The sequence below is a fragment of the Lacinutrix cladophorae genome (genome assembly GCF_053604645.1).
In genome coordinates this window covers 1-57,671 of record NZ_JBSHNR010000108.1, presented here as the reverse complement: position 1 = coordinate 57,671, position 57,671 = coordinate 1, and the positions used below count along the sequence as shown (strand labels likewise).

The 57,671-nt window shown below is 29.7% G+C and carries 49 protein-coding genes and 1 pseudogene (1 of these 50 running past the window's edge); 24 read left to right on the top strand and 26 right to left on the bottom strand.

Annotated features, from left to right (window positions below):
- The 3 genes from ACVC3Y_RS06665 to ACVC3Y_RS06655 form a co-directional block, all read left to right on the top strand.
- Positions 1-725, top strand: partial view of a serine hydrolase domain-containing protein gene (locus ACVC3Y_RS06665; protein WP_303424188.1) — the 3' portion only. It extends 595 nt beyond the left edge of the window; only the last 725 of its 1,320 coding nucleotides appear in the window; its start codon lies beyond the left edge, outside the window; its stop codon occupies positions 723-725.
- Between the two features lie 128 nt (positions 726-853).
- Positions 854-1,234 (top strand): MotA/TolQ/ExbB proton channel family protein, encoded by a 381-nt coding sequence (locus ACVC3Y_RS06660; RefSeq protein ID WP_303424189.1) that lies wholly within the window; start codon positions 854-856, stop codon positions 1,232-1,234.
- A 35-nt stretch (positions 1,235-1,269) separates the two neighbouring features.
- Positions 1,270-2,508 carry an alpha/beta hydrolase-fold protein gene (locus ACVC3Y_RS06655; protein ID WP_452226451.1) on the top strand — a complete coding sequence of 413 codons (1,239 nt, stop codon included), beginning with the start codon at positions 1,270-1,272 and terminating at the stop codon, positions 2,506-2,508.
- Here ACVC3Y_RS06655 and ACVC3Y_RS06650 read toward each other — a convergent pair.
- From ACVC3Y_RS06650 to ACVC3Y_RS06640, 3 genes are all read right to left on the bottom strand, one after another.
- Entirely contained in the window at positions 2,503-3,093 is a 591-nt protein-coding gene (locus ACVC3Y_RS06650) for a hypothetical protein (RefSeq protein WP_303424191.1), read from the bottom strand. The two genes, ACVC3Y_RS06655 and ACVC3Y_RS06650, sit on opposite strands and share 6 nt — an antisense overlap.
- A gap of 123 nt (positions 3,094-3,216) precedes the next feature.
- Positions 3,217-4,572, bottom strand: a complete 1,356-nt coding sequence (locus ACVC3Y_RS06645; protein WP_303424677.1) for a DEAD/DEAH box helicase — start codon at positions 4,570-4,572, stop codon at positions 3,217-3,219.
- A gap of 49 nt (positions 4,573-4,621) precedes the next feature.
- Positions 4,622-5,512, bottom strand: a complete 891-nt coding sequence (locus ACVC3Y_RS06640; protein ID WP_452226450.1) for an aldose 1-epimerase family protein — start codon at positions 5,510-5,512, stop codon at positions 4,622-4,624.
- Positions 5,513-5,592: 80 nt separating this feature from the next.
- Between ACVC3Y_RS06640 and pabB the strand changes: the two genes are divergently transcribed.
- The 11 genes from pabB (at position 5,593) to ACVC3Y_RS06585 (ending at position 23,045) form a co-directional block, all read left to right on the top strand.
- On the top strand, positions 5,593-6,885 hold the full coding sequence (gene pabB, locus ACVC3Y_RS06635; protein WP_452226449.1) for an aminodeoxychorismate synthase component I: 1,293 nt from the start codon (positions 5,593-5,595) through the stop codon (positions 6,883-6,885).
- A gap of 71 nt (positions 6,886-6,956) precedes the next feature.
- Complete coding sequence (locus ACVC3Y_RS06630; RefSeq protein WP_452226448.1) at positions 6,957-7,247, top strand: four helix bundle protein; 291 nt, start codon at positions 6,957-6,959, stop codon at positions 7,245-7,247.
- A 12-nt stretch (positions 7,248-7,259) separates the two neighbouring features.
- A complete protein-coding gene (gene tilS, locus ACVC3Y_RS06625) occupies positions 7,260-8,588 on the top strand; it encodes a tRNA lysidine(34) synthetase TilS (RefSeq protein ID WP_452226447.1) in 1,329 nt (442 codons plus the stop codon).
- Positions 8,588-10,963 (top strand): cytochrome c biogenesis protein CcdA, encoded by a 2,376-nt coding sequence (locus ACVC3Y_RS06620; RefSeq protein ID WP_452226446.1) that lies wholly within the window; start codon positions 8,588-8,590, stop codon positions 10,961-10,963. Before tilS ends, ACVC3Y_RS06620 begins: the two co-directional genes overlap by 1 nt.
- Before the next feature lie 106 nt (positions 10,964-11,069).
- Positions 11,070-12,695: an adenine deaminase gene (gene ade / locus ACVC3Y_RS06615; protein WP_452226445.1), complete on the top strand. Its 1,626-nt coding sequence runs from the start codon at positions 11,070-11,072 to the stop codon at positions 12,693-12,695.
- Between the two features lie 46 nt (positions 12,696-12,741).
- A complete protein-coding gene (locus ACVC3Y_RS06610) occupies positions 12,742-16,623 on the top strand; it encodes a DUF7619 domain-containing protein (protein WP_452226444.1) in 3,882 nt (1,293 codons plus the stop codon).
- 69 nt (positions 16,624-16,692) lie between these two features.
- Entirely contained in the window at positions 16,693-17,649 is a 957-nt protein-coding gene (locus ACVC3Y_RS06605; protein ID WP_452226443.1) for a YheT family hydrolase, read from the top strand.
- Between the two features lie 255 nt (positions 17,650-17,904).
- A complete protein-coding gene (locus tag ACVC3Y_RS06600; RefSeq protein WP_452226442.1) occupies positions 17,905-20,379 on the top strand; it encodes an ATP-dependent Clp protease ATP-binding subunit in 2,475 nt (824 codons plus the stop codon).
- Positions 20,380-20,444: 65 nt separating this feature from the next.
- A complete protein-coding gene (locus ACVC3Y_RS06595) occupies positions 20,445-20,891 on the top strand; it encodes a hypothetical protein (RefSeq protein ID WP_303424201.1) in 447 nt (148 codons plus the stop codon).
- 2 nt (positions 20,892-20,893) lie between these two features.
- A complete protein-coding gene (locus ACVC3Y_RS06590; protein ID WP_303424202.1) occupies positions 20,894-22,240 on the top strand; it encodes a DUF5458 family protein in 1,347 nt (448 codons plus the stop codon).
- Positions 22,227-23,045: a hypothetical protein gene (locus ACVC3Y_RS06585; RefSeq protein ID WP_452226441.1), complete on the top strand. Its 819-nt coding sequence runs from the start codon at positions 22,227-22,229 to the stop codon at positions 23,043-23,045. Before ACVC3Y_RS06590 ends, ACVC3Y_RS06585 begins: the two co-directional genes overlap by 14 nt.
- Positions 23,046-23,053: 8 nt before the next feature.
- Here the strand turns inward: ACVC3Y_RS06585 and ACVC3Y_RS06580 are convergent, their stop codons facing one another.
- The 11 genes from ACVC3Y_RS06580 to ACVC3Y_RS06530 all read right to left on the bottom strand — a co-directional run bounded on the left by ACVC3Y_RS06580 (position 23,054) and on the right by ACVC3Y_RS06530 (position 32,573).
- Positions 23,054-24,205, bottom strand: a complete 1,152-nt coding sequence (locus ACVC3Y_RS06580) for a DUF2169 domain-containing protein (RefSeq protein ID WP_303424204.1) — start codon at positions 24,203-24,205, stop codon at positions 23,054-23,056.
- Positions 24,205-24,636 carry a DUF3592 domain-containing protein gene (locus ACVC3Y_RS06575; RefSeq protein ID WP_303424205.1) on the bottom strand — a complete coding sequence of 144 codons (432 nt, stop codon included), beginning with the start codon at positions 24,634-24,636 and terminating at the stop codon, positions 24,205-24,207. Before ACVC3Y_RS06575 ends, ACVC3Y_RS06580 begins: the two co-directional genes overlap by 1 nt.
- A 5-nt stretch (positions 24,637-24,641) precedes the next feature.
- Positions 24,642-25,415 carry a hypothetical protein gene (locus ACVC3Y_RS06570; RefSeq protein WP_303424206.1) on the bottom strand — a complete coding sequence of 258 codons (774 nt, stop codon included), beginning with the start codon at positions 25,413-25,415 and terminating at the stop codon, positions 24,642-24,644.
- A 2-nt stretch (positions 25,416-25,417) separates the two neighbouring features.
- Positions 25,418-26,383, bottom strand: coding sequence for a DUF2169 domain-containing protein (locus ACVC3Y_RS06565; protein WP_303424207.1), 966 nt, complete (start codon positions 26,381-26,383; stop codon positions 25,418-25,420).
- 6 nt (positions 26,384-26,389) lie between these two features.
- Positions 26,390-26,830, bottom strand: coding sequence for a hypothetical protein (locus ACVC3Y_RS06560; RefSeq protein ID WP_303424208.1), 441 nt, complete (start codon positions 26,828-26,830; stop codon positions 26,390-26,392).
- 1 nt (position 26,831) lies between these two features.
- Entirely contained in the window at positions 26,832-28,592 is a 1,761-nt protein-coding gene (locus ACVC3Y_RS06555) for a type VI secretion system Vgr family protein (RefSeq protein ID WP_303424209.1), read from the bottom strand.
- Positions 28,593-28,604: 12 nt separating this feature from the next.
- Complete coding sequence (gene tssD / locus ACVC3Y_RS06550) at positions 28,605-29,027, bottom strand: type VI secretion system tube protein TssD (protein ID WP_303424210.1); 423 nt, start codon at positions 29,025-29,027, stop codon at positions 28,605-28,607.
- Positions 29,028-29,090: 63 nt separating this feature from the next.
- A complete protein-coding gene (gene tssD, locus ACVC3Y_RS06545; protein WP_303424211.1) occupies positions 29,091-29,480 on the bottom strand; it encodes a type VI secretion system tube protein TssD in 390 nt (129 codons plus the stop codon).
- Positions 29,481-29,751: 271 nt separating this feature from the next.
- Positions 29,752-30,630 carry a TssN family type VI secretion system protein gene (locus tag ACVC3Y_RS06540; RefSeq protein WP_452226440.1) on the bottom strand — a complete coding sequence of 293 codons (879 nt, stop codon included), beginning with the start codon at positions 30,628-30,630 and terminating at the stop codon, positions 29,752-29,754.
- A 10-nt stretch (positions 30,631-30,640) separates the two neighbouring features.
- On the bottom strand, positions 30,641-31,555 hold the full coding sequence (locus ACVC3Y_RS06535; protein WP_303424213.1) for a hypothetical protein: 915 nt from the start codon (positions 31,553-31,555) through the stop codon (positions 30,641-30,643).
- Between the two features lie 7 nt (positions 31,556-31,562).
- Complete coding sequence (locus tag ACVC3Y_RS06530) at positions 31,563-32,573, bottom strand: C40 family peptidase (protein ID WP_452226439.1); 1,011 nt, start codon at positions 32,571-32,573, stop codon at positions 31,563-31,565.
- Between the two features lie 211 nt (positions 32,574-32,784).
- Here ACVC3Y_RS06530 and ACVC3Y_RS06525 point away from each other — a divergent pair, with 211 nt between their 5' ends.
- From ACVC3Y_RS06525 to ACVC3Y_RS06495, 7 genes and pseudogenes are all read left to right on the top strand, one after another.
- Complete coding sequence (locus tag ACVC3Y_RS06525) at positions 32,785-33,219, top strand: GPW/gp25 family protein (RefSeq protein WP_452226438.1); 435 nt, start codon at positions 32,785-32,787, stop codon at positions 33,217-33,219.
- A 9-nt stretch (positions 33,220-33,228) separates the two neighbouring features.
- The gene (locus tag ACVC3Y_RS06520; RefSeq protein ID WP_452226437.1) at positions 33,229-35,058 is read left to right on the top strand and encodes a type VI secretion system baseplate subunit TssF; all 1,830 of its coding nucleotides are present in this window, start codon (positions 33,229-33,231) and stop codon (positions 35,056-35,058) included.
- A 36-nt stretch (positions 35,059-35,094) separates the two neighbouring features.
- Positions 35,095-36,087 (top strand): PKD domain-containing protein, encoded by a 993-nt coding sequence (locus ACVC3Y_RS06515; RefSeq protein ID WP_452226436.1) that lies wholly within the window; start codon positions 35,095-35,097, stop codon positions 36,085-36,087.
- 12 nt (positions 36,088-36,099) lie between these two features.
- Positions 36,100-37,254 carry a hypothetical protein gene (locus ACVC3Y_RS06510; RefSeq protein WP_303424218.1) on the top strand — a complete coding sequence of 385 codons (1,155 nt, stop codon included), beginning with the start codon at positions 36,100-36,102 and terminating at the stop codon, positions 37,252-37,254.
- A gap of 22 nt (positions 37,255-37,276) precedes the next feature.
- Complete coding sequence (locus ACVC3Y_RS06505) at positions 37,277-37,783, top strand: type VI secretion system transmembrane protein TssO (RefSeq protein WP_452226435.1); 507 nt, start codon at positions 37,277-37,279, stop codon at positions 37,781-37,783.
- 95 nt (positions 37,784-37,878) lie between these two features.
- Positions 37,879-38,727, top strand: a pseudogene (locus ACVC3Y_RS06500) (YifB family Mg chelatase-like AAA ATPase); the annotation flags it as partial.
- Between the two features lie 43 nt (positions 38,728-38,770).
- Complete coding sequence (locus tag ACVC3Y_RS06495) at positions 38,771-40,432, top strand: recombinase family protein (RefSeq protein WP_452226434.1); 1,662 nt, start codon at positions 38,771-38,773, stop codon at positions 40,430-40,432.
- Positions 40,433-41,005: 573 nt separating this feature from the next.
- On the opposite strand, the gene ACVC3Y_RS06490 is transcribed toward ACVC3Y_RS06495, so the two are convergent.
- From ACVC3Y_RS06490 to ACVC3Y_RS06480, 3 genes are read right to left on the bottom strand one after another with little or no spacing between them, the layout of a single operon-like run.
- Positions 41,006-42,958, bottom strand: a complete 1,953-nt coding sequence (locus tag ACVC3Y_RS06490; RefSeq protein ID WP_452226433.1) for a hypothetical protein — start codon at positions 42,956-42,958, stop codon at positions 41,006-41,008.
- Positions 42,959-42,962: 4 nt separating this feature from the next.
- Complete coding sequence (locus ACVC3Y_RS06485) at positions 42,963-43,694, bottom strand: hypothetical protein (RefSeq protein WP_452226432.1); 732 nt, start codon at positions 43,692-43,694, stop codon at positions 42,963-42,965.
- Positions 43,694-44,398, bottom strand: coding sequence for a hypothetical protein (locus tag ACVC3Y_RS06480; protein WP_452226431.1), 705 nt, complete (start codon positions 44,396-44,398; stop codon positions 43,694-43,696). Before ACVC3Y_RS06480 ends, ACVC3Y_RS06485 begins: the two co-directional genes overlap by 1 nt.
- A gap of 626 nt (positions 44,399-45,024) precedes the next feature.
- Between ACVC3Y_RS06480 and ACVC3Y_RS06475 the strand changes: the two genes are divergently transcribed.
- The 3 genes from ACVC3Y_RS06475 (at position 45,025) to ACVC3Y_RS06465 (ending at position 47,317) form a co-directional block, all read left to right on the top strand.
- The gene (locus ACVC3Y_RS06475) at positions 45,025-46,341 is read left to right on the top strand and encodes a hypothetical protein (protein ID WP_452226430.1); all 1,317 of its coding nucleotides are present in this window, start codon (positions 45,025-45,027) and stop codon (positions 46,339-46,341) included.
- A 156-nt stretch (positions 46,342-46,497) separates the two neighbouring features.
- Positions 46,498-47,097, top strand: coding sequence for a recombinase family protein (locus ACVC3Y_RS06470; RefSeq protein WP_452226429.1), 600 nt, complete (start codon positions 46,498-46,500; stop codon positions 47,095-47,097).
- An 85-nt stretch (positions 47,098-47,182) separates the two neighbouring features.
- Positions 47,183-47,317: a hypothetical protein gene (locus ACVC3Y_RS06465; protein ID WP_452226428.1), complete on the top strand. Its 135-nt coding sequence runs from the start codon at positions 47,183-47,185 to the stop codon at positions 47,315-47,317.
- A 373-nt stretch (positions 47,318-47,690) separates the two neighbouring features.
- Here ACVC3Y_RS06465 and ACVC3Y_RS06460 read toward each other — a convergent pair whose 3' ends face one another.
- The 9 genes from ACVC3Y_RS06460 to ACVC3Y_RS06420 form a co-directional block, all read right to left on the bottom strand.
- On the bottom strand, positions 47,691-49,814 hold the full coding sequence (locus ACVC3Y_RS06460; RefSeq protein WP_452226427.1) for a hypothetical protein: 2,124 nt from the start codon (positions 49,812-49,814) through the stop codon (positions 47,691-47,693).
- Between the two features lie 224 nt (positions 49,815-50,038).
- The gene (locus tag ACVC3Y_RS06455) at positions 50,039-51,421 is read right to left on the bottom strand and encodes a hypothetical protein (RefSeq protein WP_452226426.1); all 1,383 of its coding nucleotides are present in this window, start codon (positions 51,419-51,421) and stop codon (positions 50,039-50,041) included.
- 217 nt (positions 51,422-51,638) lie between these two features.
- The gene (locus ACVC3Y_RS06450) at positions 51,639-52,139 is read right to left on the bottom strand and encodes a hypothetical protein (protein ID WP_452226425.1); all 501 of its coding nucleotides are present in this window, start codon (positions 52,137-52,139) and stop codon (positions 51,639-51,641) included.
- A gap of 131 nt (positions 52,140-52,270) precedes the next feature.
- Positions 52,271-53,332, bottom strand: a complete 1,062-nt coding sequence (locus ACVC3Y_RS06445; RefSeq protein WP_452226424.1) for a PIN domain-containing protein — start codon at positions 53,330-53,332, stop codon at positions 52,271-52,273.
- Positions 53,333-53,497: 165 nt separating this feature from the next.
- On the bottom strand, positions 53,498-54,268 hold the full coding sequence (locus ACVC3Y_RS06440) for a GGDEF domain-containing protein (RefSeq protein ID WP_452226423.1): 771 nt from the start codon (positions 54,266-54,268) through the stop codon (positions 53,498-53,500).
- A gap of 146 nt (positions 54,269-54,414) precedes the next feature.
- Entirely contained in the window at positions 54,415-55,155 is a 741-nt protein-coding gene (locus ACVC3Y_RS06435; protein WP_452226422.1) for a hypothetical protein, read from the bottom strand.
- Positions 55,142-56,068, bottom strand: coding sequence for an MvdC/MvdD family ATP grasp protein (locus ACVC3Y_RS06430; protein WP_452226421.1), 927 nt, complete (start codon positions 56,066-56,068; stop codon positions 55,142-55,144). Before ACVC3Y_RS06430 ends, ACVC3Y_RS06435 begins: the two co-directional genes overlap by 14 nt.
- Positions 56,065-56,403 carry a hypothetical protein gene (locus tag ACVC3Y_RS06425; protein WP_452226420.1) on the bottom strand — a complete coding sequence of 113 codons (339 nt, stop codon included), beginning with the start codon at positions 56,401-56,403 and terminating at the stop codon, positions 56,065-56,067. Before ACVC3Y_RS06425 ends, ACVC3Y_RS06430 begins: the two co-directional genes overlap by 4 nt.
- Before the next feature lie 163 nt (positions 56,404-56,566).
- Positions 56,567-57,580, bottom strand: coding sequence for a hypothetical protein (locus ACVC3Y_RS06420; RefSeq protein WP_452226419.1), 1,014 nt, complete (start codon positions 57,578-57,580; stop codon positions 56,567-56,569).
- Positions 57,581-57,671: the final 91 nt, after the last annotated feature.

Below are 57,671 nucleotides of genomic sequence, written 5' to 3'. Positions count from 1 at the left end.
AGCTGCAATTAAAAAACACCTATTATGGCGATGTGATAGATATTACAAATAATGAGTGTCTATCTTATTCTTACGAAGAAGATGGTTCTTTATACCAGGCCAAACAAGCGCATTTAAGCAATCCTGGCGGAGCAGGGGCAATTGTTTCTAACACTACAGATTTAGTGGTTTTTATGGACGCTTTGTTTAATAATAAACTAATGTCTTCTAAGAGTTTTAAAGCCATGACAACTATTAAAGGAGAATATGGAAGCGGAATTATGAGTGCAGAAAAAGGAGGGCAAACCATTTATGCACATAATGGAAGTATCGATTTTTTTAAGTCTATGGTTATGTATATTCCAGCTTCAAAAACAGCAATAGCATTTACTGCGAATGCTTTAGATTTTGGTTTAATGCCAATAATGTTTAACGCTATGGCAGCATTGCAAGGAGAAGAATTATTTATCCCAAGTTTTAATTCTATTAGTTTAACAGAAAAGGAATTACAACTATATGAAGGGGTTTATACTTGCGAAGGTCTACCATTTAATTTAGTTTTTAAGTCTAATGGTACCGCTTTACAAGGAGGCCCAGAAGGAAGAGATTTAAAAACATTAGATGCTACTAGTAAAGACCAATTTAAACTAGATTTAGGTGCTGTTTTAAAATTTAATGTAAAAGAAAAATTATTGTTGTTTGAGCAATCTGGTGAAACACCAAAAAAATGCTTAAAAAAAGAGTAAAGACTAAATAGCCATTTTTTAGTTTTGGTTATTTAAGGAGCTAAATTGGTTATTTGTCGCATTTTAATTTTTAAATTAACAAACTAATTTAAGTTTGTTATATATCTAACTTATAAAACAAATTACGTATGAAATTTTTATCTCTTCAATTTGTCGATCGCTTTCAAGAAGGAGGATCCTTTATGATGTCACTTATTTTAATATGCTTACTAGTATCATTATTCTTTATTATTAAAGGGTTTATTAATCTTAATAAGGATATTACAACATCTAAAAAAATGTTAAAACTTGCTGCAGATAGTAGCTTGTTAGGTTTGGTAATTGGTTTTTTTGCCTCTGTTTTAGGATTAATAACTGCTTTTGATTCTGTTGAAGCTATGGGAAATCCAGACCCTTCCGTTTTTGCAGGAGGACTTAAAATCTCTTTGTTAACTGCCACTTTTGGCTTATTTACTTTTATTATTACAAGAATTGGTATTCTTGTTTTAAGAGCATTACATAAAGACTAATTTTTTTAACGAACTAATTTTAAACATCAATCAAAATGCGAACAATTTTATTAATAATTTTCTTTATTATGAGTCATCTTGCAGCAAATGCTCAAGAAAGCAGATTTATATTTCAAGGCAGTACACTAGATAGTATACATTCTAAAATATTAAATGAAACTAGGTCTATTTATGTGCAAATACCAGAAAGTTATATTTCTGATACAACTAGAAAATATCCTGTAGCATATATTATTGATGGTGACGTATTTTTACCAACAGTTCGTAATGTGCTAGAATATTACAGTGGTGGTTTTATGCCAGAAATGGTATTGATTGGTATTTCTAATGCAGAGAATAGAACAAGAGATTTAACCATTTCAAAAATTAGTTTTAGACGTGGTATGCCTTATAATGAAGAAAATGGTGAGGCAGATAATTTCTTGAAATTTATAAGTGAAGAGCTTATTCCTTTTATAGAAAATAAGTACCCAGTTAGCAATTATAGAACTTTAATTGGCCATTCCTATGGCGGCTTATTTACAGTATATTCTTTAATTAATAAACCAGAATTATTTGCAAATTATTTAGCAATCGATCCAAGTTTAGATTGGGATAATCAAAAAATAGTAAAACAAACTGAAGAAGCTCTTGCAACAAATAGTTTTGAAGGCAAAGCCTTATATATGTCATTAGGTGGTCAACTACACATGCAAAATTCTGAAATTACAATTGATAATGTCATGCAAGATACTACCGATTATACTGCTTTTGCACGTTCTAATATATTACTATCTAATAGCATTAAAGAAGCAAAGCAAAGTAAACTGTTTCATAAATGGCAGTTTTATCCTAATGATTTGCATGGTACTATTCCGCTTCCATCAATAAAAGATGGTTTGATTTCTGTTTTTGAATGGTTTCAGATGGAAGACACAGATAGAATAAATTCATTTGATACACCAAAGGAAGAACTGTATAGTATTATAAAACATAGAGAAAATAAGCTTAAAAATAATTTCGGGTATTTTGAAGCTCCTTATCCAGAAGATCTTTTAAACATGTCTGGTTATATGAATATGGAAATGAATCAAATTGAAAAAGCAAAAATGTACTTTGAGTTTGCTGTTAAATATTTTCCTAATAGTGCTAATGCTTATGATTCTTTTTCTGAATATTACGAAACACAAAAAGATTATAATAAAGCAATAGAACTAGCCACAAAAGCTTTTGAAATTAGTGGAAGCGATTATCATAAAAAAAGAATAGAATCCCTAAATGCTAAAAAATTATAACTCTTTAATTAAATCTCTAATGCGTAAGCGTTTATTGTAATTATATTCATTTACATCTCTAACAAAACAATAGATGCTTATGCTTTTATTATTTACTTTTTCGGCAAGTTGTTCTACGGTAAAAGGTCCAAATTCTTCCGATCTTTCTATATAATAAAACTCATGTTCTGCTATTAAACTAGTCGCTTTTTCTTTGTATTTATTATGAAGAAATTGTTGTACATCTTCAAAAGTGTTTAGTTTTTCAGAATAACTTCCTTCATTAATAAAAACAGCACAATCGTCGGTTTGTATTCTGTTTAACACTAAAATATCATCATCTTTAAAATATGCTTTTACTGTAGTTTTTCCATCTTCGGTTACAATAGAAAAAGTGTTTTTCACCTCAATACACCAAGAAGTTTCTGTAGTGGTTTCGTTTTGTGAAATATGCAACGTATTTTCATCTTTAAAAATATAAACCGCTTTCTTTTTGTCGATGCCATTTACAAGAACCCATGACTGATTTAAAAATAAATCGTCATAATGCGTGTCATGATGAAATGGTTTAAGATTGGGTAGTAAGTTGAAAATAGCAGTAGACATCGTCCGTTTTTTAGAGTACTTCAATAAAACTAACGAAAAAATATTTTTTTTATTCTGAAATAGAGTAATTTTCGATAAGATGCATGTGTCCTAATACATGTACATCTTTATTTTGGCTAAAAATTATTTCCTCTTATTGCGCTTATTATAATTTTTATCGCCTCGCGTTTTTGGCTTTTTATATTTAGCAGCAATTTTAAATTTATAAGAACCTCCTAAGTTTTCTTTAGAATTTTTTTCTGATTTTTCATGAAAAGCAGGACCAGGAGCATCTTCGTCTTTAGGTCTTTTATGTGGATTATTGCGCTCTTTTATTTGAGGTCTTTCTTCTTCAATTAATTCATCAGAAATAACGACTTCTTCAGGAATTGCAACTAAAGGAATTTCCATTTGCATCAAGTTTTCTATATTTTCTATAGATTCTTGCTCTTTTTCAGTAGAAAAAATAATAGATTGTCCCTCGCGTTCTGCACGACCAGTTCTACCAATTCTGTGCATGTAATTTTCGGCAAAATCTGGTGTGTCAAAATTAATTACGTGACTTACATTATCTATATCCAAACCACGAGCCATAACATCTGTAGCAACCAAAATTCTGTTAAAACCTTCTCTAAATTGCTCAATACTTCGCAGTCTGTAGTTTTGTGTTTTATTAGAGTGAATCACACAAAGTTCTTCATGAAACTCTTCGTCTAAAGCTTCAAATAAACGATCTGCCATCTTTTTATATGCCACAAATATTAAAACTTTATTAAATGCTACTGTATCTTGAAGCAAATGTTTTAATAAATTAAGTTTGGTGTGAAAGTTAGGAACTGTATATTTTGTTTGTGCAATATTATCTAAAGGAGTACCAGAAATTGCAATAGAAACACGTTCTGGTTGAATAAAGAAATCATTAATAAGTTCACTTACATCTTGTGTCATTGTTGCAGAAAACATGATGTTTTGTCTTTTCTCTGGTAGAATATCAAAAATATTAATTAGCTGATGTCTAAAACCAAGATCTAGCATCACATCGACTTCATCAATCACTAATTTCTGTATCGATTTTAGTTGTAAAACTCTGGATAATGCTAAATCGTACATTCTTCCAGGTGTTGCTACTAGTATGTCTATTCCTTCAGCAATAGCTCTTTTTTGTGTGTTTATATTGGTGCCACCATATACACCAAGCACACGATTATTTATGTATTTACTAAGTTTTTCAATTTCATCAACCACTTGCACCACCAATTCTCTAGTCGGGACTAAAACTAAAATTCTTGGATTTTCTTGTTTAGAAAAAGGCAGGTTTTTTAAAATTGGTAGCATATAGGCAAAGGTTTTACCTGTTCCTGTTTGGGCAATACCAACCATGTCTTTTCCACTAGCAACTACATTAAATGCTTCTGCTTGAATAGGAGTAGGTGTTGTAAATCCTAAATCGTCTAAAGCGTTATATAATGGTGTGTTTAAGTTAAGATCTTGAAAAGTAATAGTACTCATGTTTTTGTTATAAGCTGCAAAGCTACTACTTATATATTTATTACACTAAATGCGGTTTATGTATTTCTATAGAATAGGAGGCTTTAAAATTACTATTTGTATTTAGCTGAATAATACTAGGTTTGCTAATTATGTTTTGATTTGTGGTTTCTTCATCTGCATAACCAATCCATGGTTCTATACAAACATAGTCTGCATTTGGTTTAGCCCAAATGCCTAAATGTGGAAAATCTGCATAGCTTACGGTTAAAATATCGCCTCTTTTTTTACTGTGTAAGCTTACTTTTTTAGATGTTAAATCTTTAAAGATTAGCGCATCCTCATTAAATAAATGGTAATCTAATGCTATCGTGTTTGAGGGCTTAAAAACAGATTTTGTTTTGTTTGTTAGTAGTCCGTTTTCTGTATTTAATACATAAGTTTTTGAAGTTTCATTGTGTGCAAATATTAATGAGTAATCGGTGTATTTTTCATCCTGATATACAGGACATTTAAAAGCTGGATGTCCTCCAAGACAGAAATAAATAGCTTTTTCATCTATATTTTTAACTTCATGATGAACATGTATTATATTATTTTCTAATGCGAATGTTATTTCATAAATAAATTTAAAAGGATAAATTTTTAATAAATCGACATTATATTTTAACTGAAATGTTAGGCTGTTTTTCGTTTCTTTAATTAATTCTAACGCTTCATTGTTTCTAATAAAGCCATGTTTAGGCATGTGGTAGGTTATGTTTTCAAAAAGGTATTCATTGTTTTTTAAACCGCCAATTATTGGAAATAGATTAGGAGCAAAGCTTCCCCAAATATTTGGATCTGCATGCCACATAAATTGTGTGTCATTTTTTATGGAAGAAATTTCGCAAAGTTCTACACCACTTTTTTGAATTGCAATCTTCACTAACTCGTTGGATATCTGATACATTTAAAAAAGGATTTAATCTAATTCCGAAAAGATATTATTTTTTAACTATTCTCATTAACTTTACACGTAATTTTTTTTTATTGAGAACAACAACTACACATACACCAAGATCTATAGATGCCTTTAAACAACAGTTGTTGCTTTGGAGTCAGCAGTTTGATGATGTCGTTTGGTTAGATTCTAATAAACATTCCTCCAAATACACAAGTTACGATGCTGTTTTAGCAGTAGATGCTTTTACAAGTATACAAACCGATTATACCAATGGTTTTGCGAAACTAAAAGAATATCAAACAAGTACAAACGATTGGGTTTTTGGATACCTAACCTACGATCTTAAAAACGATGTAGAGAAATTAAAGTCTGCTAATTTTGATGGATTACAGTTTCCAGATTTATATTTTTTTCAACCTAAAAAAATCTTCTTAATACGAGGGAATACTGTAAAAATTAAATATTTAAAGGCGGTAGATGATGAGTTGGATGATGATTTAAAAGCAATTTGTGATTGCAAGGAGAAAAGACGAAGCAATCTACCAAATAATATCAAAATCAAACTAAGAATCCATAAAGATGAGTACTTTAAAAAACTAGATAAAATGCTAGGTCATATACATAGAGGAGATATTTATGAAGCAAATTTTTGTCAAGAATTTTATGCAGAAGAAACCGCAATATATCCACTAGAAACCTACAACAAACTCAATACTATTTCTAAAGCTCCATTTGCTACATTTTTAAAACTAAATGATAAATACTTGCTTTCGGCTTCACCAGAACGCTACATTAAAAAGAAAGGAAATACAGTGATTTCACAGCCAATAAAAGGCACAGCAAAACGTAGTGTAAATCGCAATGAAGATCAGGCTTTAAAATACGAATTAAAACACGACGATAAAGAACGTAGCGAAAATATAATGATTGTAGATTTAGTGCGTAACGACTTATCTAAAACGGCTAAAAAAGGAAGTGTAAAAGTAAAGGAGTTGTGTAAAATATATTCGTTTGCCCAAGTACATCAAATGATTTCTACTGTCGTTTCTAAAGTAAAAAAAACAACACATCCTGTAGATATTATAGAAACCACTTTTCCAATGGGAAGCATGACAGGAGCTCCAAAAGTTTCAGCAATGCAAATAATAGAAGATTTAGAAGAAACAAAACGTGGATTGTATTCTGGAGCAGTTGGTTACTTTTCACCAAAGGGAAATTTCGATTTTAACGTGGTAATTCGTAGTATTTTATACAATGCAACCAATAAATATGTTTCGTATTCCGTTGGTGGAGCAATTACCGCAAAGAGTAAACCTCTAAATGAGTATGAAGAATGTTTGGTAAAAGCAAAGGCAATGCGTGAGGTGTTGGAAAATTAGTTTTTAAGCAAAAGACAAAAGTAAAAAAGGCAAAATGGATAAGTAAAAAGTTAATTGAGTATTTTTGTTAAATGAAAAGTTATAGAGATTTAATTGTTTGGCAAAAAGCGGTAGATATCGGAACGCTAATTTATAAATTGCTTAATAATTTTCCTGAGGATGAAAAGTTTGGATTAACCTCTCAAATAAAAAGAAGTTCTATCTCTATTTCTTCAAATATTGCAAGAGGTTCGCTATTCGAAATGCAAACCCAATTACAAATTGCAAACCATTTAAGTTTTTTTAAGTTAGATGATTTAAATGTAATTAATGACTTATCACTGCAAATTGGAAAAATGCTTAATTCCTTAATCAAAAAATAGCAAACTAAACTTATGCCTATTAAGCTTTTAAATACATTCCAAAAACATATACATCAAAACCTGCCTTTCCTTAACGAGAGCAAACTCCTAATTACCATTTCTGGCGGAATAGACTCTGTAATTTTAACCCATTTATGCCATCAAGCAAAGCTTCATTTTTCACTCGCACATTGCAATTTTAATTTACGCGGAAAAGAAAGCGATGCAGATCAAGATTTTGTAATGCAACTAGCAGAAGATTTAGATGTAGAAGTTTTTATTGAAAGTTTTGAAACGGAAAGTTATGCCAAAACAAACAAACTTTCAACACAAATGGCAGCAAGAGAATTACGCTACAATTGGTTTCAAGAATTAAGTGAGCAATTGCATTTTGATTATATTTTAACAGCACATCATGCAGATGATAATCTGGAAACGTTTTTAATAAACCTTACCAGAGGAACAGGTTTAGACGGACTTACAGGAATTCCAGAAGTAAATGAAAATATCGTTAGACCTTTATTAAAATTTACAAGAGAAGAGATCGAAAATTTTGCAAAAGAAAATAATTTTAAATGGCGAGAAGATAGCAGTAATGCATCTACCAAATACCTAAGAAATAAGTTGCGTCAGGATGTAATTCCGATTTTAAAAGCAATGAATTCGCAATTGCTTTCAAATTTTCAAACCACACAAGATAATTTACAAGACGCTAAAAGTATTATTCAAGATGCTGTACATAAAGTAGAAGATAAAGTGCTAACTGTAGAAAATGCAGTGATAAAATTGAATATTGATATACTTCAAAAACAATCGAATACCAAAGCATATTTATTTCAATTATTGAAGGATTTTAATTTCACAGAATGGAATGATATTTACAATTTGTTAGAAGCGCAATCTGGAAAACAAGTGTTTTCTAGCACACACAGATTATTAAAAGACAGAAAGCATTTATTACTAACAGAAATTTTAAATGTAACTTCGAGCGCAGTCGATAGTTTATTAATAAAAGAAGACGAAAAACAAATAGAAACATCTTTAGGTGTATTAAGTTTTGAAACAACAAGTCAAATCCACGAATCCAACAAATCGATATTACAGATAGATAAAGATTTGTTAAAATTTCCGTTAACCATTAGAAAATGGCAAAAAGGCGACTATTTTTACCCTTTAGGAATGCAAGGCAAAAAGAAGCTTAGTAAATATTTTAAAGACGAAAAATATTCGTTAATTGAAAAAGAAAAAGCCTTGGTCTTATGTTCTGGTGACGATGTCGTTTGGGTTATAAATAAACGAGCAGATAATCGTTACAAAGTCACAGAAAAAACAAAAAATACACTAAAAATTACAGTACAATAATGAAGCAATTTTTATTAATACTACTAACTTTCTTTTCCTTAAACACTGCTTTTTCTCAGCTAAATCCAGTAAAATGGTCTACTGCTGTAGAGAAACTTTCTGATACAGAATATAACCTTATTTTTAATGCAGAAATTGATGACCATTGGCATTTATACTCGCAACACCTTCCAGAAGGAGGTGCTTTACCAACAGAGTTTGAATTCGATTCTATAGCACAAACACAGGATTATAAACGCATAGGTAAAGTATTAGAAAGTCCAAGTATCACCAAGTTTGATAAGGTGTTTCAAATGGATTTGACCTATTTTGATGGCGAAGCAACCTTCACACAAAAAATAGAACTTTCTAGTCAAAATATTACTAAAATAGAAACAGAAGTATATTATCAAGCCTGTGATGATGAAAAATGTATTTTTGAAAGTGAAGTACTTACTTTTAATTTAACTAAAGAGAAAGCAAATATTCTAGATCCTATTCAATGGACTACCCATGTAACTAAAGTTAAGGAAGATGTTTATGAGATTAGTTATGAAGCGAACATAGAAAAAGATTGGCATTTTTATTCACAAGAAAGTGTAGACGATTCTGGATTAGGACCAATACCTACAGCGTTTACTTTTGTTAATGAGAATAAGGATTACCAATTAATAGGAAGCGTTAAAGAATCGGAAACAAAAGAAGTTTTTGAGGAAGCTTTTCAAATGAATGTTCGCTATTTTGAAAATAAAGCAGTTTTTAAACAGCAAATAAAAGTGCTAAATAAAGAACTAAAAACTCTAGAATCGGAAGCATTCTATCAAGCTTGTAATGACACCATGTGTCTTGCTCCTGAAACATTTTCATTTAGTATAAATTTAGATGGAAGTACTAATGGCGTAGATATTGTTGAAATTGATACTAGAAGTCAAGAACTCTCTAATAAACTACAACTAAACGTAACAGGTTGGGAAAAATACGAAAAAGAAGAAGTTAAAGAAAAATCGAACTTTGGTATTTTTATTCTTGGTTTTCTGGGTGGTTTAATCGCTTTATTAACACCTTGTGTGTTTCCTATGATTCCATTAACGGTTTCCTTTTTCACAAAAAGCGCAAGTAACTCACAAAAAGGATTAGCAAATGCGATGCTTTATGGATTATTTATTTTAGTAATTTATGTGCTTTTAAGTCTTCCTTTTCACTTTTTAGATTCGCTGAATCCAGAAATATTAAATACCATTTCAACCAATGTTTGGCTAAATATTATTTTCTTTATAATACTAGCCTTTTTTGCTTTTTCTTTCTTTGGCTATTACGAAATTACCTTACCAGCTTCTTGGGGAAATAAAATGGATTCGGCATCTAACGTTGGTGGTATTATTGGTATTTTCTTTATGGCATTAACCCTTGCTATTGTATCCTTTTCTTGTACAGGTCCAATTCTTGGTTCTTTACTAGCTGGATCATTAACTAGTGATGGTGGTGCTATGCAATTAACTATGGGAATGTCTGGTTTCGGACTAGCTTTGGCTTTGCCTTTTACCTTATTTGCTATGTTTCCAAAATGGTTAAACGCATTGCCAAAATCTGGAGGTTGGTTAAATACAACCAAAGTAGTACTTGGGTTTTTAGAATTAGGAATGGCTTTTAAATTTCTATCGAATGCCGATTTAGTGAAACATTGGGGGCTTTTAAAACGGGAAGTGTTTATAGGTATTTGGATTGTTTTAGGAATTGGATTATTGCTATATTTATTAGGAAAAATAAAGTTTCCACACGATAGTCCGCTTAAAAAATTAAGCTTCGGTAGAATCTCTTTTGCTGTTTTAGTTGGTGCTTTTGTAATTTATTTAATTCCTGGTTTAACGAATACAAAACATGCAAACTTAAAAATGTTAAGTGGTTTTCCGCCACCTTTACCATATAGTTTGTATGAAAAAGAATCCGATTGCCCGTTAGGATTAAATTGCTACAAAGATTTAGAAAATGGTATTTTTGCAGCTAAAACAGAAAACAAACCAATCATGTTAGATTTTACAGGCTGGGCTTGCGTAAACTGCCGAAAAATGGAAGAGCAAGTTTGGAGTAAAGACAAGATTTATAATGTGCTAAATGAAGAATATATTATTATTTCTTTATATGTAGATGATAGAAAAGAACTCGAGAAAGACGAACAATTTCAATTCTTAAAACACAACGGAAGCATTAAAAATATTAAAACCATTGGCGATAAATGGGCAACTTTACAAACGCTAAACTTTCAGAATAACTCGCAACCTTTTTATGTGTTATTAAACCATGATATGGAACTTTTAAATCATACCACTGCATATACACCAAATGCTGAGGAATATTACGATTGGTTGGTAAAAGGTGTAGCGAATTTTAAGAAATAACCAAGCATATACTTGAAAAAGTAATTCAGAATAAAGAGCTTCCGTTTTAATGGAAGCTTTTTTTTGTTTAATATTACATACAATAAATAAGAGGAAAGGAATAAAGATGAAATTGCAAGGAAACATAGTAGATATACTAAACAAGAGAATTTTCAAAGGAGAAGTAACTATTACTGACGGAAAAATAACGTCTATAGCAGAAAAAGAAACTACAAATAAGCAGTACATACTTCCAGGTTTTGTAGATGCACACATTCATATTGAAAGTTCTATGCTGGTACCAAGTGAGTTTGCTAAACTAGCTGTACAACATGGAACCGTTGCTACCGTTTCTGATCCGCATGAAATAGCAAATGTGTTAGGAGTTGCAGGAGTAGAGTTCATGATTGAAAACGGAAAAAAAGTGCCCTTTAAATTTAATTTTGGGGCACCAAGTTGTGTGCCTGCAACTAGTTTTGAATCTGCAGGAGCGATTATAGATTCTCAAGACATTAAGAAATTAATGGAGAATCCAGATATTAAATATCTGGCAGAAATGATGAATTATCCTGGCGTTTTGTTTGATGATGAAGAAGTCTTGAAAAAAATAGCACACGCAAAAGCAAATAACAAACCTGTAGATGGTCATGCTCCTGGTGTTATAGGAGAAGATATTACCAAGTATATAGCCGCTGGAATTTATACAGATCACGAATGTTTTACCTACGATGAAGCTTTAGAAAAACTGCAAAAAGGAATGAAAATTCTAATTCGTGAAGGAAGTGCTGCCAAAAACTTTGAAGCATTAATCGATTTACTTCCTGAGCATTTTGAAAATATGATGTTTTGTAGTGATGATAAGCATCCAGACGATTTAATGGTTTCGCATATCAATGCAGTATGTGCAAGAGCAGTTGCCAAAAACATGGATGTATTTCAAGTATTACAAGCCGCATGTATCAATCCGGTAAAGCATTATAATCTGGATGTTGGTTTACTGCAAGTTGGGGATGCTGCAGATTGTATTGTTGTAGAAGATTTAAAGAAGTTTAAAACACTTCAAACTTATGTGGATGGAGAATTAGTGTATGACTACGGAAAGGTTAATGTGAAAGACTTAACTTTTAAAAATTTAAATAATTTCAATACGGAAAAGAAAAAAATAGAAGATTTTAGTTTTAATTCTTCCGCAGAAAAAATTAGAGTTATTGAAGCTTTAGAAGGGCAATTAGTAACGAATGAGCTTATTGAACAAGCAACTATTGAAAATGGAAATCTTGTTTCTAATACCGAAAACGATATCCTAAAAATGACGGTTGTAAATCGTTATAAAAATGATGCACCAGCAATTGCATTTATTAAAAATTTCGGATTAAAAGAAGGCGCAATTGCAAGTTCTGTTGGTCACGATTCCCACAATATAATTGCCGTTGGTGTTTCTGATGATGCGATCTGCAAAGCAGTCAATCTAATCATTGAAAATAAAGGTGGAATTTGTGCTATAAGCGATTCCGAAGAAAAAATAGTAGCACTTCCTGTAGCAGGAATTATGAGCGATCAAGATGGTGAAACTATAGGTAAGGATTATGCAGCGCTGGATAAAATGGCAAAACAACTAGGAAGCACATTGCATGCGCCTTATATGACGTTGTCTTTTATGGCACTATTAGTAATTCCAGATTTAAAACTAAGCGATAAAGGATTGTTTAGTGGTAAAGAATTTAAATTTACTAGTTTAGAAGTGGTTGTGTAAATCTATTTATCGTAAGTTAGAGGTCTAAATCTACTGCCTCTTAATTATGAAAAAACAATTATTTCTTTTATTTACTATTTTTTTATCTTGTTATACAATTTTTGGCCAATGTCCAACAGGTAACATTTATCTAACCAGTCAGCAAGATGTAGATGATTTTGTAACAAACTACCCCTCTTGTACAGAGGTGTTTACTTTAGCTATTTCTGGAGCAGATACTATAGATTTATCTGGTTTGAATTCCATTACTACTATAACTTCTAATTTATCTATTAGCGGAGCAAGTAATTTATTAACCTTAACTGGATTAGATAATATTACCTCTGTTGGTGGTTCATTAAGCCTTGTTAATAATAGTTTACTTAGTGATCTTAGTGCACTCAATAATATAACACAAATTGGCGATTTTCTTAAAATTCAGCAAATTAATACCATTACTAGCATTAATTTTTTAACTAATTTAACAACAATTGGTGGTGCTTTGCAAATTAACAGTAATGCTAATTTAGAATATGTTGACGGTTTAAATGCTCTAACAGAAGTTGGCGCGTTTATTCAAATATCAGGTAATGCAAACATTAGTGATATTTCTAATCTTAATACCATTACTTCAGCAATTCAATATGTGCAAATAAGTGGTAATGCTGTATTGCATGATATAAGTGGATTAAATGGCGTTGAAACGATTACAAGTGATGTTACTATTTCAGGTAATGGAAGCCTAAACGATATTTCAGGTTTTTCAGGACTTACGTCTGTAGATCGTGATTTTTCAATTATCTCTAATAATGCATTAGGAAATATAACCGGATTTCAAAGTTTAAATACCATATCTGGAGATTTTTTAATTACCGAAAATGAGTTGCTTAGTGCGTTTTCTGGTTTTAGTGCGCTACATACTATTACAGGAAATTTTGAAATTATAGAGAACCCAGCATTAAATAGTTTAGCCAACTTTACTGCATTAACTTCTATTGGAGAATATTTTACTTTTGAAGGAAATACTAGTTTTGTCGATTTCACAGGTTTTCAGAGTCTTACGACTGCTGGTGGATTAACTATTCGATTCAATGATGCATTAGAAACCTTTTTAGGATTTGAAGTTTTAACAAGTTTAACAAACGGTTTGCATATTTCTTATAATGATGCGCTTTTAAATGTAAATGGATTTGATGCTTTAACTTCTTTAGGAGGAGGTCTTTTTGTTTATGCAAATAATGCGCTATTACATTTAAATGCTTTTAATAATATCCAATCCATTGGAGGAGATGTTACTATTGGAACTACATTTCAAGATGCAACTAATAATTCTCTGAGTAGTTTGCCCTTTCAACAACTACAAACAATAGGAGGAGATTTAAACATTGCTGTAAATGGAGCTTTAGTTGATTTATCTGGTTTCAACGCGCTACAAACCATAAACGGGCATTTAGATATTGAAGTGAATCATGCCATGACAGATATTTCTGGGTTTAATATGTTGACTTCTGTCGGAAATGGAACAGGAGAAGATTATATAGGTTTAGCCTTAAGATATAATGAGTCTTTACAGTATATTTCAGGATTCAATGCATTAGAAACCATTGATGACGGATTATTAATTTTAACAAATGGCGCGTTGGAAGGAATTACAGGTTTTCAAAATGTAGCTATCATAAATGATTATCTTTTTATTAATGAAAATGATGCGCTTACAGATATTACCGGTTTCGGTTCTTTAACAACTATAAATGGAGATTTAAGATTGGGGATTTGGGAAAACTCCTCCTATAATTCTAATGGAAACTTAGCATTAACAAGTTTAGCAGGTCTAGAATCTTTAAATACTATTACTGGTGATTTATATATAGTTTCTAACCCTAGCTTATTAGATGTAGATGCTTTAAGTGGTTTAAATACGATTGGAGGTATTTTAAATATAGAAGGTTTTGAAGGTGAAGGAAATGGAGCGCTTCAAAATTTAAACGGACTAAGTGCTTTATCTAATATTGGAGGAGATATTTTAATAAATAACAATAACAGCCTAGTTGCTATTGGAGGTTTATCTTTAATAACAGAAGCAAACGGAAGGTTAGCCATTACAGGGAATGCGTCGTTATTAGATTTAACAGGATTAGATAATCTAACGTATGTAGAAGAAGATTTAAGTGTTTTAAATAATCCTAGTTTATTGAACCTTCAAGGTCTTAATAGTGTTTATGATGTGGAAGATTTACAGATTAATGGAAATGATTCCATGGTGGATTTATCTGGGTTAGAATCCTTAGAAATAATGCATTTTACAACAGGAGGAGGAGAGCTTACAATTTATGGAAATGAAAATCTGGTTTCTCTAGATGGTATTGAAAATTTAAGAGCATTACGTCGATTTAGTATTTCTAATAATCCATTGTTAACAGATATTTCTGGATTATCTAATGTCGATCATAATTTGTTGATTTCTATAAATTTAGGTGGTAATACATTGTTGTCTGTATGTAACATTGTAAGTGTTTGTAATTATTTAAGCATACCAGAAAATTCCGCTTTTATTAATTATTATAATGGCGTTGGATGTCAAAATAGAGATGCAATTTTAGAAGCTTGTACTAATGGAACGAACTCTTTAAGTGGTACGCTTGTGTTTGATCAAAACAATAACGGCTGTAATCTTTATGATACCATTACCGTTAATGATAGAGCAATTAGTATCCAACAAGGAGCTTATGAAGTAAGAACCTTTACAGATTCTGAAGGAGCTTATAAAGCCTACGTAGAAACGGGAGATCATGAAGTAATAGTAGACATAGATACAAATGTTTTTCATGTTTCCCCAAGTCCTGCAGTAATTACTTTTGATGGCTATGGAGAGCCTATTAATCAGGATTTTTGTGTTACAGTAAATCAAATTACAGAGGATGTTAGAATAAACATATTGCCTACAAGTGAAGCACGACCAGGTTTTGAATCCGCCTACCAATTGGTGTATCAAAACATGGGGACAACATCCATTTATGGAGAAATAAATTTTGAATATGATGAAACCATGCAAAATTTCATTTCCCCTTTGGATGCGCAAGACACGAATGGAGATATCTCTTTTAACTATTATTTGGAACCGTTTGAAACAAAAAAAATAGATTTAGTTATGCTTACGTTGCAACCGCCTGCGGTGAATGGTGATGATGTTTTAGTCTTTAATACATCGATTACTATAAATGAAACGGATGCAAATCCCGAAGATAATGTATATACTTTAGAGCAGATAGTTGTAAATTCATACGATCCTAATGATAAGACCGTTTTACAAGGTGCTGAGATTGATATTTCAGAAGCAGGAAATTATTTAGATTATATTATTCGATTTCAAAATACAGGAACCGCAAGTGCAATTAATGTTAGAATTGTAGATGAATTAAATGATAAGTTAGATTGGAGTACTATTGAACCAATAGCCTCAAGTCATACGAATAGAGTACAAGTTAACGGTACTACGCATGTAGCATTTATTTTTGACGACATTGATTTACCTGCACAGCAAGATGATGACGCTGGAAGTAATGGTTTTATTGCATTTAGAATAAAACCTAAAAATAATGTTGTAATTGGAGATGTTATTACTGGAAATGCGAATATCTATTTTGACTACAATCCAGCAATTGTAACCAATACAGTTAGCACAGAAATTGTGGATGCTTTATCTATTGCAGAATTTCAAGCAGTATCCTTTATAATGTATCCAAATCCGGCAAATAACCATTTAACCATCTCTGGTAATTCTGTTATTGATACCATTACTATTTATGATGTAAATGGTAGAGCATTAAAGGCAATTAACTATGATGCTAATGTTGTTGAAATAAATATTACAGATTTATCTTCAGGTATTTATTTTATAAAAATTCAAGCCGGAGAACAAAATGAAGTTAAAAAAATCATTAAAAAATAAACTGCTATTTTAAATAATTACATAAAATTGCATCTTTAAACGGATGCATTTTTTTTTTTAATATATATTATGCCAATACTTAACGCCACATACAAGCCTTCTATTTTTTTTAGAAATGGAAATATAGCAACCATATATTCAGGACTTATTCGAAAAGTTAAGTTAGAACAAAAACGCGAGCGTATTACACTTAGCGATGGAGATTTTCTGGACTTAGATTGGAGTTATGCCAAAGAGAAATCAGAAAAGTTAATTATTGTTTTACACGGTTTAGAAGGTAATGCGCAACGCCCTTATGTTACTGGTCCTGCAAAACTATTTAATGAAAATGGCGTCGATGCTGTATGTGTTAATTTTAGAGGTTGTAGTGGCGAACCTAACTTAAAATACAGGAGTTACCATTCAGGCGCAACCGAAGATTTACACGAAGTTGTAACACATATTCTTGAAACTAAAAACTATTCCGAAATTTATATCAATGGATTTAGCCTTGGCGGAAATATTTCCTTAAAATACTTAGGAGAAGAACGAATTATTCCGAAACAAATTAAAGGAGCTATTGCTATTTCAGTTCCTTGTTTTTTAGAAGGTTCTGCTAACGAATTACATAAGATTAAAAACAAACCGTATGCTATCCGATTTAAAAAACATTTGGTAGATAAGTTAAAACCAAAATTAATACAGTTTCCAGAAAGAATCACAGCACAAGAAGTGGATTCTATAAAACTATTAAGAGATTTTGATGCAGTATATACTTCTAAAGCACATGGTTTTATAGACGCAAAAGATTATTATACAAAATCTAGTTGCCTTCAGTTTTTACCAAACATACAAGTGCCAACATTAATAATAAATGCTTTAAACGATTCGTTTTTATCTCCAGAATGCTATCCTATAAAAGAAGCAAAAAACAACGAAAATTTGCACTTAGAAATGCCTGATTTTGGTGGTCACGTTGGTTTTATTCATAAAGGAAAATATTACTATAATGAACTTCGTGCTTTAGAATTTGTTGCAAAATTATAAAGGACGTATTTTCTGTGTTTTGTTTAAAATTAATACTTCCGTAAAACGAAAAAAATCCAATTAACACCTTTTTTATCTATTATATAATTCAAAATTCATCGTTTAAAAACCATTGAAAACGTTGAAAAACAAATAGTTGTATTTCTCTTTTTTTATTTCTAAATTAGATTAGCCTTATTTCCTAAATAACAAGCCTGCATATGTTAACCTTTGCTCTTTTTTTTTATTAAAGAGTGACTAACAAACTTATATACTATGTCAGATTACGTTTTCTCAAATATGCTAAAAGAAGCAATTCATATTGCACAAGCCGTTGCAAAAGAATATTCGCATAAACAATATTCATCTGCTCATTTGCTAAAAGCATTAATGCATAAAAATATTGGTTTGATTACATATTTAGAAAGTATTGGTCAAGATGGTTACTATGTAGAAGAATGGGCAGAAGTACGTCTAGAGTCTTTACCCAAAACTACCAAAATCCCAGAAAATCCTTCTGGTGACAACTCTGTAGAGTCGGTTTTGTATGAAGCAGATAATATTAAATTAAAATTAGGTTTAGAAGAAGTTACAGTGCATTGTGTACTTATCGCATTGTGTACTCCAGGAGTTGGATTTACTTTCGAGCAATTAAAATCCTTCTCATTAACACCAAATGAAATCATAGATAACTTGGGCGTTAAAGAAAGTACATCTAATACTGCAACAGGAAAAGGAACAACTTCCAATACAAATAATTCTATTGGTACAGGAACACTTTCACAGTATTGTATTGATAAAACTCAAAAAGCTAGTAATGATGAATTAGATGCTATTTCTGGACGGGAATCTGAAATTAAAATGATTGCAGAAATCTTAGGAAGACGCTCGAAACCAAACGTACTTATTTTAGGAGACCCAGGAGTTGGTAAAACAGTTTTATTTAATGGTTTGGCGTATGCAGCAGTAAATAATAATGTACCAGAGCATTTAAAAAGTGCAAGAATTTTTGAACTAGATTTTATTAATTTAGTTTCTGGAGCAGGTTATAAAGGTGAAATTGAAGACCGATTAAAAAAAGTTATAGAAGAAATAAAGCAATTCCCAAAAGCCATTTTATTAGTAGATGAAATAAATAATCTAACCGATAAAAACCAAGGTAATCAAGGTTTGGCGAATTTATTAAAATCGGAATTAGCCAAAGGAGAACTCACTGTAATTGGTACTGCAACTAATGATGCATTTAGAAAGTATATTGAAGTAGATGAAGGATTAGCCCGTCAATTTGAAACGGTAAGATTGGTAGAGCCAAATGAAGATGAAGCCTATAGAATGATTAAAAATACGGTGTCTTATTATACAGAACATCACGATTTAGAGATAGATTCAGAAACTATACAAGAGGCTATTCGATTAGCAAAACGTTATAATAAAGAACGAAGTTTACCAGATTCTGCAATCGATTTAATAGATAGAACGATGTCTGCAGCAAAATATATGATTGAAACATCTGTAGACGAAATTAATAGTATTCAAGAACATTTAGATCTACTAAAAGAGAATAAAGAATTAAAAGATGAAGCCATTTTAAAAGAACAAATCTGGGAATATGCTTTAATGAAAAACAGATTAAGTTATTTACTTTTTGATGAGTTAGGAGATGAAAATCATTTTGAAAAAGTGAAAACGCCAAAACAAGGCTTTAAAGCTTTAGGCGATATTTTAAAGCAATTATTAGAAATCGCTTCTATAGAAAAAGTTGCAATTAATAAAAACGATGTTGCTTCTACTATAGCAAATAAAACAGGAATTCCAACTGGGAAACTACAAGCAGATGAAAAAGAAAGACTGCTTAATATGGAAGAAGTCTTACAACGAAGAGTAATAGGTCAAGATCACGCCATTAGTGTAATAACATCTGCGGTTTTAGAATCACGTTCAGGTTTAAGTAAACCAGGATTACCAGTAGGATCTTTCTTCTTTTCTGGTCCTACAGGAACTGGAAAAACAGAACTAGCAAAATCGTTAGCAGAATTTTTATTTCAAGATGAAAATGCAATACTTCGTTTTGATATGTCTGAGTTTAAAGAAGAACATTCTGCAGCATTATTATATGGAGCACCTCCAGGATATGTAGGCTATGAAGAGGGTGGATTATTGGTAAATAAAATTAGACAAAAACCATATTCTATTGTCCTTTTTGATGAAATAGAAAAAGCACACCCTTCGGTTTTCGATATATTTTTACAAATATTAGATGAAGGAAAATTAAGCGATAGACTAGGTAAAGTTGGTGATTTTTCGAATGCAGTAATTTTATTTACTTCCAATATTGGTAGTCAACATATTGTAGACTCTTTTGATCAAGGAATCATTCCAAAATCGAACGATTTACTTGAAATAATGGGAAGTTATTTTAGACCAGAGTTTTTAGGAAGATTAACTGAAATCATTCCATTTTCACCAATAACGAAGGAAAATGTAGTGAAAATCTTTAAAATTCAATTAAAAGGATTACTTAAAGCTTTAGAGAAACAAGAAATTACTTTAGATATATCTGAAAAAGCAATGACACATCTTGCCGAAAAAGGCTTCACTCCAAAATATGGAGCAAGACCTTTACGAGGTGTCATTAGAACAGATTTACGTTCTCCATTATCCAAAATGATTATATCTGGAGATATTACAAAAGGAGCAAAAGTTTCACTAGATATCGATGCTAAAAAAGAATTAAAGTGGCAATATAAATAAGTTGATAGTAATTAATAAATTGCTTATATTTATCATAATCAAAGAATTAACCAAACAAAAACAATATGGATACTTACGGAATTGGTGGTACAGAAGTAAAAACAGATGCTAATGAAGCCATACAAGAAATACCTCAAAACAGAACACTTTTTGTTGAAAAACTAACACAAGATCAACCCATAAAACCAGAAGTTGTGACTGGATTAAAAACTATTGAAGAAGTTTTTGAACATTACAATCCTGAAGTAGAAGTAGAGTTTGAAGATACCGATGGTGTTGGAAGAAAAGAAAATTTAAATTTTAAAAATTTAGGTGACTTTGGAGACAAAGGCATTACAAAACAAAGTTCCTTTTTAAAAGATCTACACACAGAAAAAGATCAGTATATAAAAATAGCAAAGCAATTAAAAACAAATAAAATTTTAAAAGCAGCTTTAGAAAATCCCGAAGCAAAAGCATCTTTATTAGAAGCTATGAGAGCATTACTAACAGAAATTGAAGAAAGCAAATAATTATGGCAAAAGCACAACAACAATTTTCTCCAGTAGAAAATCCAGCACAACATTTAAAAGAAAAAAGTGAACAACTTGCCAAATATGGAGGTTTTGATCTGTTAGAATCTTGTATAGAAGGTGTTCAAAATATGAATCCAGAACGCAAAGCTAGAAAAAGAATATTTCTTACAGAGCAAGCAAAAAAAGACGATAGAGAACAGCTTAAAAAAGTATTAGAAATTTGGTCTTCAGTTTTATCCGAATCCGATAATATTTCAGAAATGGTAGAAGCTTCAGAAACAAAATCGCAAACAGCTAATGGCTCTTTAAAGAAAAATTTACATAAAGCTTTAGAAGCTACCAACGATTTAGAACGATCGTATAGATCTATGGCTTTATTTTATAAAAATACAGAATCCGATAAGTTAAAAAACATATCGATAATGAATGCAGAACTAGAGCAAGTTAAAGATTTAGATAATACTAGATTTATAGATGCTGTAGCTGAAGAATTAAAATCTACTTATGATCGTTTAGATCTGAGAGAAAATTACGGACTATTAGTTATTCCTGGTTATTTAGGATCTAATAAAGTTGTTGAAAAGTGGGCTAAAATAGCACACGAAAATAAAGCAATGTTAGTTACAGATTTTGAACATTTAGATGAACCAGATGATGTTATGGAAATGTTTGAAGCTGCTAATTTAACTAGTGGCGATAAATATAAGTCGAACGTAATTATGGCTTGTAACTGGTTAGTAGGTAGAGGTAAAGTAGATGAAGTAGGAGAGGAAGACGATTTATTTGTTCCACCAGCAGGTGCTTTGGCAGGAAAAATATACCAAACTTTAATGTCTCAAGTTACTGCAGGTAAAAAGTTTGGTGGTATTAACGAAATTGATGGTGTACGTTTCGATCTTAAAAAGAGTGAAATTGCGCATCTTGAAAAAATGGGACTAGTACCAATGGTTAAAGAATATGGTAAAGTAATGGCATTCTCTGCTAAAACGTTATTTAATGGAGACAACCTTGGGTTACAAACGTATTCTGTAGTTCGTGTATTTGATTATGTAACTAAAGTATTGATGGATTTCTTAAACCGTCGTGCTTTCGAAAACTTTAATGCAAAAACTAGAAAAGAATTAATGGGACAAATAGTTAAGTTTTTAGATGGTATTACTGGACCAGATAAACTTATTGAAGATTTTTCTATTAAAAGATTTGAACAAGATCCTAAACAAAAAGACAGAGTGTTTTTAGATATACATATGAAACCTTATTTTCCAGCCAAAAATTTCATGATTAAAATGGATGGTCAAAAAGGAGATGATGGTACCGAATGGGATGCTGATTATGAGCAACAATAAAGAGAAAATATTATTATTAAGTAAAGGTAGTACAGATATTGTTAAATTAACAAAAAAGTATTTAGGACGTACTTTGAATGGTAAACTATCTTCATTAGAAGCCGATTTTAAAAGTTATTCGGACTCCGTAAATATTGCTTTAGATAATAATGATGATTTAGTAGCGATTTTTAATTCCAGTTTTATTAATGAATGGGAAAAAGGTTTAGTAAAATATATTAGTTTAAAAGATGGTATAATAAAAAATAAAATCTACTACTTAAAAATAGAACTTGGTAATAATTCAAATGAAATTAATAAACATAAAACAAAATTAAAAAAACTTCTTAATGAGTTTGATTTGTTTAAAGGAGAATTAGCCAAAAAAGATAAATTCATGAAGTCGGTAGACAGTATATTGAATGCAGATCAATATTCCAGCTATACCAAAATTGCATTTAAAGCTATTGATGCTCCTCGAGCGGCTACAAAGGAACTATTAAAAAGTGAGTTGGATGGAAAATTTAAGGATATTGTTAAAGAACCATTTAAAGATTTTTTTCCAGACAAAGAAGCCTATATTAAAAAAGGATTAGGTAACATAGCGGATTATACTCAGAGTCTGGGTGTAAATTACAAATATGTTAAAGGCGAATTATCTTTTACTTCTTATTCGGGTTTTGTAAAAGAGTCTGATAAAATTATATTAGAATTACATAAAGCATATAGAAAAAGGGAAAGGATTAGTTTAGAAATCCCTTTTTTAAAACGAGGAATGGGGAATTGTGGTTCTTCCTATTTATGGGCATATGGAGCTAGATTTTAAAGTTATAATTAGTTCCACTTCACTTCAAAAGGCATTTTTTCTAATTCTTCCTCCATATACGGTCTTAATGCTTTAATTGTACCACACCAAACAATACTTAAGCTATTGGTGTCTGGTTCAATAATAACACTATGCATATTTACATCTGCTTTAATTAGTTTCCCTTTTCTATTATCAATTTTTATTTTAGGTTGTTCATTGGGTAATTTAAAAACAAATTCTGTTTTATTAGGGTGTATATTTGTTAATCTACAGGATTCTCCACCATGTAAATATCTAGATTGTAAGCCTAAAGATGCACTATTAAATGCTCTAAAATTAAAATGCGCTTTCTTAATTTCAAATCTACTTTTTAGGATTTCTTCATCCACTAACTTCTTAGTTATCTCGTAAGCATCTTCATCAAATCCTTTAGGAATTGGATACATACCAAAATAGGCAACCCTAGGAAACCAACCAGGATGTACAAAATCTGTGGCAACAGGTAAAGGCATTTTTTGCCAATGAGCTATAGATTTACAAACAATATTTTCAGGTGTTACTAATTGATATGGATTCTCTAGATTTGGCAATTCAACCTTTTCTAAGCCTTCTTCATTTAATGAAGTAATATATCCTTTACCTTCTGGATTTCTTTGGTATCTATAGGGGCTTCCAGCTAAAAGATCTGTAACTTCATTTAAATATTTTAATTTAGTATCATTTTCAATTCTTTCTTTTAAATGTCTTTCAGCCAATAGGTCTTTTCCTCCATAAGCAAAATTATATGTTAGTGGAACTTCTAGTATGTTTTCAGGAGTTGTAAAAGTTGGGATTCCGTTGTTTGCTTTATAAAGATTTCTATTCCCAAAAATTGTAATATCTAACTTCAATCTTGCAATTTCAACACAAGCTTGAAATGAATTTGTTTTTTTATTCGTTCTTGCCTTTCCTTTTACAATTACATCAGTTAAAGGTTTGTAAGTGTATAAATCAATATCTTGATCAATATGCTTTTCATTATCGTCATAAAAAGTATGCTCCTTTGTTATTGGTTTTTGAACTTCATTATATATGCATGTTCCATTATTAAGAATAATATAAGTTCTTTTTACTATTAAAGATAAAATAGGTTTACCACTAACATTATTTCCAGAAATGAGCTGTATAGTTTCTTTCATTATTTTTTTAATATTAAAAGAAGAGGTATTAAAAAGCCTATTATTCCTGTAGTTAATAAGATAAATAAAAACCTCCAGGGAAAGCTTTCTTCAATATATGCTTTTTTCGGATTGTTATTATCGTAATATACTTTTACAGTACTTCCAATTGCATATTTTTTTTCAGATTTATAGGAGGTAGACTGAACCATTATTTCTTTTTTATCGGTTTCTGTGATAAATTTAAAAACAGGTGCATAATCTGTTCCTTTATCAAAAACAGCTTGGTCATTATTAACTTTAGACCTATAATCTATAATAGTCCCGTTAGTTATAGACGCATTTTTTTTAAAATTATTCAAAGAAATTAATGACCAAAGGGCATATATCGATATTGCAATACCACCAATTAATATCAAATAATAATATATAGAAGTCGAGATTGAGTTCATGGTGATTAGTTTAAGTTTTCTCCTTGTGAATAGTAATCATTCATATACTCATTAATTTGTGTGTCTGCTTGATCTCCTACCCAACTTAATGGGGAGTTTTCACTAGCAGCTGGTCCAATTGGAGAACCGACAAAAAAACCAATGGTAGACTCTACAACACTACTAATGACTTGTCCGCTAAACGAATGACTAAATAATACGCTAGTCATTAAACCAGCACTAACCGAAAAATGACCTGCTAATCTAGCGGTGCCTCCCATTGCCGCTTTACCTAATCCTGCACCAATTAAATTGGCAACACCAGTGATAAAAACATCTACAGCAAAACTTAGTACACTAGCTAAATAATCTGAAAAATTAAAACCAGCCATGTTCGTTCCAGGAGCAATTACAGTATTAATACTATTCATTGGAATTGGGTCTGAACAATTTAAGTTTAATCCGGCATAAATTAATGGAGCAATAGCAGTTGGTTGGCCTCCGCTTAAAACGGAAAAGGCACCAAACTCTGAAACAGAACCACTAGTTAATACTAAAATAGGAAATAATATATTACCAGCTACATGACCAATTCCCATACCTATATCTGAGCCTCTATTTAGCACTAGGAAATTATGTGACATAATAGTTGGTTGTATTTTAGCAGAAGTTTGAAGTCCTCCTAAAAGTTGTGCTACAAAATGTGGCATAGGAACAGGAACTACTGGAGGGCCTGGAGTACCCAAATGGATATCTGCGCCTAGCATTGGGTGAATATTTGTATGTATAGAACAATGCATAATTAAGCTGTTGTATTTAATGAAAATTCTCTAATTTCCATAGGGTTAATTGTATATCTAAATGGAAAACGATAACTAATAAATACCTTTTTCTTATCTGGAATAACACCTATTTGATCAATATTCATTTTTCTTTTTAGTTTTTTATCTCCAAGAATAATATCTATTTCTAAGTTGTTTGAAGGAATATTAAAAGCAAATTGATTACTTTCTGTCACACCTTCAATACTTATAGTGTCCATTATATTTACCTCTTCTATTATTAATTCAGGAAATGCAGAATTAAAAAACTTCAATTTCAATTTTTCAATTTTAGACTTCTCTTCATTTAGTACTAAGTTATTTTTTGCTTTTATTGACATAATAGGAAAGGAAGTAATACCTGCTGGTTCTTGCCAAGAATTCCATTTTGTAATACGATTGTTATAATGTTCAATATTTGGTAGTACATTACCTATGGCTTCTTCTTTTTTATGATAATATCCTTTGCCATAAGGGTTTGCTGGATATGGGATTTCTAGACCATCCCATTTTGCTGTTCCTCCAAAGGCATTATGTAAAGTGAGTGGAATTTCGGTAAATGGTTCGGGTGCACTAATACTTAAACTACCGAGAAATGATTTCCAAGTCCTTTTTCCATATACTTTTATTTTATGTATTGGCTTATTATTAATATTTACAACAACTTCACTCTCTGTCACTGGTAATCCATTAAGTGCTTTAGCACTACCAAAAACCATTAAATCGATTCCTCCTTTGGCGTATACATCATCTGTGTCCATTGGTCCATATTCGCTTTCCCAAAATGTTTGATGAAGACCCCATTCTTGGTCTTTACTAATTTTTAAAGATTCATCATCTAAAACATCATAAGTTATTCTACACATTATAGCCATTGCTATGCAGTCATTATCCAGTGCTGTTCTATGAATTAAAGTATGAAAAGATGTATTATTAATGAATTCCATTATTTTTTAATCGCAATTAAGTTTTACTCTTTCTCCATTTAGTTTAATATCATCGTTCGCTTTAAGTTTAACATCTCCTAAGTATGCTTTTATATATTGTGTTTTTGCGGTTTCTATATTTTCTCCTTGTGTTTTAATTGTTTTATTACCCTTTACAAATTGATTAAAATTGCCTTCACTTTTAAGGAAAAGTTCTTTTTTGCTTTTTATATCAATATTTTCAGCAGATAACTGGAGTTTTTTGCTAGCCTTAATATTTATATTTTCGGCTTCTATATTTAGATTAGTTCCTTCATTTGAAACTTCAATAGTAAAAAGTGCTACTCCTTGTGCATTACGAACTTGAATAACGTCCTTCTCTTCTTTTTCAAGAATAGCCAAACTATGTCCTTTTTTTAAAGGTTTTTCGTAAATAGGGTTTTCTGTTTTTTCTAAAAATGTTTTCATATTAATTTAGTTTTACTTGACCTCCTTTTATTTCGGTCATAGCTGTTCCATTTACTTTTGCATTGGTTGTTGCATTTACTTCTGCAGTTATCCCTTTTAGTTCTGCTTTGCCAGTTTTTGCTTCTAAAGTGGCAGTTCCTCCATCTGCTTTTAATTCGGTATTAGAGGTTAGCCATAAACTAGAATCTCCAGCTATTGTTGTATCTGGAGAACCTACATTTAATGTTTCTCTTGCATCAAAAAAGCCAACTTTACAGTCTATATTAAATTGTTCTACAGCACTAATTAGAATGTTACCTTCGCCATCTAAAAGAATCATACTTCCAGCTTTGTCTTGCAGTTTTATACTGCCGTTACATCCATTTATTTCAATTATAGATTCGCCAGACTTAATCATTTTAATACAGTTGTCAGGGTCTTTACTTCCTGAAGGTGGTGCAGTGTTCGAGTTGTATACTCCACCAACACTATAAGGGATTTCTGCATTTCCTCCTTCAAAATCGATTAAAACTTCATCTTCTATTTCAGGAATAAAAAAGAAGCCTTGACCTCGTGATGCACTTGGTGAAATACACCTAATCCAAGGTGTTGTTAGTCCATCTTGTCGTTGCCATGAGAACTGTACTTTTATTCTGCCCATTCCATCTGGATCGTGATTTTCTATAACTTTAGCCATTTGGCTTTGTGCGATAGGAAAAGCATTGATATTAGTTTTTGGGTAGGCATCAATATTTGTAGATGTAGCTTCAAAAGAATTTTCATATAAGCCATTATTAGAAAGTGAGTGGGAAACCTTAGTCACTCTATAGGTGCTTTGTGAAATTTTTATACTATTACCTATAGAAACTCCAGGATTGTCAGAAGAACCTGAAACTTGAATTTGGTTTGTTTGTATGGCTGTTTGTTGTAGTTTAACGTAATTGTCTATGCGATTTCTGGTGTTACCATCATCAGGAATATTAACCCAAACACGTGTTGGGTTTGTATAAATTTCTTTTGAGTTTTCATTAATTTGACTAAAATTGCCTTTTTTAGAGCTCTGGACTGAGGAGGATGCAATTTCGTGAACATCATTAACTAAATAATCGTTTGTAAAATAATTGAAATTTTGTGGTATAGGAGTAAGTGAAGTATTAAAATCGTGCAAATCTCTTCCGAGAATTAATTCAAGATCATCACTGTTTTTTGGTATGCCAAAAACTAATTCTTCTCCATTATAAAATAACCATTCTCCATTTCTAGAAGCCATTCGTTGCGCAAAAGCAAAACAGCTTTCATTATATTGTACGGTATAGGTTATGGGGTCTGTTAAGTTTGAGTTTTCCGTGTTTATTTTGAGCTTAGAAGTATCATAGTTTTTAAAATTATCTTTTATAATATCAATAAAACTCATGTTGTTATAGGACATGTAATGTGGCCCATCTGAAGCTATAACTGTTGGACTGTTAGCCATTATTACTACATTGTCGCCATTACTTGCATGTAGACCTTTATTATAGTTTAAACCTGTAATAATACCTTTAAATTTAAGTGTACCATAAGTATCTTTTTTTTCATAAGATATTGTTTCAATGGTTATGATAGTTCCTAAAATATCTTCAATGTCATGATTATTAGCTTCGCAAAATTTCTGAATTGTTTTCAAGAAGCAATGCAATTCCATGCTGTGGTGTTCTCCTATGGTTTGATGTAACTGACAACTATTATAGTAGGATAGTTTATTACCATTTATGTGAATAGATGTTTTTGAAAGTATGGCCATAGCAATTTAATATTAAAAGATTTCCCAATTATTTTCATAGCTTACGTCGTTGATGTCAACCGCACGAGCCGAAATAGCTATTCGTGTTTTCATAGGGAGCGCATCTTCAGCACTAAATTCTTCGTGATAGCTTACACAAATCCCATCATAAAAAGTGAGTGTTTTGTTACTTGACATACTGTCTCTATTGTAAAAAACGATTTCTCCGTCTTTAAAGGTATGTGGCATTACCATCCATGCTAAGATATCTGTGTTGCCAGTTGATTCTATAAGAACATGTATAAGTCCAGCTCTGGGTAGTTCTACAGGTCGACCATCGGGTCCTATATTTTGTGTAAAATCGAAAGAGCATTCCAGTACATTGTTTTCCTCTTCATCAATAATTAATTTTGCTAAAAAAGACATAATCTGTGTTTGTTTAATAATAGTGTACAATAATCCTAAGGAGTGTAGTAATTACACTCCTTGAATTTTGAATGTATAATAATTATAGAGGGCTTATTTTGTCCACTCATTAATATGCTCGCCGTTTCCTATACCAATAGTTTTAGCCGAGATTACAACAGTTTCTGCCATAGGGTTTTCTCCAGAGTGATCAAATTTTTCACTGTAGTTTACCATGTAAGCTTCTGTGAATTTTAATTCTTTTGCCTTAGCATCTGTATCTCTTTTTAAGAAAGTAATAGAGCCGTCTTTACGTTCAAAATTATTGAACATCCAGTCTGATAAAGAGGTGTCTGCAGTAGATTCTACTGTGATTTTAATTTTTCCTCCTCTTGTTATAGATGAAGGACGACCTGTTGCATCCGTTTCTTGGTGTAACTCATAGCTACAGTTTAGCACATTGTACTCGTTTCCGCCAACATTTAGTTTTGATTTAAATGACATAATAATTGATTTTAATTAATAATTAACTAATAAGAAGAATGGTTTTAAACTATTTAAAGTTACAGTATTTTACTTAATACCACAAGGTTTAAAAATTTTTTATCCAAATTAACTAGTTAAAAATTAAAGGTTTAACTTAATTTATTTACTATTTAATATTTTTTAAAGCAAAAGGTTAACATAAATCAACTTATTTATTTTTAGTTGTATTTAGTTGGTACTTGTAGGATGTAGAAATCGTATTGTTTCTACTAGATTTGCGGAGAGCTATTTACTTGTTTATTCTTTTACAAACAATTACATCGTTTTCATTAATGCTATTGTTTACCACTGTTTTTTCATAATTAATGTGTTTTACACTTCCAAACCAATTTTTGGGTTTAAAATAGAAAACCCACTCTTGAGGTTGCATATTATTAGGGTCAAGATACTCGATGGTGCTTTCTGGATGTCTTTCGTTATAGTCGTTAATAAAGAAATAAAAGAGTTTTCCAAATTCCATATTTTCTGGTGCCTTGATTCTAAAGTTTGTAATTTCATTAATTTCGTGTTTTTTCTGAAACTCAAAACTTATTACAGCAGGATTTATTAATTCGTTTTTAGTTGGGTCTTTTATGCTTTTATCTAAAGGAAACACCCATTTTTTATATACAGGAATTGGTATGTTGAAAGCAAATTCGTATAATTTTTTAAATAAAAATGGAATAATAAAACAAAGTCCAGACCCTAAAAAAATAATACTAAAATTGGGTCTAAATCTATTTACTACGTTCATGTATGCTATAAGACCAATGCATAAGATAATTATGGAGAATAAGAATTCGTTAAAAAAATCTGTTTTATCATTTTGTAAGTCTGGAAAATATTTATCCATTACATGTAAGTGTAAAAAACCTAATGCAAAAAAAACGAGTTGAATGCCTATAAAACTGTTTAAAGGTGTATCGTTTAATACAAAATGAGAGCTTAGTAAAGCTGTTAGTGCAAATGTTATTAGAATAAAAAGTAAGTATAATATTGCTGCTTTTTTATTTTTTGTAAAAATGCTTCTTAACTTTTTCATTAAACCAAGTATAATAGAGCTAATAAAAAACAAGCCTAAGCTTACTTTAAACATGTTTCCATTCATTATATTGGTTAATGCATTCATTCTTTTAGAATTATATTAGTGTTGTTAAACCTATTATTGGTTCTTTTTCTTTACTTAATAAAAAACCATCCTTAAGGTTAACTTTAAAGGATGTTTTTATTTCTACTTCCATAGGAAAAAAGTAATCGTAAAACACATTTAAAAATTTAGAAAAACCATCTTTCTCTAAATAGTCTTCAATTTTATCTTCTAAAATTGGGCCTATTTCAACTTGATATACTGGTTGTAAAATAGAATCATAGGTGTTAGTAAGTGTAAAATTTGTTCCTAAATAATTATCGGTATTATTTAATTTACGATTATTTATCTCTTTTGGATTAAATACTTTTTTAATAGTTACTTTTTTGTTTATAATATTTTCTAAGCAAAGACTAGTTAGTTTTATATCTCCAGCTATTTTATAGCTATATGGTAATAATTTTAATAGTTTTAATAGATACTTCTTGGGTATGGAACTATCTACTTTCCAGAAGTTTATTAAAAATTCATCATCTAAATTTAGAAAATTATTTAATAAATCTTGCTCTTTAGTTTCAATTTTTAATTTTTGGTTAAAAAATTCATTTTCTAGAGGAGAGAAGAAGTGTCTAGCTTTGCTTTCTTCTTGCTTGTAATTTTTTCGTAATTCGCTATAGCCTAAAGTTCCTTTAGAGGTGTCTTTAGTATGAAAAAGGCCTTCAGGTAAATGATCGTATAAACCATTTCTACTTAAATTTAGATGTAGTTTGTTATTTTCGTCTATTGTACCTACATCTAAAATATCCCTTCTATGCGATCTTTTAAATGTGCTTTTGTTATTTATTATTATGTCGTCTTTATGAATAGCTGTGTTTTTATTCAATTCTGCAACGATTACTTCGGCTTTTAAGTTTTGATAAACAGATATTAGTTCTTCAAAAATTTGTTCTAATTCATCTGTATTCATAGTTGTTTTAGTTTTTTTGTCTTCTTCCTCCAGCTACAAATATTCTAGTCCAAAATGCATTTGTTAGGTTACTTATTTTTACGCCAGATAGCCCATTGTCTTTAGAGTACGAGGTAGCATGAACAAAATAGCCATTATGTAAATAAATACCAACATGACTAATGGTACTTTTATTTTCTCCAAAACCTTTAAAAAACAATAAATCTCCTTCACGTAAAAATTCTTTTCCTAAAAACTTATCGGTTAGTTTAGAATCAAATTGTTTTTGTGCAGTTCTTTCTATATGCACGTCATAAACAGAATTATATAATCTTTGTGAAAATGAGGAGCAATCTATTCCTTCTTTATTTTCTCCTCCTAGAATATATTTTGTTCCCTCCCAAGCTTCAATAAAGTCATATAGTTTAGTGTTCGATATTGTTTCTGGTGTAACATCTAGTTTCGCTCCATATTTTATTTGTGTACTAGTAATTTCTGTGGTTGTTACATTTGTATTACTAGGTATGGTATTGTTTTCAACAACAGGAATGTTTTCAGCGTTTTTCTTTTTCTGTTTAAGCAGTTTTTTTCTTTGTTTTTCTAATTCTTTTTCTTTTTTCTCTTTTTCTTTTTTGGAGTCGGCAAGCAAATCCTCTTTTTCTTTTTCTGCTTTTTTAGCGTTCTTTTTTTGCTCTTTTATTGCTTTTTCCCTTCTTTTTCTTTCTTTTTTGTTTACTACTATTGTTACATTATCCATGATAATGTTTTTGCCTGATTCTACTTCAATAAGTAAATATCTTGTATTATAACCTTCTTTAGTAATTGTTACTACTTGATCTCCAATTGGGATCTCTTTAAAAATGTTAAATGCACCATTTAAATCAGTGCGTTGTGCTATAGTTGTGCCTTCTATTGCAACAATCGCATCTGTAACATTAACCGATGTGTCTTCTTCTGTAACAATACCTTTAAAAGAAATTTGAGCATTACCAATAGAGCATATCAAAAGTGCTATTATAAGTAGTAATTTAGTATTCATAATATATGTTTTGATAATTAATGTTTTTTTTTAATTAATGTTAACCAATACTAAAAAATAATATTAATAAAAGTAGCAAATAAATGTATTTAAACAATTTTTAATCTATGATTTGTAAAAAAAAGTCGTTAATTATATTGTTTTTGTATTTGAAAAACAGGGTTTTATGTTTTAAGTATAATAAAAATCCTATATTTACTACTGTAATATTATGAATAAACATTTTTACAAATTACCAATTAAACCAGATAGCTTTTTTACAAAAAAGGAGCATGTTACCTGTGATTTAAAGCAGTCTATTGCACATTATATCCATTTAATTAATACCACTCACTTTGGCGAGTGTAACTTTGAAGAAAGTTTTGGGAGTTCTATTTGGGAATTAGATTTTGATAACTTAAAGAGTTCTAATATTCTAAAATCTTTGATTAAGAGCTCTATTGAAGATTCTATTAAGACCCATGAAAAAAGGTTAACTAAGATTACTGTAGATGTAAAAATTAAACAAGAAGAAATTTTAAATACAGATTCGGTAAATAGAATAAAAAAAAGAGTAGATCTTGTTATTAATGCTAAAGTAAAACTAACAAACGAAGATTTTAAGTATGTAGAATACTTTTATATAGGACCATTATCATATCAATAAAATTACGAGATGAAAACAGAATCTTTCGAACATATAAAAAATAGAATGGTAAAAAAAGCGGCTTCCATTTGGGGAGTTGCAGCTAATGAAATTGAAACCTCTTTTGATCCTGTTGTATCTTTGCTCATTTCTGCTTGTGCTTCAGAAATTTTAAAAATTCAGGCAGAGTTAAACGAATCACAAAACATAGTTACTGAAAAATTAGTACAGCTAATGACTCCAGAAACTGCAATAGGTTCTAAACCAGCACATGCAATTTTACATGCTAATACATTAGATAAAAAAACAAACATAAAACCAGAATATCAATTTTACTTTAAAAAACGCACCACAGAAAAAAAGGGTTCACAAACGGTAAAAAATATTTTCTTTTCTCCAATTCAAGATTTTAACCTTATAAATGCAAATGTTAAATATTTAGCTTGTGGTAATAAGTGTTTTAGTATAGATGAAAAAAAAGAAAAAAGCCTACTAACAAAAAATAATGCTAAAGAAGAGTTGCAAGCTTCTACAATATATTTAGGTATAGAAAGTAGTTTGAAAGAATTACCATTACAAGATATATCGTTTTACTTTGAAATTGAGGATATCGATAATAGTGAATTATTTTATCATTATTTAAACCAAGCAAAATGGTCTATAAATAATAAGGAATTAAAAACACAAGAAGGTTTTTACAATAGTAATAAACTAAACGAAATTAACTTAAATACCATTTTTAAAGAAGTTTCTAGTAATACGCAAAATATCACCAATCATGTATTACAATTCTATAAAAAAAACTTCATAAGCATAAAAAATAAAAAAAACTATACAACTTCCGTTTCCGAAGATTTAATAGACTTTATAGCAACGAACCAATTAGAAATCCCAAAGAATATCACTTGGATTAAAATAGAATTCTCTAGAGTTATAAATAATACAATTTTGCAAAAAATATATTGCTCTTTAAATGCTTTTCCTGTTTTAAATAGAGAATTAAATTCTTTTAGTTATCAAGTAAAAAATTACATTAATATATTACCTATTAATACAGAAGATCATTTTTTAGATGTTAAATCTATTGTAAATACAAATGGAGAAGTATATACACCAAAACTTAAAGATGTAATAAATACAAAAAAAGGAAATTATACGATACGAGGTAATAATGTAGGCAAACTAGATCAACGTAGTGCAAAAGAGTATTTAACACATTTAATTGAATTGCTTAAAGATGAAAGCGCATCCTTTTCTTTTTTAAATAATGATTTTTTACATACCAATATTAAAAACTTAAATCAGTTAATTTCTTTATTAGAGAAAAAAGTGATTGCTTCCAAAAATACATTTACCGAAAGTAAATATATCACCCTAGAACCATATAGTAAAAAGGAAAACCTATTAGTAGATTACTGGACAACCAATGGAGAAGATGCAAATAATATTAAATCTGGAAATGAAATTGAGGTTTATAAAGCAATAGGTATAAAGCAAAAAGGAAGTTATTTGTTAACTACAACTTTTGATGGTAAAAATGATTTAAAAATGGAAGAACGCCTTAATTCCTATAGACGTTCTTTATTATCAAGAGACAGAATTGTAACCAAAGAAGACGTTAAAGCGCTTTGTTATGAATTGTATACTGATAAGATTGAAACAGTAGAAATTAAGAAAAGTTATACCAATAGCATGGAAGTAAATAAAGGAATAATACCATGTATAGAAATACTTTTACATCCAAATAAAAAAATAAAATTTGAACAAATAGAATGGGATTCACTCAATAGTAGTTTGATGCTTTTTTTAGAAAAAAAATCGGTGAATATATTTCCATATAAAATAAAAATAGTAAATTAATACTTGTTTTAAGAGTATTAGAAAATTAATAATACAATGAAAAATACATCCACATATTTAGATAAATCTGTAATATATACTTTCTTAGGTGTCTTTTTTTTATCCGCATCCATGTTTGCATTTAAATATTCAAAATATGCACCTTGCGAAGATGTAAGTTTTAAAATCTCTACAAATAATTATACCATTGGTTCACTAATTAAATTTGAAGACCAAACTGAAGGAGCTAATAATTGGCATTGGAATTTTGGAGATAGCACATTAACTTCAACACAACAAAAACCATTACATGTTTATTATAAACCTGGAGAATATCAGGTTAGGTTACTAGTTAATGGCATTTGTGAGCAGTCGGAAACCATTACCATTTTACAAAAAAAAGAGCTTTTAGATTCTACAAAGTTTCCAGTATTTAAAATTCCTAAAACCATAGAAGTTGGTACCACATTAATAGTCGAAGACCAAACAGAAAATGCTTCTAGTTGGGAGTGGCGATTTGGAGAAACTGCAGAAGCAAATGCAAAAACTAAATTAGCATCTTACATTTATAAAGAACCAGGTTTTAAAACCATTTCATTAATTATTAATGGAGAATTAAAATATATATCTAAGCAAAAAATAGAAGTATTACCATTAAAAGAAGAAGAAGAAAATACATTTATTGATATACCTGAAAAACCTTCAGAACCAGTTTGGGATATAAAAGAAGCACCTGAAACTACAGTAATAAAAGATAAACCCGATACCCCAAAATTAGTACCATATATTGGTCACGAAGATTTTAAAGAAAAACTTATTCTTGTTTCCAAAGAGAAAATGAGCCCTAATCAATTTGTAGATTATTTTTGTGGCGATGTTAATAAACCTATAATCGTAAATGGCAAAAACACTACATTTTTAGTCTTTTGCGAAAAAATTAAAGACAAAAAAATAAAAATTAAAAACTTTGAAATCTTTAGAGACAAAGGCTCTAATTGTATAAAAACAATTACTATAGACTATAAAAAATCTGGTCTTGGACTATTTTAAACTAATGAAATAATGAATACACAAGATAAACATAGAGTAAATTGGATAGATGGAATGAAGATTAATAAAGATCACTTTATTGATTTTGAAGAATCTATGGTTTATGCCATTAAAAACTCAGAGCAAAAACAAGTAACACCAATAAGTTATGGTCTATTACCAGATTTTTCAGAACAGGGAAGCTCTATAGATCTATTAATTTCTATTGATGGACAAAGCACTATAGAAGTCATACTCAATAAATGTCATGCAATTACATTAGGTGGTTATCAAATAAATATTTCTGAAAGCACAAAACCATTACTAGAACAATCTGGTTATATTTTAAAACAACAATATAATGTAGGTATAGAAGATAATACGTTTTATATAGTGCTTACAGTAAATCCTTTTCAAAGAGTTCCAGTAGGCGATGCAGATCCAAATGAAGAACCGCCAAGACATCCATATGTATTACCAGAATATAAATTAGATATTCTAGCAAGTACCGAAGTTTCCAAAAGAGAACTTGGTTTGCATCATATAACCATAGGGAAAATAGATGTTAAAGATGGAGTGCCAACATTAGTAGAAAATTTTATTCCGCCTTGTAAATCTATTCAAAGTCATGCAGATTTAAAATTTACATTTCAAGAAATTGTAACCTTTTTTAATCTAATCGAATCTTATGCAATGCATATTATTCAAAAAATATATCAAAAAAAACAAGCAAACGATCTGTCGCATATGGTATTACATATTTCACAGCGCGTACTTGAAAATTTAAACCGAAGTATTCCAGAATTTAGAATGCAAGACAAATACCAACCACCAATTGTAATGATTAATAAACTATCTGGTTTAGCAAGAGTTATAAAAAGTAGTTTAGATGTATATGTAGGAACAGGTAAAGAAGAATTATTAAACTATTTAACCGATTGGTGCGATTTAAATCAAGGCGCTTTTGAAAATGTACTAGTAGATATGTTAGAAATTAAATATGAACATACAGATATTAATGCAGCCTTATTAAAAGTGTCTTCCTTTTCTAAATTGATGCTTTCCTTATTTAAAAAATTAAATGAATTAGATTACATAGGAAAAAAATCGGACTCTAGCATTTTTGTAAAAGAAGAAGTAGTAGATAATGTAGAAGTTAAAAGCCGAAGAAGCTTTCTATTAGACTAATAAAATACTAAAATATAAATTTATGAAACCAAAAAACAGTAAAGACAGACGCGCTTCTTTTTTTAAATTTTTAGCACTTTTTGCTGTAACTATTACTGCTATTTTGTTTGCTGTATACTTTAACTTTAAAGTACCAAATAAAGAAAATGCCATACTAAAAAACCAAGTGAAATCTGTTGAAAAAGAAATGGTTTTTCAAGATGGTTTTTCAAACGAAATGAAAAGCATTCGTAATATGATTGATTCTTTAGGAATTAATGGAACCAACATGGCCTATCAAAATAATTTAATAAGTGCTAAATTAGTAGACTTGCAAAAAACAATTCCAACCAAAGATTCTACATATCGTTACGATATGTATACCAATATTATAACAGTATACGCCGAACTTTTAGAAGGAAAAATGCAATTGCATCAATTAAAAGATTCTAAAGCAACTATCGATGAATATAAAATTGCTTTAGATAAAGTGAAAGCAGACTTTAAGCAATGTGAAAGAGACTTGTACATTGCAAGAGGCTCTAATTAATTTATAATTTCGATTAAATTAAAATAAACCTTTCTGTTATCAGAAAGGTTTTATATTACAAGCATTTTTATTACATTTATAGAAAATAATCTATAATGCTTAAAAAAGTTTTTGGAAGTGCAGTCTTTGGTGTTGAGGCAACAACAATAACCGTAGAGGTAAATGTAGATTCTGGAATTGGCTATCATTTAGTTGGTTTACCAGACAACGCTATTAAAGAAAGTAATTTTAGAATTGCTGCAGCTTTGCAAAACAATGGCTATAAAATACCTGGCAAAAAAATAATTATAAATATGTCTCCTGCCGATTTACGAAAGGAGGGAAGTGCCTACGATTTAACATTGGCTATTGGAATTCTTGTAGCTACTAATCAAATTCAAGCCGAAAATTTAGAAGACTTTCTCATCATGGGAGAATTATCTTTAGATGGAAGTTTACAGCCAATACGAGGAGCATTACCAATAGCAATTAAAGCAAAAGAAGAAGGTTATAAAGGTTTTATACTCCCTAGTCAAAATGCAAAAGAAGCAGCAATTGTAGACGATTTACAAGTTTTTGGAGTAGATAACATAAAACAAGTAATCCAATATTTTGATAAAGGGGAAGCCTTAGAACAAACTATAATAGATACGAAAGCAGAATTCGAAAAAAACTTAGATTTCCCAGAGTTTGATTTTAGTGATGTAAAAGGACAAGAATCAATAAAACGCTGTATGGAAATTGCGGCCGCAGGAGGACACAATATCATATTAATTGGTCCTCCAGGAGCAGGAAAAACCATGTTAGCAAAACGTTTGCCAAGTATTTTGCCTCCAATGACAATTCATGAAGCCTTAGAAACGACAAAAATTCATAGTGTCGTTGGTAGAGTAAAAGCAAATGCTGGTATTATGGCGCAAAGACCATTTCGTTCGCCACATCATACGATATCGAATGTTACTATTTCTAATGTAGATGTTTCTTATCTTTACGCATAAAAACAGTTAAATGCTTGCAATATATACACGTCTATCAAGGGAAAATGATGATTCTACATCAATTGAAAATCAAATAAGAGAAGGGAAAGAATTTGCTAAATCTAATGGTTTTGGGGATGATTTTAGAATTTATGATGAGGGGCAGGGAATATCTGGAGGTCTAGAGCTCTATAAAAGACCTAAATTAGAAGAAATGCTATCTGATATGAAAGACGGCTTAGTAGAAGCAGTTTATACTCGTAAACAAGACCGTTTAGAAAGAAATATCAGGACTTGGGGGGTATTCTTGGATATCATTAAAAATAATAATATTAAAGTATATTACTCAGGTGTTCTTCAAGATTTACTGACCGCAGAAGGTAAAATGCTGGCTATTATTATGTCATCAACAAATGCTTACCTACTAGATAAACAAAGTTTTTTAACTAAAAGAGCCCTCCATGGAAATTTGGAAGAAGGAAAAACTCGAGGAGGAATAATGGCATATGGCTTTACAAAAGATAATGATAAATATGTTATCATTGATGAGAAAGAAGCAGTTGTAGTTCGTGATATTTATAAAATGTGCCTTGAGGGTAAAGGTACTCGTGCTATTGCTACAATACTGAATGAACGAGGAGTTAAAACTAGATATCAGAAGATGCCTGAAGGTTTTATAACACTTACCCATAAGGACACAAAGAAAAAATACAAAAGGAAGAAGAGTGAAGTGCAATGGGCGCAAAATACAATAAGAAATATTCTAAGGAATGAAATATATATTGGGCGGAAGTACTTTGGTTCGGGAGAAGAAAGAAAAATGTACAACTACCCTGTCCTTTTAGAGGAATCCTTATGGCATGAAGTGCAAAGCAAGCTCACATCAAATAGAATAATTACAGGTAAGAAAGTGGAACATAGATACCTACTCAAAGGCATCTTGGAATGCGGTAAATGTGAGAGGAATTATTATGGGAAAATAAATGCCAACACGAATATTTACATGTGTTCATCAAAAAGGTTTCCTAAAATAAATTGTGGTAATCGAGGTATTAATATAACTAATATAGAAAGGTACATTTGGGAACGTTTTTTTGTGTTGAAAGATATGGTAACACCTTTAGTTCAGTATCTCGAACATCGAGAAGATGAAGATAGAATTAAAGGCATAATCAAAGATTTACTAGAAATAGACACAAAATTTATAAGTATTTCAGAGAAAAGAAGGAGAGCAATTAAATACGCCATTGAAGGAATAATTCCAGAGTGTGAGATAAGAATAAGTCTTGAAGAGTTTGACAAAGAAGTCCGTGATTTGAATGTTCAAAAAAAGAACTACCAAAGCCAAATGGAGTTGTTTACGAATTCTAAGAAATACTTAGATATGCTAAATATTGACCTAGAAAATTTAGATGATATACCATTCGAAAGAAAAGTAGAACTTATAAAGAAATATATAAAAAGAATTGTCATCCTTTATGACAAGACGATCGGGTACGATTTAAAAATTAGATATACATTTGGACATGAAGTTCACCATGTAATAGATAAAAATTATTTGATGGGATTGGACCTTGATTCGCAAATCCCTCTACTTTTTGATGACAGAATGGATGGAGAGCAAATTTATGCTCAGATGCTAGAGAGGTTTAAAAAGTTTGATAAAATTGATAATAAAGATGTTTTTGATTAGCAAAAAACTTTATAATAAGAACATTTAATGATTCACCTAAGAACTAAGTTTGGTTGCAAATATTTTATCTCTTAGTCTTATATACTCTAAGGAGTTTGTAACACCTTCAAGTGCTGGCTGTAAGAAGATAGGAGGTTCTTTAACACCTCCTCCTCCGCTGTAGTAACCCTTTCTCCTGAAATATAAGCGTTGTCGTTGTACCTCATTTATCAACCTAGTTTAGTTTATTAAAATTTAAAATCTCAGAGCTAGTCATTGAAAACGCTTAAGCTATTCTTTTTAGTATTCCCACTTTCATCTCTTGTTCCCATGTTCCATATTCTCTTAGGTTTCGATTATCAATTTCAGCATTAAACGCAATTCCCTATTTAGTGATGTTACTTTCTTTTATCAACTTACGAATCTGTTCTCCCAGATGCCCCATTCTCTCTGGTATTTTTTACTTATGATACAGAAGTCTATGATGTAGTAGAGCTTAATGAAGATACTTTTCATTTCACATTTGAAGAAAGGATAGGAAATACTTATATAACAACTATACACTAAATTAAATTTATATATAAATGACACTAATCATATACTTATTCTATATTTATCGGATATATAAGAATAGTATTTCCTCCCTCTATCTGCGAGTTTCTGATACTCGTCATTATAATCATAGGATGTAATTTTATTGGCAGCCTTTGAGGTAGAGAAAATTCTACTTTTTAAAAAACTCAAAATTTCTTTGCCTTCTTTCTTTGCAACGTACGTCGTGTAATTAACCATACAATAGTCTTCTGTCGATATTAATTCACCTTCATTGTTTAATTCTATTACATCTCTTTCATAGTGTTTAGTATTTGTTATGTTTTTTTCTAAAGTTTTAACTCTTTTCTTTCGCTTACTTAATATATTCTTTTTTGTTATGATTAATTCGGACTGTTTTTTTGATTTATTATTTTTATTTAAATACTTAATATGTTTTTTTCGGTCTAGAATATTATTCTTAAGGGAATTTAATTCATAAACTAAATTTTTAAATTCTTTTGTGTGTAGTTGTTGAAAATTGTCAGATAGTTCAAATTCATAAAATGGAGTTAATTTGTATGATATGTATTGTTTCATTTTTGAAACTTCATCAAAATTCTTTATTTCAACACTACCATTTATTATGAAGCACATTTGAAGCTCTGCTAAATAGTCTGATATTTTATTCTGTAAAATTAATTCATTTAATTTTTGCTCATAGGCATGTTGCTGACATATAGGAAAACATAAAGTATTTTGATTTAAAGAACATTCTTTATAAGCCATCTCTTTTATGCGATGGTAATTTTTAGAAATAGATATAACTCTTGTTTTTTTGAAAATATTTGAGATAGTGTTTTCTACCACTTTTTCAAAAACTTCGTTTTTATTTTCAAAAGAATTTCTAAAACTTCTATCCGCTGTAAATATTTCTAAATCCTTTTTCAAGTAAATTTGGCTTAAATTTCTATTATAAAAAACAGTTTTCATATCAAGTTTTGAAGTAGTTTTTTTTGATGCTTTAAAAACAAAAGCAATATAACCAACAGAGGTGTGTGATAGAATTGTTGTTTCCTCGTAGTGGTGTTTTTTGTTTGTTTTCATAAAATCATCAACAACATAATTCACTTGCGTATCTAAATTATCGTAATAGTCTGGTAGAAGTCTATTTCGCTTTTTTAAATATCTATTAAATATTTTTGAAACTTCTTTTCCATCTTTTGATTTAAAAAACACATTTCTACATTCATTGCTATCTTCATCTTTGAAAAATCCGTTTTCATTTTCTTCAATATTCAGGGTATACTTAGAATCACCTTTTATTAATAAGAAATGTGAACCAAAAAAATGTAGTTCCCCCTCGGGGAAATATAATAAATTTAAAAGGTTAATTTCTAAATCTTTAAGCTTATGATTGTAGTTGGATAATTCATTATATAGAAGACTCGGAGATTTAAAAGTATTAAATGTATCACAAGTTTCGATGTACGGGTTTTTTTGATTAATCGTTTCTATTTCTGTATTAAATAAAGTGTCTTTGACTCTTCTTCTAAACTCTAATTCATTTATGTCTAAAGAATATATGAATTCAAGAAATTTTCTTTTACTTGTTGAGACTAAGAATTTTGTTTTGATATCATCTAAATAGGCGTGTCTAAACACTGCGGTTTTGGGATGATTTTCAGAGTCTTTATCTGATAGTATTGATAATGCATATATTTCTTGAAGACTAATTTCTGAGTTCATTTTATTTGATGCCAAAAAATTGACATAACGCATAACAAATTGTGTGTTTATGAAAGCGGGTTTATACATTATTAATTCAGAAACATTATAGAATCTTAATTTTGTGATTTTCTCGAAGTTACAATCGGTAAATATTTCGTAATAGAAAGGAAATGCTATTTCATTCTCGAATTTATTAATATAATCAAATAAGCATTTACCGTTTTCATCTGTTTCTGATAATTTACCAAACAACGGAGTGATTTTTTTTGTATTCATTTCTTTCATTTTATTATTCTCTATTTCTTCCTTTGTAATTAGTCTTAGTACTATTTTTTGTTAGGAATGCAATTGTTTTAGATATTTCCTTTGGGTTTAAAATCGCACTGTTTAAAGTGTCACTATATGTGTTTTTGTTAAACGAATTAATATAGTTTTTAAAATATTCGTTTTTGGAATTCAAAGAAATATATTCACATACATAATCCAAATCTTCGTTTGGTAGTTCTTTTGAATTGAAACCATTAGTCAACAACTGTGCTAAAACAATTTCTCTATCTTCTATAATATCTTCATCATCATCAATATCCAAGCTATTGTGTAAATATTCTCTCTTTGATAATTTATTATCTAAAGTTGTTATATATTTTATGAAGTTGAATTCACTATACATTCTTTTTTCAAATTCTTTCAAAAATTCTACTAAGTCTTCATGGTTTTTAAAAACTTTGTCCAACAAAAAATATTCGTTTAGTTTAAACAATGAAGTCAAATACCATTTATCAAGTATTATAAACTTATATTTTTTTGTTTTTATGAATTGTTTAAGTTGTTGGATGGAGTTTTCAAGGCTTATTTTAAAGCTATTAAAATCCTTTAAATCCATTAGAAATTTATGAATAAGAATATCTTTTGAAATTTTAAAGTTCTTGTGTCTTTTAACTATATTTAAAGATTCAGAAATACCATCAAATAGTATAATTTGCGAACCTTTTTTTGGATTTACATATTTTAATTTATTCATTACTTGTATGACTTTATAGATTCTTTTTTAATTTGAGTTTTGAAATCGCCAGAAGCTAATGTGAGATGATAACTTTTGTTGTATATCTTTTCTCGAAAAAGTTTCTGGACTGTTAAATATTGTAGAGCATCTGGAATACTAATTATATCAGCTTCGATGTCATTAGTTATGTATTTTGGTAGTTTGATAACTTTTTGTTTTCTAAATAACTTACTGTATCTGACACCGATAAACTTAGCATATTCTTTAAGGTTCATACCCAGACTTTTCATTTCTATATCTCTATCTATAGCTTCTTTATAATGATTCCTATTGCCTGTATTCAAAACACTTTGTAGTCGTTTTAAATGGGAGTAACTAATACCTATGTATTTCGAATATTCTTTTAAGTTCATGCCTAAGCTTTGCATTTCTTTATTCCTATTATTTGCAACCGCAATAAATTGTGACGCTTTTATTCCGTCATATAACTTAACATTGTTAGTTAACATTTGAGCTACTGTATTTTTAAGTTGAGTTGGTGATAAAAAAGGTTTTACTTTCTTACCATTTCTAACACCAACAATTAAAAGATTAAATAATGTTTCACGGGCATCAACATGAATTATCTTTTTAAGTTCTATTAATGAACGATTTGATATGAGACCGTTATCATAGCATTGTTGGATTTTATTTGTTGAATTATTTGTCTTTATTTCTACCATATGATTTTCTTATACTTTATATATTGTTATAACGATATAAATTGCAAAAAGGACCATGATTTAATCATTACTTTAAATAAAATACGAAAGGGCTTTTTTTAAAGTGAAATTCAAAAAAATGTTAATTAGGTTATTTCTATTTCAAAAAGGAAATGTTTGGTTTATAATTCATCTTTTTTTTTTAATGAACACCTGTTTAATTCATCTTATAAGGAAAATTTTGAAAGTATCACTTTACTGTCAATAGATTGAATTGTATACCATCTAAAAGGCAATTTATATAGAAAATTACTTAAGTTTAAAATTGAATTCTTAGAATGATTTTTTTCCAATATTTGTAAATGTCTTGTTGGAGAGCATTAGTGTTTTTTTGAATTAAACACTAATAATGATTTAAGTTTTATAATTTTTTGAAATTAAAGATTAAAAACTAGCATTTTTAGACTAAAGGAGGTCAAAAATGATACGCTTTCTTGTATCAATAATATTCTTTATTAAATAAAAAGGGAGGGCTAGCTGCATGCGCTATATTGTTGACTATTATCATTTTAACTAAAATATATTTTCCGAATGATTTTCATTAATAGAATATTAATTCTATTTTTAAGCAACCAATTTTTTAAACTATGAAAATTTCACTTACCACAATTGTTTTATTAATAAGCTTAAATCTTTATTCACAAGATAGAGATAAAATTAAAAAAATGTATGAACAATCTAAAATGGAACATTCTGAAATGGAAGAGTATTTAGAATTTGATGGAGACTCTGGATTAGATTTAGGTGATGATGATGATGAACAAAATATTACAACCTCAGTTATCACTTTAGACTTATCAAATCCTAGGCCTAATAGTGTATCACATTCTGGAAACAAAAAAAAACTAATTGTAAAAAACAAAAACCCTTTAGCTATAAAGCTAATTAATGGAAATACACTTCGCTATAGATATGTTTTAAAATACGAAAAAGAAAACCTATTTGGTAGTGGTGCTTTTAGCCTTAAACCTCAAAAAAATGAATCAATAGAATATTATGATAATTATATTGACAGCTCTGCAACTTTAGCTGATAATAGAAGTATTAAAGATTTAAAAATTGTAATAGAAGACAATATTGATAAATTAAAAAAAGATATTAGTGGCTATTTAAAAAGTATAATGTACCAAGAATCTGTTGATACTGGAGAACTTGAGTTTGCAAGAAGTATTTACAGAGAGGAACTGGATGAAACCTCTAAAAATTTAAGGCTTTATGAAAACATCGTAATGAGTTCAGAAAAACCCAATCTCAATGATGTAGAAATTCTAAAATTTTATAAACTAGAACATCAAAGAATTTCAGATGATTTAGATAAATTATATGAAGCAAGTACAGATGTTTATTTACCACCATTAGATATATTCGGTGACAATATAGATTATGTTAAAATAATTTTAGAGATATATGAGGGTAATGAAACTGAATCAAAAAAATATGAATATAAAATATGGTTAACTGGTGGGTTAAAGATTGATGTTAGTGCTGGTGCTTTTATTACTTCGATTTTCGATGAAGAATTTTTAACAAATGATGGCGTAGATGGTAAAAAATCTATTAGAAGAAGTGATGCTGGTGAATATGATTTTGGTTTTGGCCCTATGGTTAATATTTCTTTCAGAAGTGCATCTTGGTTTAGACCAACTATAAATTTTGGTACATTATTGACTTCAGAGCAAAAATTTCAAATTATGGCAGGTGGCGGTCTTATTATGGGGAAAAATGACAGATTCATTTTAAGTGCAGGGATAGTGATGGGAAGAGTAGATGTTTTAAGTGAAGGATTCTTAGCTGATGGAACGACCGAATATGATTTAGGTACTTCAGCAGAAGTCCCAACTAATGAGAAATTCCAATTTGGCCATTTTATAGGGGTAACTTATAATTTGAGTAGTAAAAAATAATAATGTACCAATTATAGGTTATACCTAAAACGTGTTACACTAATATTTTTAAACTTAACGCAAACATTCGACTATACATGTGCTAAAAATAACCACCCTAAAATTAGTACGTTATTTTAAAATAATGTAGATTTGTAATATCTTAAACTGTATATTATGAAAGCACGTTATAACAGAATTTCAACAGCAACTCAGAAATTAGATAGACAAACCAACAAAGCAACATCTAGCGAGTTATTATTTAGTGATATTGTTTCAGGTTCTGTTCCATTTATTGAACGTGACCTAGCAAACAAACTTATTGAAGCTGTTAAAGATGGTTCTGTTAATTACATAAGTGTTTCATCAATTGACCGATTAGGACGTAACACCATCGACATATTACAAACTATTGAAATGTTTCATAGTTACGATGTAACATTGAAAGTCGATAACTTAGGAATCGAAAGCCTAACCAACGGGAAGCCAAACCAAGTTTTTAAGCTTATTATTAGTGTAATGTCTAACGTTTCAGAAATGGAGCGTGAAACACTTTTAGAACGTCAAAAAGAAGGGATTGCCATCGCTAAAGCTAATGGAGTTTATAATGGGCGTGTGAAAGGTAGCACGGAAACACCTCAACAGCTACTTACCAAGCATAAGCAAGTTGTGAAATTTTTAAAGGCTAAACTATCACTTAGAAATACAGCTAAATTGAGCGGTGTAAGTGTTGGAACAGTTCAAAAGGTTAAGAGGATTTTAGCAATAGTAGAATAAACCAATATTAAAAATGAGAAAAATAGAGATTGAAATAACGGAAGAGCAATATAAATTGTTGAATCAGGAAATTGAAAAGGGTACTTTGATTAATATAGAAGAAGAGACTAATTCAGGATTCAACATTAATTTAATATCAATAGAAGGAGATGTATCTTGGTTAGAATTTGTAATGCAATCTAAAATAGATCTTGGCGAAGTAAATTGGACTATGATTTAGAATAAGTTGCCTTTATTCTATATTAGCATACCTATTTTAATATTTAATCAATCCAATTATCGCTAACCTCTTTAAAGAAACTTCTATTAAGACAATCTTTTCGATTTATCCATTCATTAGTTGCTTCGTTAATAACATTGTAATTTTGAATTCCCAAGTCTTGTTCTATTACATCTAAAGCTCCTTCACATTCTACATCAAAATAGTCTGATTAAATTCTTAAATCTAAATAATGCCATATAGAAATTAAAGGTATTTGGTTATTATGACTCTTACATTTTTCATAGATATCCATTAATGAAAATTCCGAAGGAATTTTCCAAGTAGGCGAGAACTCAGCAATTAATGATACACGGCGTTAGCAAACGTATTTTTATTCTAAATTTTCGGTTAACTTATCAATGAATACTTTATTTCTTAGTTTTGCTCTTTCTAATAATGTAGAGTATTTAATTACTTCACTGTAAATAGAACCATTTTTTCTACCATCAAAACCAATCACATTTTCTGATGGTCGAAATAAGTAGTCAAAATGATATGATTCTTCATATCTACTTACTCTTCCTAGAACATCTCTTGGTTCAATATTTTCTCCAATTAAATATCCATAAAAAGATGTTATTTGCAATTGGTCAATAGTATAATTTCTAATAAGATTTGCATAAAAATCAATTTGAGTTAAATGTTCAGATGCATTTACATCGGGTGATTTAAATTCAATGATAATACATTTACCTTCGGCTGGAAAAAGAAGAATATCTGGCCTTTTGTCTGTTCTGCGTTCACCAAGTGAATTTAAATAGCGTTCTTCCTCTTCTGCAAATTTTTGTTTAAAAATTAATTTTCCATCTAGCTTTGTAAGGCTTAATCTTTTTTCTGAAACACCTTTAAAATAAATAAACTCCTCGTTAAAAATCCATAAATCACTTGTTCCTGGGTCTTCTGATGATTGTTGAAATAATAAATTATGCATTATGTCCTCATCTATACGACCTTTATTGGCAAGGTTTTGTTTTTGTTTTGTAATTATTTTTTCAAAAAGTTCAAGCACTAGTTTTCTTCTAGCAACATAGTGAGTTAAAGCTGTTCTATTTTGAAGAGGAATAGTTTTAACCAATTCGTTGATTTTGTCCTCTAAAACATCTGCATATTCATTAGATTCTGGTTTTAAATTTTCTAGACTTTCAAGTTGTTGTTTTATTTCTGCATCTCTTTTTGCAATAATTTTCGCATCTGATTGGTAAACTTTTTTTAGTATCTCTGTGTCAGAATCATTTATGCCAATATTTAAAGATGCAATTGTTTCACTATTTAAAAGAAACATCTTTTTTAGTTTCTCAATATTTTGAAGTTTATCTTCAGTTTTCTTTTTGATTTCCGAGTAATATCCTTCAATAACTTCATTAGCGTCCGATTCAATGTCTTCTAAAATAACTTCCTTTTCGTGAAAAATACTTTTCGATTTGTCTTTAAATTCATCTAAAGTAGGGATTTTTAAATCACCTCTGTTATCACTATCTCTCTGGTCTATATAATCACCTGATAAAAGAAATAAATATCTGTTTTGGGATATATGGTCATTAGGTGATAAATTTCTGATTTTTAAATTTTTAGCTACTTGACCTTTACTGATAAGTTTTAATCCATTTTTGTGTAATTTATCTTTTTTAATCACAAATGACTTGATATTAATACTTGTAGTCTCTTCAGTTTTTACAACAGAATTAGAATCATTTTTCTCACTAAAGTTTACATTGAAATTAGTTTCATAATCAATTTTGGGAATATCATCAGCTGTGATATATGTCTCATTGGATAAATCATTATCCACAATTGATTGAATACAAATTTCTGGAAGATTTGGTCTGTTTTCACAAAAATATGCAAGAAAATGATTAATAATTTCTTCCTTAATTTCAGTGATGTTTAATTCATCGTAGTAATATTGGTCTTTTTCTGATATTGCATCCTTTAAATGAACTTTTGTTGAGCTTTCCTTGGCATTAATGTCATTATTAGATATATATTTAATAATAGCATTTTTATCTAAAAATGGTTTCTTTTTTGATAATTCTAATTTACGTTCTTTAAATGTTTCTGTTGAACCATTCGCTGAATAGATACTAGAAATATCTGTTTTGTCAAAAAAATGAATAAATTGAACCCTTCCAGTTCCTTTATTTAGAAACCCTTTTCTATTATCATTTAACGAAATTATTCTTTCAAACTCTAAATCTGTAAAACCTATTCCATTATCTTCTATAATAAATTCTTTGAATATGAATTTTCCTTTTTCAGCTGAGAAAAGGTTTTTATTACTAATTTTTCTAATTGTTATTTTTTTCTGATATTTTGTTTTATTTGCTAATTCTAAAGATTCTAATGAATTAGTAAATGCTTCAAAAAGTGGTTGAAGTTTATTTTCACTCTTCTTTATTTTCGGAAGTGTTCCTGCATAGTTAATACCATAAGCTGTAATAAAACCTGTTTTTATCATTTAACAAATATATTAAGAATTAAATTCCAATAGTGATATTAATTTATTATTACTGATTTTCATTTGTATGTTTGCTAATGTGTTCGTGTATGATTAGTTGCGTGTGTAAGAATCTAATTTAGTAAACAAAAACGAACCAGAGAAAATTCCGAAGGAATTTTCCAAGTAGAAGTGAACCCAGCAATTAATGGTACGCGGTTGTTAGGGGCTGGCATTTTTACACCCTAATATTTTTTAGATAATTTATTAGTTTCAATATCAAACGATTGATAGTAAATAGGTATTCCAAGTTTTTTTCTCAAGTGGTTAAAATAAGATTTAACATCTTCTATATTATTATGTTCTTGAGTTAATATAATAAGTTGTTTGGCATTTTCAACATTTGGCCAAAAAGAATATTCAAGTAATTGTCCGATGGCTTCTCTTATACTAGATTTAACTGAATTATATGTTTTTATTTCATAAAATATAAGTCCTTCTTTTTCTGAATTGACAACAATATCAATTCTATTTGTACCAACTCCACTTTGATGTTCAGCCTTAACTCTTGATGAACCATATTTTTCCTTTAATACTTTTGTTAGTTTTCTACTTATTGCTTCGTGTAAATAGCTTATTTCAATTGTTTTAGGCTCTCTTTTGTGTTTTCCTTTTTTTATTCCTTCAAAATTTTCTGGGTCATTATTGTCTTCGTCAGAAATAAATGAAAAATGCTCTTTGTGTTTGTTTTCAGTAACAATACTAAACTCATCTTTGAAATGTGAGAAGTTATATCGTGATAATCCAATTATTGGATGGTTAGAAGGTAATTCGTAATAAGGGTCATTAACAGTTAGGTTTTTTGGCTTAAACCTCATATTGAACAAGTCAACACCTTTCCAATCAGAGAACCCTTTATTGTTACCTCCTGATTGTACTATTTGTTCTTCCATTTCCTTTAACCAGCCATTTTTCTTGTATGTTGATTTTATTGAATCAGCTTGTTTCTGATTGATGACTTCAATATTCAGGATTTCTCCAACCCAATATCTACTTTTACTAACACCATCAATCGTATAGAGCCAAACATTATAAGCTTTATCTGCATAAGTATCCTGATGTTTTCGGATAGGCTCTAAAAAACCATAATGATATCCATCAATAAGTTTACTGGTGTCAAATAGCCACTCTTCGTGCCCGTATCCATAATTTGCTTCGTGTGATTCTTTATGATTACTTTTTCCATATGAACCAGAAGGCATAATCCAGCCATTAGAATTAAAAGCTAATCTAGAAATCCTTTTTTCATTTGTTTTATGTCCTAAATCTATTTTGATTAAAGACTTTATTTTATTAAGATAAGTATCTTTATCTAAAGAGTCAAATTGTAATTTGTATTCTACTCTAGAACTTCTATTAATTACATCGGGGTAACCTTTTCGATTAGAGTAAAAACCATCATATTCATCTCTAAGTCTTCTAAAAGAGGTATCTTTCATATTCAATATAGAACTCAGGAATTTATGCGTTTCAGTTTGATTTCCCATACTCAGTAAATCATAAGAATCTACATATTTAGCTAAAAAATTAGCAATGAAATGAGATTCTTTTGAAATAGTGTTTTTCATATTTATTTATAGCAATTAATAATTCCTGTGATTTGAAATAGAGGTTTTTCTTGCTGTCCCCTAGCGGTTTTGTGTATGATGAGTGGCGTGTTTAAGCAACTAATTTAGCAATTAAAAACGGAATAGAAAATCCGCAAGGATTTTCGTAAGTAGGCGAGAACTAGTCATTAATTATACACGTTGTTAAAAAACGTTTTTATTCAGTTTTCTTCCATATTTATACTGTTCCACATTCATTTCTATATTTATATATTTTATTTGTAAAGAAAGTATCGTGTATTTCTTTTGTATCGTCACTGCGGAAAATTAAAAACAATACTTCATTAATTTTAGTATTATATATCACAGAGCAATCTATATCCAAAATATTATAGTAAAAGATGCAAAAATCTTCTTTAAGACCGTGTTCACTTACTATTGCTCTTTTGATTGGAACTATAGATTTATCAATTTTATTACCTGTATAATCGTCTAAGGAGTATAAAGTTGTAGGATGAGTGATATATAATTCTGTTTCATTGATATCTTTGGGATGTATTCTGTCTTTATCAAACCAATCAATAACCTGATTAACAAATGTCATCATTTCAAACGGTTCATATTCTAAAAGTTTTGTAATCCCTTCTTTCTTAAAGATGTCTAGTTTACTGGGGCCGTAATATTTTGATATTTCAGTGAATGAAACATTATTATGTATTTTTTTTTCTAATCTATTCATTTGATACTTTTAAAAGTGCTGTAAATTATTTTTATTTTTTGGAATTTGTCAAATTTAAACATTTGGCGACTTCCTAAAAATGCCCAAACCTTCGTGTTAGCAACGACTTGCGTTATTTTTTATATACAATGTTAGCGGTAGTCATTGTACTCCGATTTTATTTTTAATTCAATATCCTTATTAATCTCTAATGTTTCAAACTGTTCATCGTAATCTTCCTCATCAGTTATGTAAGCCAAGAGGGATATTTTAGCAGTAGCATCTCTCACAATTTCTTCTCTTTTAGTCTCAAAATAGCGAGTAACTTTATCTTCGCTATCATACATAGCAAAATCTTCATCATCAATAGTTACTTCGACTTTAAATGTCAAATCGACATCGACTTCAATTTCAATCCATTCCTCGTCAGTCGCAACAATTTCGTATTGTTTATCTTTTATTTCAACTTCTGTTACTTCCAAATCGTGAATTTCGAACCAAATTACTTCCCAATAAATTTCAGTATCGTCTAATTTATCAGTGTACCATTGCTCTATTTCGTTATCAATAAAATTTGAGTTTTGAATAAATAATTTTTCAAGTATTTCTAATCGTTTTTCTTGTGTCAAGAAGAATTGTAATTTTTCGTTGAGATATTCTTCGTAATTTTCGCTTATATCAAGTAAGTCACTTTGATAGTTAAGAAAGTCTCCATCATTTGAAAACACTTTGCATTTCACCCCTTTTTCTTTGCACCAGTTTTCAATAAGGTCTAAAGCAAAAGCGTCTGGGAATTCAGATTTTTTATCTGTACCATTAAATGGATATTCGTCATTGAAATATTTATCAAATACTGTTTTTATATTGATGTTGCGATATTTAATAATTTGGACTTTTGATTTTTTTAATATTGCATCAAACTCCGTGTTAAATTCATTTTCAACGTCTTTTTTATCAATCCTATCATAAAGCTTTTTTCCAAGACTGTTGTTTCTTAATACTCTTGATTCAAAAGGTTTTCTAAATGCGGAAAGATTCTGTAAGGCCTGTCTTGAAATTCTTTTAAAATTACTTTTTACTTCGCCAATTGTAATTTCGGTTAAGACAATTTTTATTTTCCCCTCTTCTGAAAGCTTTAGAAGTTCTCTAATTCTCTTTCCTTCGAGAAAGTTTTCTTTTAAAAAAATGTTTGTATCGAGAACTATATGTTCCATTTATGATGATGTTTTTTTTTGATTACCGCTTACGGTCTCGTATATGACTTGTAGCGTGTTGTCAGCACGTAATTTAGCAAATAATAACGAAATAGAAAAGTCGCAGGACTTTTCGTGAGTAGGCGAGAAGCAGCAATACATTATATACGGTGTTATCACACGTTTTTATACGAAAATTTCTGTAGAATTTTTCCCAGTTTTCTTTTTGGCCGTTTGAATAGCTTTACTTAAACGATTTAAAGCTAATTGTTTATCTTCCTTTATGTTAAATTCCGTAACTCCACAACATACTGTTATTTTAAAATCTTTTCCGTTAATATTGAATGTAGAGTTTTGGATTAATTTACGTTTTCTTTCAGAAGCTAATTGAGCATCTCCAAGAGTTGTTTGTTTTGCAACAATTAAGAACTCGTCTCCACGCCTAAAATAGCGATATGTTTCATCAGTTATTCGACTATCTTTATTTAAAATATGACCTAATTTGGCAAGAATTTGGTCAGCAATTTCATAATTGTTTTCCTCATTGAATTTCTTGAAATTATCGATATCAATTAAAATCAAAGAGATTGGTTCATTACCTGAATTTTTTTCCGTTTTTAAAGTATCTAAATCAGCATCTTTTGCTTTGTAATTTCTTAACCCAGTTAATTCGTCTGTTTGATTTTCCGAATGTAGTTTATTATACTTTTTTTGAAATTGAAAATTTGCTAATAGGAAACTTAAAATAATTAAGGTTAAACATATTAAAGTAAAAGCCCAAACTGATATTGAAAATGGTGTTAGGAATATCTCTTTTATTAATGGAACAAATCTTAAAATTAAAACAATAATAAACGTTATAAATATATATTTCATTGTATCATAAAACACTTTCGAAAGGGCGTCTTTTTTAAATTTCGAAAATGAATCTTTTAAATATCTAAATGTTTTTTTCATATGTGTGGTAATGTGTTCGTGTATGGTTAGTTGCGTTGTTAAGCACCTAATTTAGCAAATAAATCACGAATAGAATATTCCGCAGGAATGTTCGTAAGTCGGCAGTGACCAAGCAATTAATTATACACGGTGTTCCCAGTAGTGCTTTATTCAATTGTATCTTTCTTTTCAATCCTTAATTGCTCTTTTAGAATCAGGTTTTGTTCTTTTAAAGTTTCAATGTATTCATTAAATTGTTTTATTTCAATTGGATTTTCTATTTTAATTTCTTCTGTTTTTGAATTAATAAACAATAATGAAGCACATAAAAAAACAACTAATATTGATGTCAAAATATTACCAAACTTAAACGAATTATAAGCTGTAATAAGATTTGTGGCTTTTACATTATTAATTCCAATGTTATTATTGATTGTAAATAGAGAGTCTTTAATCTCCATTTTTAAGAATTTTTTGACACTTATATCTTGTTGGCTTAAAATTGAATTTGGTGAATTCTTACCATAATTAAAATTCTTAACATTAAAATTTTTCAAAGCATTATTTATAGTAAGAATATAAAATAAATAGGCTAGTGCTAAAATAATTATAAATAGAATTTTAAGATAAAGATTAAAATCTAAAACCTTGTCAATTATAAATGGGATGAATAAACTCAATAAAGAGAATATCAATCCAGTTTGAGAAATTAGTTGTGAAGTTTTATTTTCTATTACATTTAATCTGTTGTTTTCTTCATTTTCAATTTCTCTTAAATACGCTTTATGTAATTCTAATTTTTTTTCTTTCGAGTTTCTGTAATTAGTTGCGTCATAATTATATGGTTTTTGAAATTCGAGTTTTTTGAATAGTCCAAATGACTGAAAAAGTAATTTAAGCTTTGTCATTTTCTAAAAATTTAATTATTTCATCGGACATTTCTTGCCCAGTTTGCGATTCAATCCAAGCCCATTGTCCATTTGGATTTATTTCTAAAAAAACATATTCATCTTCTGGTGTTTTTATTAAATCTATTGCACCAAACTTTATATTCAACTCTTGTAAAAGTGTTATACATTTATTCGATATTTCTTTTGGAATTTCAACTTTACTAAATTCAAGTTTTTCTTTTCTCCAATCATTTTTGGTGTTTTCATTTGACTGGGAATAAATAGAAGATGCGAAAACTTTTTTGTCAATTACTGTTACACGAATTTCGTAATCTTTCTTTATGTTTTTTTGAAATATGCAAGGATTGATATCATAATCATCAATTGAATCTATTAACTTTTTACTAACAGGGTTTGTAAAAATGAAAGCAACATCATTTTCGTAATTAACTCTTGTATGAGCTAATGGTTTAATAATAATATCCTTATTGTTATTATGGTAAAATTCTTTAATTTTTTCTTTTTCGTTCGTTATTATTGTTTGAGGAATATTAAATCCAATTTTTTTCGCAACTTTTAGTTGAAGTGCTTTGTTTTCAGCATTGTAAACAAATTTTGGTTCACTTAACCATTTCGCATCTATTGTTGCGAAAATGTTTTTGAGTAACGAATCATATTCGGTAAGGATGTAATGCTTTTCTTCTTGTTTTAAGTTTTTTAATTCTGGAAATTTAGTACGTCTAAACCAAACAGAATTGAAGTTATTTATTCCGTCAAAAGAGAAAGTAAAATCATTGGCAAAGTCAAAACTATAATTGGTTTTCATTAAATCTTCACAATTAAGTCTTTTGTATTGAATTCCTTTTTTGTTCAACTTATTGACTACAAAGTCGACTGTGTAGTCCTGTTTATGTGTAATAATTAGAATCATTTAATATCTTCGTCAGAATCAACAGCTTCAGAAGATTCCGTAAGAGTTGATGTTCCCATTAATTGAATTAAACTATGAATATCTGCATCACTGTCAGTAGCTTCCATTTCAGTATATGTTCGAGTAGAAGTGCCCATTTGAAAGTCAGAGTCAGAATCAGATGCCTCTCCACCAGTCTTTGTAAATGTTTCTGTTTCCATATTAAGAGAATCAATTGCAGGCAACCTTGTTATTTTATCTACAGTTAAGTTCAATTCATTATCGTATTCGATAAGTGAATAATCAAACTCGGTTTCAGATGGTTTTTCTAAAAATTCAAATGTTATTGGTTTCATAGGTTTTTCTTTTTTGCATTACTGTCAAGGTGTTCGTGTATGGAAAGTTGCGTTTTTGTAAGCGAGGATTTTCCGAAGGAAAATCAGACGTAACAAAAGAGCAACGATCTTAATTTAAGCACTAATCTAGCAATTTTTGATACACGGTGTTAACAACTGCTTTTTATTTTTTCTGCCAATTTGATGATTCATAATCTCCATTTCCTGTTCCGATTGGCAATCTTTCAGAAAAATGCTTTTCGGGATTAAAAATCACATCTTTTTGTAAAACAAAGTTTAACAACGATAGAGATGATTCAACACCCATCGCATCTCGCATTCTAATAAGCAAGAAACCAGTATCGATAACGTAATTTATCCATATTGAAGCTTCTTCAATTGTCACAATTAGTGAAGGTGGGTCAAAATGCATAAAGTGGTTTCGTAATTCACGAAGCTTTGTAAAACTAGGCATGAAGTGCTCCGCTGATAAATGATTTCCAGTAATTTTATAAATCCAATTTAACTTGTCTTCAAATCTTCTTCCGTGCCTTTCTCCAAGAGATTCCTTGTCAAAAGTCCAACTTGGAAGAGGGTCATATTCTGCTTTTATGTAAAATTGTGTAAGAGTAATTTCTACCAACGAAATAGTGTCACTTATTAGCGACCTCAAATCAAAAAACCAATCGTCATCTACTATTACTTGAGAATTAGTTATTAATCTATCCCTTAATCTTCTGATTCTATTTAAAAGTTGTGGTTGTAATGTGGTAAACGACCTTCCTTCTCGGATAAGTTTGGGCTCAATTGGATATTTTTCTCCGAACTGTTGTTTTGTAAAACCATCAAAAATAGTCAAACCATTAGGTGCTGTATGGTCAAATTTATGCCAATTAACAGTCACATCAAGAGAAGCATCTAACCAAAAACAATCTATTGGCGATAAATTAAACTCTTTTGAATCAAAAAAACCATTTTCTCTAATATACCTAGCTATGGTTAAATAATTAATAGGTTTGCTACTCTGTTTTTTTTGATTTCCATCAGCCCAATTGATGTTATATAACTTTTTATCTCTTTTCCATTTTTTCCGAGTTTGTTTTTTCCCAAAATAGTGTTCGGTTATTCTAAACGCAATTTCAGTATTTGTTCCAACTCTAGGTTTGTCACTTAAAAGTAAATATTTGTGTTCCTTCATTTGTTGGTTTGGTCAAAGTTGTTGCTAACGTTTATGTATAAGAATAGTTGCGGGTTTGTATGCGAGGATTTTCCGAAGGAAAATCAGACGT

Coding starts and splice junctions, on each gene's coding strand:
- ACVC3Y_RS06660 (WP_303424189.1), top strand. CDS start 854: ATGAAATTTTTATCTCTTCAATTTGTCGATCGCTTTCAAGAAGGAGGA.
- ACVC3Y_RS06655 (WP_452226451.1), top strand. CDS start 1,270: ATGCGAACAATTTTATTAATAATTTTCTTTATTATGAGTCATCTTGCA.
- ACVC3Y_RS06650 (WP_303424191.1), bottom strand. CDS start 3,093: ATGTCTACTGCTATTTTCAACTTACTACCCAATCTTAAACCATTTCAT.
- ACVC3Y_RS06640 (WP_452226450.1), bottom strand. CDS start 5,512: ATGTATCAGATATCCAACGAGTTAGTGAAGATTGCAATTCAAAAAAGT.
- ACVC3Y_RS06630 (WP_452226448.1), top strand. CDS start 6,957: ATGAAAAGTTATAGAGATTTAATTGTTTGGCAAAAAGCGGTAGATATC.
- tilS (WP_452226447.1), top strand. CDS start 7,260: ATGCCTATTAAGCTTTTAAATACATTCCAAAAACATATACATCAAAAC.
- ACVC3Y_RS06620 (WP_452226446.1), top strand. CDS start 8,588: ATGAAGCAATTTTTATTAATACTACTAACTTTCTTTTCCTTAAACACT.
- ade (WP_452226445.1), top strand. CDS start 11,070: ATGAAATTGCAAGGAAACATAGTAGATATACTAAACAAGAGAATTTTC.
- ACVC3Y_RS06610 (WP_452226444.1), top strand. CDS start 12,742: ATGAAAAAACAATTATTTCTTTTATTTACTATTTTTTTATCTTGTTAT.
- ACVC3Y_RS06605 (WP_452226443.1), top strand. CDS start 16,693: ATGCCAATACTTAACGCCACATACAAGCCTTCTATTTTTTTTAGAAAT.
- ACVC3Y_RS06600 (WP_452226442.1), top strand. CDS start 17,905: ATGTCAGATTACGTTTTCTCAAATATGCTAAAAGAAGCAATTCATATT.
- ACVC3Y_RS06595 (WP_303424201.1), top strand. CDS start 20,445: ATGGATACTTACGGAATTGGTGGTACAGAAGTAAAAACAGATGCTAAT.
- ACVC3Y_RS06590 (WP_303424202.1), top strand. CDS start 20,894: ATGGCAAAAGCACAACAACAATTTTCTCCAGTAGAAAATCCAGCACAA.
- ACVC3Y_RS06585 (WP_452226441.1), top strand. CDS start 22,227: ATGAGCAACAATAAAGAGAAAATATTATTATTAAGTAAAGGTAGTACA.
- ACVC3Y_RS06580 (WP_303424204.1), bottom strand. CDS start 24,205: ATGAAAGAAACTATACAGCTCATTTCTGGAAATAATGTTAGTGGTAAA.
- ACVC3Y_RS06575 (WP_303424205.1), bottom strand. CDS start 24,636: ATGAACTCAATCTCGACTTCTATATATTATTATTTGATATTAATTGGT.
- ACVC3Y_RS06570 (WP_303424206.1), bottom strand. CDS start 25,415: ATGCATTGTTCTATACATACAAATATTCACCCAATGCTAGGCGCAGAT.
- ACVC3Y_RS06565 (WP_303424207.1), bottom strand. CDS start 26,383: ATGGAATTCATTAATAATACATCTTTTCATACTTTAATTCATAGAACA.
- ACVC3Y_RS06560 (WP_303424208.1), bottom strand. CDS start 26,830: ATGAAAACATTTTTAGAAAAAACAGAAAACCCTATTTACGAAAAACCT.
- ACVC3Y_RS06555 (WP_303424209.1), bottom strand. CDS start 28,592: ATGGCCATACTTTCAAAAACATCTATTCACATAAATGGTAATAAACTA.
- tssD (WP_303424211.1), bottom strand. CDS start 29,480: ATGTCATTTAAATCAAAACTAAATGTTGGCGGAAACGAGTACAATGTG.
- ACVC3Y_RS06540 (WP_452226440.1), bottom strand. CDS start 30,630: ATGAATGCATTAACCAATATAATGAATGGAAACATGTTTAAAGTAAGC.
- ACVC3Y_RS06535 (WP_303424213.1), bottom strand. CDS start 31,555: ATGAATACAGATGAATTAGAACAAATTTTTGAAGAACTAATATCTGTT.
- ACVC3Y_RS06530 (WP_452226439.1), bottom strand. CDS start 32,573: ATGAATACTAAATTACTACTTATAATAGCACTTTTGATATGCTCTATT.
- ACVC3Y_RS06525 (WP_452226438.1), top strand. CDS start 32,785: ATGAATAAACATTTTTACAAATTACCAATTAAACCAGATAGCTTTTTT.
- ACVC3Y_RS06520 (WP_452226437.1), top strand. CDS start 33,229: ATGAAAACAGAATCTTTCGAACATATAAAAAATAGAATGGTAAAAAAA.
- ACVC3Y_RS06515 (WP_452226436.1), top strand. CDS start 35,095: ATGAAAAATACATCCACATATTTAGATAAATCTGTAATATATACTTTC.
- ACVC3Y_RS06510 (WP_303424218.1), top strand. CDS start 36,100: ATGAATACACAAGATAAACATAGAGTAAATTGGATAGATGGAATGAAG.
- ACVC3Y_RS06505 (WP_452226435.1), top strand. CDS start 37,277: ATGAAACCAAAAAACAGTAAAGACAGACGCGCTTCTTTTTTTAAATTT.
- ACVC3Y_RS06495 (WP_452226434.1), top strand. CDS start 38,771: ATGCTTGCAATATATACACGTCTATCAAGGGAAAATGATGATTCTACA.
- ACVC3Y_RS06490 (WP_452226433.1), bottom strand. CDS start 42,958: ATGAAAGAAATGAATACAAAAAAAATCACTCCGTTGTTTGGTAAATTA.
- ACVC3Y_RS06485 (WP_452226432.1), bottom strand. CDS start 43,694: ATGAATAAATTAAAATATGTAAATCCAAAAAAAGGTTCGCAAATTATA.
- ACVC3Y_RS06480 (WP_452226431.1), bottom strand. CDS start 44,398: ATGGTAGAAATAAAGACAAATAATTCAACAAATAAAATCCAACAATGC.
- ACVC3Y_RS06475 (WP_452226430.1), top strand. CDS start 45,025: ATGAAAATTTCACTTACCACAATTGTTTTATTAATAAGCTTAAATCTT.
- ACVC3Y_RS06470 (WP_452226429.1), top strand. CDS start 46,498: ATGAAAGCACGTTATAACAGAATTTCAACAGCAACTCAGAAATTAGAT.
- ACVC3Y_RS06460 (WP_452226427.1), bottom strand. CDS start 49,814: ATGATAAAAACAGGTTTTATTACAGCTTATGGTATTAACTATGCAGGA.
- ACVC3Y_RS06455 (WP_452226426.1), bottom strand. CDS start 51,421: ATGAAAAACACTATTTCAAAAGAATCTCATTTCATTGCTAATTTTTTA.
- ACVC3Y_RS06450 (WP_452226425.1), bottom strand. CDS start 52,139: ATGAATAGATTAGAAAAAAAAATACATAATAATGTTTCATTCACTGAA.
- ACVC3Y_RS06445 (WP_452226424.1), bottom strand. CDS start 53,332: ATGGAACATATAGTTCTCGATACAAACATTTTTTTAAAAGAAAACTTT.
- ACVC3Y_RS06440 (WP_452226423.1), bottom strand. CDS start 54,268: ATGAAAAAAACATTTAGATATTTAAAAGATTCATTTTCGAAATTTAAA.
- ACVC3Y_RS06435 (WP_452226422.1), bottom strand. CDS start 55,155: ATGACAAAGCTTAAATTACTTTTTCAGTCATTTGGACTATTCAAAAAA.
- ACVC3Y_RS06430 (WP_452226421.1), bottom strand. CDS start 56,068: ATGATTCTAATTATTACACATAAACAGGACTACACAGTCGACTTTGTA.
- ACVC3Y_RS06425 (WP_452226420.1), bottom strand. CDS start 56,403: ATGAAACCAATAACATTTGAATTTTTAGAAAAACCATCTGAAACCGAG.
- ACVC3Y_RS06420 (WP_452226419.1), bottom strand. CDS start 57,580: ATGAAGGAACACAAATATTTACTTTTAAGTGACAAACCTAGAGTTGGA.